A 56,765-nucleotide genomic window follows, 5' to 3' on the forward strand; every position below is an offset into this window, starting at 1 on the left:
ACCGAGGGGCGCGGGGAACTGCGCGAGAAACCACCCTGTGCGGATGGCCCTGCTCGCTGAGCGACCCACCACCTGGGGTGGCTTGTCGCGCAGTTCCCCGCGCCCCTGGAGAGTGCAACTTCCCCTCGCTGAGAGGCTAGCGTGCCTTCCGGCGTGAGCCGGGGCGGCGCTCGCTGGGGCGGTAGACCGGCTCGCCCGCCGCGCAGGCGGCGTCGCGGCGGGCCGCGCCGAAGTCGGCCAGCGCCTCCGCGAGAGCCGAAACGCTCGGCGCCGGGGCCAGGACGTCCACGCGGAGCCCGTGCTCCTCGGCCGTCTTCGCCGTCGCGGGACCGATGCAGGCGATCACGGTCACGTTGTGCGGCTTGCCGGCGATGCCGACCAGGTTCCGCACGGTCGACGACGAAGTGAAGATCACCGCGTCGAAGCCGCCGCCCTTGATCGCCTCGCGGGTCTCCGCCGGCGGCGGCGCCGCGCGGACCGTGCGGTAGGCCGTGACGTCGTCGACCTCCCAGCCCAGCTCGACCAGGCCGGCCACCAGCGTCTCCGTCGCGATGTCCGCCCGCGGCAGCAGCACACGGTCAATCGGGTCGAAGACCGGGTCGTACGGCGGCCAGTCCTCCAGGAGGCCCGCCGCGCTCTGCTCGCCGCTCGGGACCAGGTCCGGCTTCACGCCGAAGTCGACCAGCGCCTGGGCCGTCGTCTCGCCGACCGCCGCGACCTTGATGCCCGCGAAGGCGCGGGCGTCCAGCCCGTACTCCTCGAACTTCTCGCGGACCGCCTTCACCGCGTTGACCGAGGTGAACGCGATCCACTCGTAGCGGCCGGTCACCAGACCCTTGATCGCGCGTTCCATCTGCTGCGGCGTGCGCGGCGGCTCGACCGCGATGGTCGGGACCTCGCTCGGCACCGCGCCGTACGAGCGCAGCTGGTCCGTGAGCGCACCGGCCTGGTCCTTGGTGCGCGGGACCAGGACGTTCCAGCCGAACAGCGGCTTGGTCTCGAACCAGGACAGCGACGCCCGGTGCCCGACCTGCTCGCCTATCACGACTATGACGTTGCTCGACGGATCGACCGGCGCCGAGACCGGCGACGGCAGCACCTTCGCGGCCTTCAGCTCCGCCGCGATCGTGCCGAGCGTCGCGCACCAGGTGCGCTGACGCGTCGTGGTGCCCTCCAGGGTGACCGCGACCCGGGTGTCGGGCTTGCGGCCGTGGGAGACCAGCGTCGTCGCCGCGCTCGGGACCGAGCCCAGCAGGGTGCGGACGACCAGCGTCGACTCGCACGCGCCGAGGTCCGTCCAGACCGACTCCGGCAGCAGCCCGGAGGCGTCGACGAAGCGGACGTCCGCGCCCTGCGCGCCCGCGCGCAGCGGGACGCCGGCGTAGGCGGGGACGCCGACCGACTGCGCGACACCGGGGACGACCTGGAACGGCACCCGCGCCTGGGCGCAGGCCAGCATCTCCTCGGCCGCGCGGCCGTCGAGGCCGGGGTCGCCGTCAACGGTGCGGACCACGTGCTTGCCGTTGCGGACCGCACCGAAGAAGCGCGAGACGGTCTCGCCGCCGTCGCTGCCCAGCACCCCACCCTCGTCGAGCACGAAGGCGTCCGAGGGGTCGGCGGCGTGGTGCAGCTCGACCCGGTCGGGACAGTACGCGCGCACCGCGCTCACCGTCAGCGGGTCGGCCACCAGCACGTCGGCCGAGGCCAGCACCTCCACCGCACGCAGCGTCAGCAGACCCGGGTCGCCGGGACCGGCGCCCAGGAAGGTGACCTGCCCGACGGGACGGCGCGGGGTGTCGGGACTCGTGGGGCTCACTTGCTTCGCTCCCCCATCAGACCGGCCGCGCCCGCGGCGAGCAGCTGCGCGGCGAGGCCGCGTCCCAGCTCGTCGGGGGCACCGTGGCCGGTGGCGGACATCTGCACGACGGTGGCACCGTCGACGGTGCCGACGAGTGCACGCAGCTCCATCTCGTCGGCCTCTCCTGTAGCGGTGGGGCCGGTGGTGGGGACGGCCAGCGCGCCGACCGGCGCGGAGCAGCCCGCCTCCAGGGCGGCGAGCAGCGTGCGCTCCGCCGTGATCGCGGCCCGGGTGGGCGCGTCGTCGAGACCGGCGAGAGCGGCGGCCAGCTCGGTGCTGGTCGCGGCGCACTCGACGGCGAGCGCGCCCTGCCCGGGGGCCGGGAGCATCACGTCGGCGCCGAGGATCTCGGTGGCCTCGGCCAGTCGGCCGAGGCGGCTCAGGCCGGCGGCGGCCAGGATCACGGCGTCGAGCTCGCCGGAGCGGACGTAGCCGATCCGGGTGTCGACGTTGCCGCGGATCGCGACCGTCTCGATGGCCAGGCCCTGGGCGGCGGCCCAGGCGTTGAGCTGGGCCATGCGACGCGGGGAGCCGGTGCCTATGCGGGCCGGGCGGTGCTCGTCGCCCTTCTCCAGCAGCTCGGCGAGGGTCAGCCCGTCCCTGGCGACCAGCGCGTCGCGCGGGTCCTCGCGCGGCGGGACGGCCGCCAGGACCAGGCCCTCCGGTGCGGCCGTGGGGAGGTCCTTGAGGGAGTGGACGGCGAAGTCGATCGTCCCGGCGAGCAGCGCGTCGCGCAGCGCGGAGACGAAGACGCCGGTGCCGCCGATCTGAGCGAGCGCCTCGCGGGAGGTGTCGCCGTAGGTGGTGATCTCGACCAACTCGACCTGACGCCCGGTCAGTTCAGTGACGGCGTCGGCGATCATGCCGGACTGGGCCATCGCCAGCGCGCTGCGCCGGGTGCCCAGACGCAGCGGCGGGCGGTCGCCGGGTGTGGGGTGGTCGCTGGGGAGCGGGGGTACTTGCATGCTCGTCTGACCCGTCATGAGATCATCCTGGTAGTACTGACCGCCTCAACGGCCATGGGATCAAGGTCGAACAGTTCGCGCAGCGCCTCCGCGTAGGAGGCGCCTCCGGGTTCTCCGGCCAGCTGCTTGACGCGAACGGTCGGCTGGTGCAGCAGCTTCTCCACCACGCGGCGGACGGTCTGCTGGAGCTCCGACCTGGTGCGGTCCTCCAGCTCGGGGAGGCGTGCGTCCAGGCGCTCGAGCTCGGCGTTGACCAGCTCGGTGGCCATCGCTCTGAGGGCGACGACCGTGGGGGTGATCGCCGCCGCACGCTGGGCCGCGCCGAAGGCGTCGACCTCCTCGGCGACGATGCGGCGGACCGCGTCGATGTCGAGGGCGCCGGAGTCTGTGTGCTCGGCCGCGGCGGCCAGCGTCTCGAGGTCGACCAGATGGACGCCGGGGAGGGCGTGCACGGCGGTGTCGACATCGCGGGGCATGGCCAGGTCGAGCAGGGCGAGCGGGGCCTCGAAGGCGCTGCGCTTCTCGGCGGCCGCGGCGATGTCGTCCGCGCCGAGCACGATCCCGGCCGCCCCGGTGCAGGAGATGACCAGGTCGGCCTCGGCCAGCGCGGCGCCGACCTCGGCGAAGGGGACGGTCCGGCCGCCCAGCTGCTCGGCGAGGCGCTCGGCCTTCTTCTGGGTGCGGTTCGCGATGACCAGCTCGGCGACGCCCTCGCGGGAGAGCGTGGCGGCGGCCAGCGAGCTCATCGAGCCGGCGCCGACGACCAGCGCGCGCTTGCCCTCGATGGGACCGGCGACGGCGGCGATCTGCTCCAGGCCGAAGGTGACCAGGGTCTGGCCGGCCTTGTCGATCGCGGTCTCGCTGTGGGCGCGCTTGCCGACCCGCAGCGCCTGCTGGAACAGCTCGTTCAGGCCTCGACCGGCCGTGTGCTGGTCCTGTGCCAGATTGAGCGCGTCACGCAGCTGGCCCAGGATCTGACCCTCGCCGACGACCATCGAGTCCAGACCGCAGGCCACCGAGAAGAGGTGGTGCACGGCGCGGTCCTCGTAGTGCACGTAGAGGTGCGAGGTCAGCTCCTCCAGACCGACGCCGGAGTGCTCCGCGAGCAGCGTGGAGAGATCGGCGACACCGGCGTGGAACTTGTCCACGTCGGCGTAGAGCTCGATCCGGTTGCAGGTGTTCAGCAGCGCGGCCTCGGCGACCGGCGCGGAGGCGGCAGCGGCGTGCACCAGCCGGGACGGCTGATGTCCCGTCAGTGCGGCGCGCTCCAGCAGGCCGACCGGTGCGCTCCGGTGACTCAGGCCCACGACCAGCAGGCTCATCCCGCTGCCTCCTCGAACTTCTGCCGCGCGACGCCGACACGTCCCGCGCTGCTCGCAGCCGCTTCGACGCCGTCGGCAACGCCTTCCGGCCGCGAGACTACTGCGGCGGGAGGGGCGGCCGGTGCTTCTTCCTCGGCGTCGCGCAGCTCGTCCCCGGCCTTGCGCTGCTCGTGGAAGGCGAGGATCTGCAGCTCGATGGAGAGGTCGACCTTGCGCACGTCGACGCCGTCCGGCACGGAGAGCACCGTCGGCGCGAAGTTGAGGATGCTGGTCACCCCGGCGGCGACCAAGCGGTCGCAGACCTGCTGGGCCGCGCCCGGCGGGGTGGTGATCACGCCGATGGAGACCCGATCGGTGCGGATGATCTCTTCCATCTCGTCGGTGTGGCGCACCGGCAGGCCCGCGACGAGTTGACCAGTGAGCCCCGAGTCGGCGTCGAGCAGCGCCGCGACGCGGAAGCCGCGGGAGGCGAAGCCGCCGTAGTTGGCGAGCGCGTGGCCCAGGTTTCCGATGCCGACGATGACCACGGGCCAGTCCTGGGTCAGGCCCAGCTCGCGGGAGATCTGGTAGACGAGGTACTCGACGTCGTAGCCGACGCCCCGGGTGCCGTAGGAGCCGAGGTAGGAGAAGTCCTTGCGCAGCTTCGCGGAGTTGACCCCGGCGGCGGCGGCGAGCTCCTCGGAGGAGACGGTCGGCACCGAGCGCTCGGACAGCGCGGTGAGCGCACGGAGGTACAGCGGCAGCCGGGCGACCGTCGCATCGGGAATACCCCGGCCCCGGCTGCGGCGTGCGCCGGCAGCGGGGTTCGGGTTGCTCTGAGTGGATCGGCCAGTTGCCACGGTGCTCCTGTGGGTGAAGCTGGGCTGCGAACGCCAGGCTATGCGTTTGTGAACGCGTGCACAAAGATGGTGTCCGTTTTGTCCACCAGGAGTGATGCGCATCACGCCATTTCCTCCACGACCGCCGGACGCAGGGCCGGGACGCCGTACTGTACGGCGCACGGTACGGCGTACGCGGAGGAGAGAGAAGAGAGAGGGGAGAGCGGGTGCGCAGCGGTGGCCGCTGCGACGGAACGATTCTTCGTGTGCACGGCGCCCGCCCGCTGCCGCAGCTTGGGCCAGGGGGTGCACTGCGCGTGGTCCACCAGCTCCCGCAACGGCTCGACGCCACCGGCCGGCGTCGCGAGCGCGCTGCGCAGCAGCCGCGCGGCGGCGTGGGCGTCGCCGAGGGCGGTGTGGGCGTCGAACTCCGGCAGCCCGAACGCCTCCACGCAGGCGGCGAGCCCGCGCCCGGTCAGCCGCCCCCCGAGGACGCGTTCGGCGAGCGCCATCGTGCAGAGCGTGGGCATGGCCGGCAGCTCGACGCCGAAGCGCGCGAACTCGCGGGCGAGGAAGCCCTCGTCACAGCGGACGTGGTGCCCGACCAGGACGCGGCCCCGGAGCAGGTCCGCGAGATGTGGGGCGATCTCACGGAAGGAGGGAGCGCCGACGACCTGCTCCTGCGCGATCCGGTGCACGTCCGTCGGGCCGACGGGACCGCCGGGGTCGATCAGGGTGCTGAACTCCGCTTCGACCCGCAGCAGCGGGTAGTCGAGCAGGACGACGCCGATCTCCACGACCCGGTGCCGCCAGGGGCTCCGCCCACTCGCCTCGACATCCACGACGGCCAGCCCACGGGCCAACGGCGACGGCGCGAACGGCGGCGGCTGCACGGTGGGGCTCCTTCTCGGTCGTACCCCCCGCGGCACAAAGCCTCTCGATGGTAAGCGCACTAACGGCTGACGCCTAAGCCTTACAACCGGACATAAGGGGCAAACCTTCCCACCGCTATCAACTTGCAATCACCTCAGGGGCGCGAGGAACTGCGCGACAAGCCACCCACGCAGGTAGAGCACCGAACGCGCAGGGCCGTCCGCACAGGGTGGTTTCTCGCGCAGTTCCTCGCGCCCCTTCAGGCCCCCAGGGCCTTGCGGAGGCGGGTGGGGTCGACCTTCCAGAAGTCGTGTTGGGCGCCGTCGATCAGGGTCACCGGAATCTGCTCCCAGTACTGACGGAACAGCTCCTTGTCCTCGTTGATGTTCAGCTCCTCCAGCTCGAAGCCCAGCTCCTCCTGCAACTGCCCGAGCACCGCCCTCGCGTCCTCGCAGAGATGGCAGTCGGGCTTGCCGATGAGGGTGACCACGTGGTCGGACGGGCGCTTCGCGCTGCGGCGCGGAAGGAGAGGTGCCATACCGACATTCTGGACCACTCAGAGTTAACGGCGGCTCCACGCAGCGGATACGAGGTTCGAGCCCTCGGCTGGCTATGCTCGCCGCATGGCCAGGCAGCGGAACATCCAGGAGCGGCGCCGCTCCACGCAGCTCGCGGGCGAAGCCTCCGCAGACGCCGCCGCGGACGCCCGGGACGCCGAGGAACCCCCGGTCGACCCGTACTCCGGCGCCTTCTTCGACTGCGACAACACGATCATGCAGGGCGCGGCCATCTTCTATCTGGGTCGCGGCCTCTACAAGCGCAAGTTCTTCAGCTCCCGCGAGCTGCTCCGGTTCGCCTGGCAGCAGGCCTACTTCCGGCTGCACGGCGCCGAGAACGCCGGGCACATGGCCGAGGCGAAGGAGAGCGCGCTCTCCATCGTGCAGGGCCACCGGGTCGCCGACCTGGAGGCCATCTGCGAGGACGTCTTCGACGAGTTCATGGCCGAGAAGATCTGGCCGGGCACCCGCGCGCTGGTGCAGATGCACCTGGAGGCCGGGCAGCGGGTCTGGCTGGTGACGGCCGCGCCGCAGGAGGCCGCGCGGGTGATCGCGGCCCGGCTCGGCATGACCGGCGCACTGGGGACCGTCGCGGAGGCGCTGGACGGCGTCTACACCGGCCGGCTGGTCGGCGAGCCGCTGCACGGACCGGCCAAGGCGGAGGCCGTCAAGGCGCTGGCCGCGCGCGAGGACCTGGACCTGGCCCGCTGCGCCGCGTACAGCGACTCCTCGAACGACATCCCGATGCTCTCCCTGGTCGGCTACCCCTACGTGATCAACCCGGATGCCGAGCTGCGCCGACACGCCCGCCGCAACGGCTGGCGGGTGCGCGACTTCCGGACCGGCCGCAAAGCGGCCAAGGTCGGCATCCCGGCCGCAGCCGGGCTGGGCGCGGCCGCCGGCGGCACGGCGGCCGCCGTCGCCATCTACCGCAACCGGCACCGCTGAGCCCTGCCACAAGCGGCGGCAGAACTGACCGGTTCTGATCGGTCGGTGCTCACGCAGTTGCGCGGGATTTCCTTGGCGCGCGCCCGGGAACGCGCCCGGATCCGGTCAGCCCCCGGCAGGCGGGGATCAACTCTGCCCAGAACCCTGCCAACTGACCCCGGCATAGTCGGTCACATTCTGCCACCGTCGTGCAACAGATGTGACTGAAGCGGTGAATTTGGCAACTGGGTGTAGCTGTTGTTGCACGAAGCGTTATCCTCGTCCAGCGGTCCCACCCTGCACGTCACACAGTCCTGCCTCTGGGAGTCCCGTGTACCCACACGTCCGGAACGACGGCCTGGCCCTGCTGCGCAGCCTGGTTCGCCAGGAGCAGCTGCTCCCGGCCCCTGCCTTCGCCCTCGCGGGCGGGCCGGTCGTCGCGCCCCTCGCCCCGCTCGCGGCGCCCGTCGTGCTGCGCACCCGGACGACAGCCGCGCGCCCACGCGGCGGCACGGGGGGCACGAGTGGCGCGGGCGGCGCCGGCGGCGCGACGACGGGCTGGGAGAGCCCGGCGGCCAACCCGATCATGGCGCTGGTCGAACGCGCCCAGGACGGCGACGGCGAGGCCTTCGGCCAGCTGTACGACCATTACGCCGACACGGTCTACCGGTACATCTACTACCGCGTCGGCGGCAAGGCCACGGCCGAGGACCTCACCAGCGAGACCTTCCTGCGCGCGCTGCGCCGGATCGGCACCTTCACCTGGCAGGGCAGGGACTTCGGCGCCTGGCTGGTCACCATCGCGCGCAACCTGGTGGCGGACCACTTCAAGTCCAGCCGCTTCCGGCTGGAGGTCACCACCGGCGAGATGCTCGACTCCAACCAGGTCGAGCCCAGCCCGGAGGACTCGGTGCTGGAGTCGCTCTCCAATGCCGCGCTGCTGGAGGCCGTCCGCAGGCTCAACCCGCAGCAGCAGGAGTGCGTCACGCTCCGCTTCCTGCAGGGCCTCTCGGTGGCCGAGACAGCGCGCGTGATGGGCAAGAACGAGGGCGCCATCAAGACCCTCCAGTACCGCGCGGTGCGCACCCTCGCCCGGCTGCTGCCCAGCGATGCGCGGTAGTCGCGTAACCACGTACATCCCCGCTCGTTGCGCAGGATGCAAGGCCCAATTCGGGGTTCTGCTTCACCCTTACGGGTGGATCGTGGCGCGACTGTGCAACCAATCGGTCGGCCGAACAGTCGACAACGTCGAGAGGAGGTGCTGCCCATGACAGCGAATGTGCTGGAACTCCGCCGGGCGAGAGCCTTCGCCGACGCCGTGGATGCCAGGGACGCTCGGTTCGACGACGAGACCGGCGACGGCGATGGTCAGTACGACCATATGCTCGCCACGGTGGCCGCCCTGGCCACCGTCCCCGGGCCCAGCCTTGATCTCCAGGTGCGGCTCACCCAACGCGCCCTGCTGGTAGCCGAGTTCGAGCGTGCCTTCGCGAGCGGCGGCGGCGCGGCGGTGGTCCCCGGCCAGCGCGCGCGGCGCGGCTCGCACCGCGCGGTGCGACCCGCCGTGCTGTGGCCCTCCGGCCGTTGGGGCCGTCGGCTCGCCGTGGGCGGCCTCGCGTCCATGATGGCGCTCGGCACGCTGGGCGGCGTCGCCGTCGCCAGCAGCTCGTCCCTGCCGGGCGACACGCTCTACGGGATGAAGCGCGGCCTGGAGGACTGGCGGCTCAACCTCGCCGGTACGGACTCGGAACGCGGCAAGCTGCTGCTGGACGAGGCCTCCACCCGCATGGCCGAGGCCCGGCAGCTGATGACCCGCGGGGACGGCCCGCACCACGAGCTGAGCCCGCAGACGGTCGCCGACCTGAACCGCGCCTTCACGGACATGAACGCCGAGGGCAAGCGCGGCCGCGACCTGCTCAACGCGATCTACCTGCACAGCCATTCGCTGGCCCCGCTGCGGCAGTTGGCGGGCTTCGCGGCGGTGCAGAGCCGCGAGCTGGACCAGATCGAGCCCCAACTCCCGGACCAGCTCGACCCGGTGGCCAGCCAGGTGCGCGGGCTGCTGAGCGGGATAAGCTCCGAGGTCACCCCGCTGCTTCCGGCGGCGCCGGGCGGTTCGGCGGCGACGACCCCGGGCGACGCCTCGACGAGCCCGTCGTCGTCCACGGGTTCCCCGATGACGACGCCGAGCGGCGCGACGAGCTCCGGCACGGGCACGATGCGCGGCGCCGACGGCGCGACGAGCGCGCCCTCGGGCCAGACGACGGCCGGCACGGGCAACCTCGTCGGCGGCCTCACCGGCGGCCTCCTGGGCGGCGGTTCGCCGTCGGCGACCCCCTCCACGCCTCCCAGCTCGGCCCCGTCCTCGACGGCGACCCCGGCCGGCGGCGGCCTGACGATCCCCCCGCTGATCCCCGGCCTCCTGCCGGGCATCGGCCTGGGCGTTTCAGGCGGCGGGTGATCCCTGCGCAGCGAGAGGTAGTTGCACTATCCAGGGGCGCGGGGAACTGCGCGAGCAACCACCCTGTGCGGATGGCCCTGCGCATTGAGGACCATCCGCATGTGGGTGGCTTGTCGCGCAGTTCCCCGCGCCCCTGATGGTGCAACTGACCCACCGTCGTGACCCCGTCGCGCCCACGCGCCGGAGGCGCAAATCAGCAGGGCCCCGCGCCCCTGATGGTGCAACTGGCCCGTCTGCCTAGAAGAACACCGAGCGGCGCTGCACCAGCATCCGGTAGAGCGTGTGCTGGATCGTTTCGCGGACCTGGTCCGTCAGGTTGAACATCAGCATCGGGTCGTCCGCCGCCTCCGGCGGGTACTCGTCCGTCGGGATGGGCTTGCCGAACTGGATGACCCACTTCGTGGGAAGCGGGATCGCGCCCAACGGGCCCAGCCATGGGAAGGTCGGCGTGATCGGCACGTACGGCAGGCCCAGCAGGCGGGCCAGCGTCTTCGCGTTGCCGATCATCGGGTAAGTCTCCTCCGCGCCCACGATCGAGCAGGGAACGATCGGCACCCCGGCCCGCAGCGCCGAGGAGACGAAGCCGCCCCGCCCGAACCGCTGCAGCTTGTAGCGGTCCGCGAACGGCTTGCCGATGCCCTTGAAGCCCTCCGGCCAGACGCCGACGATCTCGCCGTTCTCCAGCAGCCGTTGCGCGTCCTCGTTGCAGGCCAGCGTGTGCCCGGCCTTGCGGGCCAGCTCGTTGACGCCCGGCAGCACGAAGACCAGGTCCGCCGCCAGCATCCGCAGGTTGCGGCCGGCGTGGTCGTGGATGGCGATCTGCGTCATGATCGCGTCCAGCGGCAGCACGCCCGAGTGGTTGGCGACCACCAGCGCGCCGCCCTTCGCGGGCAGGTTCTCCGCGCCGCGCACCTCCAGGCGGAAGTAGTTGTCCGCCAGCGGCCGCGCCAGCGACAGCAGGACCTGCTCGGTCAGCTCCGCGTCGAAGCCGAACTCGTCGACCTCGTAGTCGCCCGTCAGCCGCCGCCGCAGGAAGCCGAGGCCGTTCGCGGCCCGCTGCTCCCAGCCCTTGCCGAAGAGCTTGCCCGCCACGCCGCCCAGCGGGCCCGCCAGCGCGCCGCCGACGGCCTGCGCGACGGTGTCCGCGAGGCTGCTCCCCGCGGCCTCGGCAGGGCCTGTCACGGCCTCCGGCGGCTGCGCCGCGGGCGCGCCGCGACGCTTGGTGATGGGGATGACCTTGGCCTCGCGCTCGTCACGCCACGCCTGCTCCCGAGCCGAGCTCATCCCTCAGTCCTCCTGATCGTCGCCGCACTGATCGTCGATGCCGCCGGAGCGGCGGCAGTGGGCAGCAGCGCTGCCGCCCGGTCGGCCCAGTCCGCGATGCGCTCCGGTGGGAGCAGCCCCGCGCGCTGGGCCCTGCCGAGGGCCGCCAGTGCCTGCTCGGTGGTGAACGCGGGGGTGTAGCCGAAGGTCTCGCGCAGCAACGTCGTGTCCACGACCCTGCCGTGCGTCAGCAGCCGCAGCTGCTCGGGCGAGAAGTCCAGCAGCCGGGTCTGCCGGGCCAGGCCGGCCATCCAGCTGACCGCCTGCAGCAGCATCGGCACGGTCGGCTTGCCCAGTCGGCGCGCGGCCTGCGAAAGCACCATGACGCCCTCGCCCGCGACGTTGAAGGTGCCGACGTTGGTGGTGCCGCGGCGCGGCTCCATGGCGGCGAGGCGCAGTACCTCGACCGCGTCGTCCTCGTGCACGAACTGAAGTCGTGGGTCGAAGCCGAGGACGGTCGGCAGCACCGGCAGCGCGAAGTACTCGTTCAGCGGCGTGTCCGCGTCCGGGCCGAGGATGTTGGCGAAGCGCAGCACGCTGACCGCGACGTCGGGCCGCCGCCGCGCGAAGCCGCGGACGTAGCCCTCGACCTCGACCGCGTCCTTGGCGAAGCCGCCGGTCGGCAGCACCTTGGGCTGCATCCGCTCCTGGAAGACGGCCGGGTCGCGCGGCGCGGAGCCGTAGACGCTGGTGGTCGACTTCACCACGAGCCGCTTGACGCTCGGCGCCTTCTGCACGGCGGCCAGCAGCTGCATGGTGCCGATGACGTTGGTCTCCTTGACCGCGCCCCGGCTGGTCGAGCCCAGCGTGGTGGTGCTGACGTTCAGGTGCACCACGGTCGTGACGCCGTGTTCGGCTATCACCCGGGCCACCACGGGCCGGCGGATGTCCGCGCCGACGAAGGTGTAGGGCGCGGCGCCCTCGATCTCGTGCGCGCCGGGGTGGACGTCGACGCCGACGACGTGGTCGACGCCGGGCTGGTCTCTGATCACCCGCGCGAAACGGCTTCCCAGGTGCCGGCCCACTCCGGTGACGAGTACGACGTTGCCCACGGCGAACCAGCCCCTCTCCCCAGCTCACGGACAGAAAAAGCCGCCCGCACCAGACAGTAACGTCGGTGCGGACGGCTGGACACCTTCGGCGTGGCCGAGTGGTGTTACTTCTTGTTACGACGCTGGACGCGCGTGCGCTTGAGAAGCTTGCGGTGCTTCTTCTTGGCCATACGCTTGCGACGCTTCTTGATGACAGAACCCATGAAAACCCTCACTCACTGGACGAACCCGCGAGGCGGGCAACCGGGTCCAAACGACTGATGTAGGCCAACAGACTACCCACAGACCGCGCTCGATACGTAATCCGGCCCTGCGTACGGGGTGGAACCCGTACGCAGGGCCGGATCGGTGGATCACTCGCGCTGTCGTCCTGCCTACGCGGTCTCCCGTCCCACGTAGGAGTCGCGGAGGTAGTCGTGCACCGCCTGTTCCGGTACACGGAAGGAGCGCCCGACCCGAATCGCGGGCAACTCGCTGCTGTGCACCAGGCGGTACACGGTCATCTTCGACACTCGCATCACCGAGGCGACTTCCGCCACGGTGAGGAAGTTGACCTCGTTCAGAGGCCGCTCTCCAGACGCCATGACAACACCGAACCTTCTCCGTGTGACGGGCACCGGCTTCCCCTCCGGTGACTTAAGCCAGCACACGCGTATCCCCAGAGTAGTTGCGGGTGGTACGGGTGGGAAGGGGGAGAAGGGGCCTGGGATTACTGAGACAGACCGGCCAGTTGCAGTACGTAGGCAGTCACCAATCTGTAGCAGTCCGGACGCAGCCCGTCGTCGAGAGGGATCGTCACCTCGACGTGGCCCTCCTCCTCGGCGACGAAGACGGCGGGGTCGTTGCTGTCCGCGAAGCCGACGCTGCGGACCCCGAGCCGACCCGCGCCGCAGGCCCAGCCGTGGTCGCCGAGCACCAGGTCAGGGAGGGTTTCGTGCTCCTGCGCGAGGGCGGCGAGAGCGATTCGCACGGGCTGCGGGGAGTGCGTGTGAACCGGCTCACCAAGGGAGCGGGGGGCTCCCTTCTGGTTGCTTGACGCGCTCTCTTCATACACCCTGAGCACGCCGACGCGCTCCCGGTAGTCAAGGGCGCAGGGGCGCGCGCCACCGGCCCCGTGCATGTCGAAGCTCCGTTCGCGCGCCGGAGTGAGCGGGTCGCATCCGGCGGCGCGCAGGGCGCGGCCGTATGCGGCGTACATGGGCTGCAGGCGGGACGGGTGTCCCGTCCCGATCAGGACGCTGCCGCGAGCCTCGGCGGTCTGCTTGAGGACGGCCGCGAGGCGGCCGAGGGCGTCGGCGGTGAGCTCAGGATCGATGGTGTCGAGTCCCTGCCGGTAGGCGGGATCGGGATCCACGCCACAGCGCCGGGCCATGAGCGCGAGGAGTGCGTCCTCCGTCCACTCTCCGTCCGGGTCGAGACCGAAGAGGACATCGGGATCACGGCGGGCGAAGCGGGCGTAGTTGCGGAGATTGTGCTCGCGGGTGGTGGCGACGGTCCCGGCGAGGCGGGTTCCGAGGAGATGGGAGACAAGAGCTTCTCGACTGATGACCATGCCTTTTGCACTCTCCTCAGCGGGCAGCGACCTCAGGGGCGCGAGGAACTGCGCGACAAGCCACCCTAGGAGGTAGAGCACCGAACGCGCAGGGCCATCCGCACGCCGGTGGTTTCTCGCGCAGTTCCTCGCGCCCCTCGGGTCACAGCAGCAATCCGTGGTGCGGAAACACCGCCTTGCGGGTGGCGAGGATCGCCTGGTCCACCCGGTCCGCCGGGTCGTAGCCGGAGTCGAAGTCCTTCCAGGTGGCCGCGAAGCCGTCCGTCATCCGCAGCGGAGCGAACTCGCGCGTCCGGGCCCAGACCTCCTCGCGCCACTCCGCCAGGACCTCCGTCTCCGGGGCGATCGGGGCGCCCGCCGCGATCGCGACCAGGTGGGTCCAGGAGCGCGGGACCACGTCCACCACCGCGTAGCCGCCGCCACCCAGCGCGACCCACCGGTCATCCGCATGTTCCGCAGCCAGCTCGCTCGCGGCCAGCATCAGCGCGCGCTGCGCGTCCACGCTCACCGCCAGGTGGGCGAGGGGGTCCTCGATGTGGGTGTCCGCGCCGTGCTGGGTCACCAGCGCCTGCGGGCGGAAGGCCGCGACCAGCGGGGGGACGATCGCGTGGAACGCGCGCAGCCAGCCGGCGTCTCCCGTGCCCGCGGGCAGCGCCACGTTGACCGCCGAGCCGGGCGCGCCGCCCGTCTCCTCCGGCCAGCCGGTCTGCGGGAAGAGCGTGCGCGGGTGTTCGTGCAGCGAGATCGTCAGCACGCGCGGGTCGTTCCAGAAGGCCTTCTCGACGCCGTCGCCGTGGTGCACGTCGACGTCGACGTAGACGACCCGCTCCGCGCCCAGCTCCAGCAGCCGCGCCACCGCCAGCGCCGCGTCGTTGTAGATGCAGAAGCCCGACGCCTGGCCCGGCATCGCGTGGTGCAGGCCGCCCGCGAAGTTGACCGCATGGCCGCCCTCGCGCCAGACCGCCTCGGCCGCCGCGACCGACTGGCCCGCGATCAGCGCGGAGGCGGCGTGGATCGCGGCGAACGCGGGGTTGTCCTCCGTGCCCAGCCCGCGCGCCGGATTGGGGACGCCGGTGCGGCCGACCGCCTCGACCGCGGTGATGTAGCCGGGCTCGTGGACCAGGCGCAGCGTCGACTCTCCCGCCGCCGGCGCGGCGAGGACCTTCACCTGTGGCAGCCGGTCCAGTCCGAACGCACGGACCAGGTCCATGGTGAGCCGGAGCCGGACCGGGTCCATCGGGTGGCCGGGGCCGAAGTCGTACGAGGTGAGGGCGTCGTCCCAGTACAGCCGCGTGACGGTCATACCGCCACGGTATCGGCCTCGCGCTCGACGACCGCGCTCGGCCCGAACGCCTTGCTGACCGCGAAGACCGCGAGGATCAGCAGCAGCGGCACGACCATCGCGATCCGGTAGCCCATCGCCCCGGCCAGCCCGCCGACCAGCGGTGCGCCGACGAGGAAGCCGACGTAGTTGAAGATGTTGAGCCGGGCCACCGCCGCGTCGGAGTCCTTCGGGAAGAGGCGCCCGCCCGCCGCGAAGACCTGCGGCACGATGACGCTGATGCCGAGACCGACCACCGCGAAGGCCGCGACCGCGATCCAGGAGGTCGGCGAGACAGCGACCAGCAGGAAGCCCAGCGCGCAGACCGCCGCACCGAGGCGCACCGTGCGGACGCTGCCCCAGCTCTGCACCCGCGCGTCGCCGAGCAGGCGGCCGATCAGCATGACGACCATGTACGCGTTGTAGGGCACGGTCGTCATCTGCTCGGAGCTGTGCAGGCCCTCCTGGAGGTACTTGGCGGCCCAGTTGGAGACGGTCGCGTCACCGATGTAGGCGACGCACATGGCCAGGCAGAGCGGCAGCAGGGGCTTCCACGGGATGGACCGGGCGGCAGCGGCAGCGGCCTCCTCGACCGCGTGGCCGAGCTCGGCCGGGCCCGCGTACCAGCGGCCGACGACGAGCACGACGGCCGCGACGACGATGCCGGTGCTGCCGAACATGGTCAGCAGGCTGAGCTTGAAGTGCACCTGAGTCCAGGCCAGCGAGGCGCCGATGATGCCGCCGAGGCTGAACGCGGCGTAGAAGGTCTGCATGATGCTGCGGCCGTAGCGGTGCTGCAGCGCGACGGCGGACATCGCCTGGCTGGCGTCCAGCCCGCCGACCGCTAGGCCGAAGGCGGCGAGCGCGACCGCCGCCTCCCACATCTGGTTGCCGAGCCCGACGCCGACCAGGGTCAGGCAGACGATCGGCTGAACGATCCGCAGCACGGCGCGCGGCGAGGTCCGCTTGACGACGTACTCCATGGAGATGGAGCCGACACCGGCCAGGATCGGCACGGCCGCGAGGAAGATCGGCAGCAGGCCGTCACTGATCTTGTACTGCGTCTGGATGCCCGGAATGCGGGTGACCAGCAGCGCGAAGACCGCCCCCTGGGCGACATAGCTCAGCAGCAGGGCGCTGCGCGCTTGCCGCAGTCTGGGCGTGATCTCGACGGCTGCTGTGGTCATTGCGGAACCTCTGCTCACTGCGGACTGCTACCGACCGGTATCCGAACAAGTTGGCGCGAGCGTACGGACTCGCAGGCGGCAGCGGAACCCCCGTCCGAATAACGATCGGAAAAGGCACCCCGCGTCGACCCACGTCGTTGCCGGTGTCTGCGGCTCCGGTTCCCTACGGTGGGGCGCATGGGTATGGCTACGCGTCTTCGTCTCCGCACGTCCGGCACCGATCCGGTCGTGCACACGCTGGTCGCCCTCTTCGGGGCGGCCGAGGTCGAACCGATGCTGATCAGCGCTTCGCTGCTGCGGCGGGTGCCGGTGCACCGGCTGCAGGAGTCGGTCGACGCGCTGCGCGAGCGCCACGGCGAGCTGCGGGGCGTGCGACGGCAGCGGGACCTGCACCGGTTGGTCTTCGCGAACGGTTCGGAGCTGGTCTGGGCCCGGCTGGACGAGGAGGGACGCCTGGCGTCCTTCGTCACCGGTCCAGGTGCGCTGACGGCCCGCCTCGCGGCGAGCACGGTCCCCGCGCCGACCCGCTCGACGGAGGACCTGCCCGCGACGGATCTTCCGACTGCGGATCTTTCGACGGCGCAGGCGCCGACGCTGGATCTGAGCCCGGTGCCGGCTGCGGCGCCGAAGCCGGACGCGGTCGTGCATCTGCAGCGCCTCGTGCTGGCCTATGCGGCGGCGACGGCGGCGGAGTTGACGTTCCCTTGGCTGACCGGGTCCGCCACCGGCTGGCTGCTGATCCTGGCGCAGACCCCCGCCTTCGCCTGGTACGCGCTGCGCACCGCGCCGACGCACGCGCTGCCGCCCTGGTTCCGCTCGCTGCCGCTGGTGCCTGCGGTCGTCGCGCTGCTGGCGTTCGGGCGGGTGCTGGGCGCGGGGCTGCCCTGGGGTCTGCCGGGACTGCCGGAGATCGGTCTCTGCGTGGGCGTGGTCGGGCTGGCGGCATGGACGTGGAAGCGCTCGCTGCCCGTCCCCGGCGCGCCGACGGCGCATCCGCTGGTGCTCCGCTCACCGCTGCGCGGGGGGACTTTTGTCTGCACGGAGGCGGGCGGCCCGGCGGTCAACCGCTACGCCGAGGCCTCGCTCGAGCCCGGCGGCGAGCGGGCGCAGCGCTACGCGGTCGACCTGGTCCAGCTCGGCTCCGGCCCGCAGTGGCGCGGCCGCCGCGCACTGGGGCTGGCCCCGGCCACGAACGAGCGCTACGCGATCTTCGGGCACCCGGTGCTGAGCCCGGTGGACGGCGTGGTCCTGGCGGCGGTGGACGGCCTCCCCGACCACGCCCCTCGGGCCACCTCCGCGAACCACCCGGACGGCAACCACGTCCGCATCGGCACCGACCGCGGCGTGGTCGTCCTCAGCGGCCTTCGCGAGGACTCCGTCCTGGCCCGCCGCGGCCAACACGTCGCGGCGGGGACGCCGCTGGGCACTGTCGGAAACAGCGCGGCAGGCGCGGAACCAGCGCTGCGACTCCGCGCGGAGAACAGCGTGGGCCTGGGCCTGCCTTTCCGCTTCGCGGAACTGAAAGGCGACCTCACCCGCAACCGCAGGGTCACCGTGACCGACTAGGGAAGTTGCACTCCCAGGGGCGCGGGGAACTGCGCGACAAGCCACTGATGTGGTGGGCCCCCAAAGGAGCAGGGCCATCCGCGCAGGGTGGTTCTCGCGCAGTTCCCCGCGCCCCTGGGGAAGATGCAACTAAAGCAACGCGGGGAACTGCGCCAAGTCGTCGATGAGCCCGGTCGCAGACGCAAGGCGCTCCCTCGGGGTCAGCGCGGCGTAGCCGTAGACGTCCATGCCCGCTGCCCGCGCCGCGGCCACGCCGAGGGGGCTGTCCTCGAGGACGACACAGCGCTCGGGCGCTACGCCCATCCGCTCCGCGGCATGCAGGAAGAGGTCGGGGGCGGGCTTGCCGCGGCCGACGTCCTGCGCGCTGAACAACTGGTCGTCACTGAAGTACGCGCTGAGCCCGGTGACTTGGTGGGCCGTGCGGATCCACTCGTGGTGCGCCGAGGAGGCCACGCAGTAGCGGACGCCGTTCGCCTGGGCCCACTTGAGCAACTCCGCCGCGCCCGCCACCGGCGTCAGATTCTCCCGGAAGGCTGCGAACACACGCCCGTGAAAGTCCTCGTCGAACGTGGCGGGCAGGCGCGCGCCGGCATAGCGGGCCGCGATGACGTCGTGGACCGTGTGGGCCGCCGCGCCCATGAAGTCGCGGTAAGAGTCCTCGATCGTGGTCGGGAAGCCCAGCTCGGTCAGGTAGTCGGCGAGGAGCCGGTTGGACAGCGGTTCGCTGTCCACCAGGACGCCGTCGTTGTCGAAGATCACCAGGTCGTATCGGAGCACCTGGTCAACCCTACCTACTTGCCGCCGGAGGCCAGCTCCTGCGAGCGGTTGCGCGCTGCCTCCAGCGCGCCCAGCAGCGCCGCGCGGACACCGTGGTTCTCCAGCTCGCGGATCGCCGCGATCGTCGTCCCGGCCGGGGAGGTCACCGCCTCGCGCAGCTTGACCGGGTGCTCGCCGGAGTCGCGCAGCATGACGGACGCGCCGACCGCGGACTGGACGATCAGGTCGTGCGCGACCGCGCGCGGCAGGCCGAGCAGGATGCCCGCGTCGGTCATGGCCTCGACGAGGTAGAAGAAGTACGCCGGGCCCGAGCCGGAGAGCGCGGTGGCCGCGTCCTGCTGGTTCTCCGGCACGCGCAGCGTCTTGCCGACCTGGCTGAAGATCTCCTCGGTCCGCAGCAGGTGCTCCTCGCCGGCGTGCGAGCCCGCGGAGATGACGCTCATGGCCTCGTCGACCAGCACCGGCGTGTTGGTCATGACGCGGACGACCGGTGTGCCCGGTGCGAGGCGCTCCTCGAACCACGTGGTGGGGATGCCGGCCGCGCCGGAGATCACCAGCCGGTCGGCGGGCAGGTTCGGCGCGAGCTCGTCCAGCAGGGCGCCCATGTCCTGCGGCTTGACCGTCAGGATGAGGGTGTCGGCGGCCTTGACGGCCTCCTCGTTGCTGACCGCCTCCACGCCGTAGCGCTCGCGCAGCTCCGCCGCGCGCTCGGGGCGGCGGGCGGTGACGAGGACGTCGGCGGGAGACTTGCCGGCCCGGAGCAGGCCGGAGACCAGGGCCTCACCGATCTTTCCGGTGCCGAGGACGGCGACTCGTTGCGTCATACGGTCAGTGTCGCACCGGGCCCGGTTCCCCCGGCGCGACTGTCCATCCTCTGAGCTCATCCACGCTTTGAGCTCACCCTCCCGCCAGCGCGCGGGCGAAGAAGGCGACGTTCGCGGGCCGCTCCGCGAGGCGGCGCATGAAGTAGGCGTACCAGTCCGCGCCGTAGGGGACGTAGACGCGGACGGTCTCGCCCGCCTCCGCGAGCCGTCGCTGCTCGTCCTCGCGGATGCCGTAGAGCATCTGGAACTCATAGCTGTCCTGCGGGCGGCCCGCGCGGACGGCGAGCACGCCCGCGATCTCGATCAGACGCGGGTCGTGGGTCGCCACCATCGGATAGCCCTGACCCTCCATCAGCAGCCGTAGGCAGCGCACGTACGCGCGGTCGACCTCGTCGCGGCCCCGGAACGCCAGCCACTCCGGCTCCGCATACGCGCCCTTGACCAGCCGGACGCGTGAGCCCGCGCCGAGCAGCTCGCGGCAGTCGGACTCGGTGCGACGCAGGTAGGCCTGGAGTACGACGCCGAGCGTCGGGAACTCGGCGCGCAGCTCCGCCGCGGTGGCGAGGGTGGCCTCGGTCGCGGCGTGGTCCTCCATGTCGACGGTGACGCTCGTGCCCGCCGCGTCCGCGGCCTCGCAGATCGCGCGGGCGTGGTCCCGCGCCAACGCGGGGCCGTCTGCACCGAGGCGGGCTCCGAGCGCGGAGAGCTTGACCGAGACCTCCGCGCGCCCGGCCAGCCCGGCCTCGTCCAGCGCGCCGAGCAGGCCGACGTACTCGGCGGCGATGGCCGCCGCGTGCGCGTCGTCGACGGGGTCCTCGCCCAGGTGGTCGAGCGAGACGTGCAGCCCGTGGGCGATCAGCCGGTCCGCCGCGGCGACGGCGTCCGCGCGGGTCTCCCCCGCGACGAAACGCGCCACCACCGCCCGGCCTCCTGGCGCGGCCAGCACCGCCCGCCGGACCTGGGAACTCCTGGAGGCGGCGAGGAGAAGTCGACGGGAGAGCATGTCGCCAGCCTAGGGCCGGCTCCGGGCAAACTCAGGGAAGTCCCCTATGGCTTCTGGAGCGTCGGGGGCGCACCGTTGAACCATGAGTAGTAGTGAGGTCAGCCCGCGCGAATCCGGCACTCTGGCCGCCGCCGCGGCCTCGCGGGGGCCCTGGAAGACGGCGGGCGCCGTCGGTCTGGTGGGTGCCGGCGCGGCGGTCGGCGTCGACCTGGTCACCCTGCACTGGAGCCTGGGCATCCTGGCGGGCCCGGCCAGCATCGGTCTGTTCCTGTTCTTCCTGGTCGGCGGCGCGGGCGCGGCGCTCACCAAGAAGGGTGGGGACCATCGCCTGCGGCGCTGGTCCGCGGAACACCCCTGGCAGGCTGCGGGCGCGCCCGCAGCGGCGCTGGCGGTGACGAACGCGGTGACGCAGTACGTCTTCAGCTCCGACGGCATCTTCGCCAGCATCTTCACCGGCCTCTGGCACGCGGCGATCCTCTACGCGATCGTCGGCGTGGTCAGCAGCGTCGTCGGTGCGAGGAAGCGCTCGGGCGGGTGATCGCTCCACAGCCGGAGCTCTTGCCGAATCCTTAACCGATCATTGCGGCGTGGCGGTTTGACGCTGGCCATACTGGCGCGATGGCCAAGATCGACGACCAGCCCGAGGACCCATTCGAGAAGCTCGTTCTCGACGAGGACTTCGTCCGGGCTGCCGAGCACAAGGAGCAGTCGGCCCGCGCCCGCATGCTCAGCGCGCGCTGGAAGCGCACGCCCCCGAAGGACACGGGCTGGCGCCCGCCGGTCACCCCGCCCAAGCGACGCCGCCTGCGCGGCCGCTGGCAGGCGCCGGTCTTCGTCGTGCTCGCGGTCGGGCTCGTCCTGGCCAGCCTCAACGCCAAGGCACTCCACGACGTGGCCTTCGGCAAGGCGCCGGGCGCCGGCTCGGCCACGGAGGGGGCACCGGTCGGCCAGGCGGTTGCTCCCGCGCTGACGGCCAGCCCTACCGCCGCCCCGCCTACGTCGATCGCGGACACCACCCCCACGATGCAGAACCCGTTCGCCGGCTCCCCGGCGGACAAGTGGCCCTCCGGCGCTGCCGGGATCGCCCTGCCTGCGGCGCAGCCGGTCGGCGCCTTCTCGGCGGGCACGGTCGCCAAGGATGAGCAACGCGTCAAGACCTTCCTGATGGCCGCGTACCTGGACCCGAAGACGCTGCACGGCGGCTACCCCCAGGCTGTGCTGGACATGCTCGACCCCTTCCAGCGGAACTGGATGACGACTGGTCTGGCTCACCCCACTGCCGCCCAGAACGCCTCGATGTGGGTCAGCCGCTTCAACCCGGCCGTGGCGATCCTGGTCAGTGACGACGTGCGGGTCCAGGGAGTGACCACCCTGGCCTCGGACGGCGACCACGGGCTGCTGGTCAGGACGGACTACGTGTTCGTCTACGCTGCGCACCCGGCCGGCTCGACCGACGAGGTCGAGCGCACTATCGCGCGCCGCACGCTGACTTTCCGGTTCTTCGACCCGGCCCGCTACCAGGTCACGGCCGGGACGGTGAGTATCGAGGACTCGAAGGGCAACACCGCTGACGACCGCTGCGACCTGCACGACGGCTACCTGACGCCCTACTTCCAGATCAGCCAGGCGACCGGCACCGCATCCGCCCCGGCCCCCAGCGGCTCCCCGATCGACCCTTACGACCTGAGCAAGCCGGTTCCGGCCAAGCAGTCGGACTGCGCGCTGGATTCGCGCAACTGACTCTCCCCTGCGCGTGCTCCCTCAGCGACGACGCTTGCCCGCGCGGGCCTTGGCCTGCTTCGGCGCGGCCTTGCGGCGGGCGTGCGCGGCCGCGGCCAGTTCGTACTGCGCGCGCTGGACGCCCTCGCCGGGGGCCTCGATCAGGCTGCGGACGAAGTAGGCGACCAGGGAGCCGACGAACCCGACGATCAGCATGACGCCGATCGACTTCTCGTCCTTCATCCAGCCGCTCAGGGCCTCCTTGCCCTGCCCGAGCACGGTCCAGGTCCGGATCGCGGCCACGCAGCTGCAGACCGCGATCGCCACGATCAGCAGCAGCTCGACGAAGCCCCCGGTCTTGGCCAGGATGACGCCCTGCACGGCGAGGCGCATGAGAAACGCCCCCGCCACGGCCGCGACCAGCGCGCCGACGCTCACGGCGAGGCGGCGCAGCCAGTAGTCGCTGCCCCGGTCCACCCAGGTGGTACCGAACCAGCGGATGGACTCAGGGGCGGGGGCGATGCTTGTCGACACTCTTCGATTATGCGGGCTCGATGAGGTGAACCCGTTCAGGCCGTCCCGTTCAAGCCGTCCCGCTCAGCCGAGCTTGGAGACGTCGCGGACCGCGCCGCGGTCGGCGCTGGTGGCCATCGCCGCGTAGGCGCGCAGCGCCGCCGAGACCTTGCGCTCGCGGGCCTTCGGCGCGTAGACGCCGCCCAGCTCCGCGCGGCGCGCGGCCAGCTCCTCCTCGGGGACCAGCAGCTCGATGCCCCGGTTCGGGATGTCGATCCGGATCCGGTCGCCGTCGCGCACCAGCGCGATGACCCCGCCGGAGGCCGCCTCGGGTGAGACGTGGCCGATGGAGAGGCCGCTGGTGCCGCCGGAGAAGCGTCCGTCGGTGATCAGCGCGCAGGACTTGCCCAGGCCCCGGCCCTTGAGGAACGAGGTCGGGTAGAGCATCTCCTGCATGCCGGGACCGCCCTTGGGGCCCTCGTAGCGGATGACGACGACGTCGCCCTCCTTGACCTGCTTGCGCAGGATCTTGTCGACGGCCTCGTCCTGCGACTCGCAGACCACCGCCGGGCCCTCGAAGGTCCAGATCGACTCGTCCACGCCGGCCGTCTTCACGACCGAGCCGTCCACGGCCAGGTTGCCGTGCAGCACGGCCAGGCCGCCGTCCTTGGAGTAGGCGTGCTCGACGGAGCGGATGCAGCCGCCCGACTGGTCGGTGTCCAGCGTGTCCCAGCGCTCGGACTGGGAGAAGGCCTCGGCGGAGCGGACGCAGCCGGGCGCCGCGTGCCAGAGCTCGACGGCCGCGTCGGAGGGCGAGCCCCCGCGGATGTCCCAGGTCTTCAGCCACTCGTCCAGAGAGTCGGAGTGCACGGTGTGCACGTCCTCGCGGAGCAGCCCGCCGCGGTGCAGCTCGCCCAGGATGGCGGGGATGCCGCCGGCGCGGTGCACGTCCTCCATGTAGTACGTGGTGGTCGGCGCGACGTTCGGGGCGACCTTGGCCAGGCAGGGCACCTTGCGGGAGAGCCGGTCGATGTCGGCCAGACCGAAGTCCAGCTCGGCCTCCTGCGCGGCGGCCAGCAGGTGGAGGATCGTGTTGGTCGAGCCGCCCATCGCGATGTCCAGCGACATCGCGTTCTCGAACGCGGCCTTGGAGCCGACGGCGCGCGGCAGCACGGACTCGTCGCCCTGCTCGTAGTAGCGCTTGGTGATCTCGACGACGGTCTGCCCGGCGCGCTCGTACAGCCCGCGGCGGGCGGTGTGGGTGGCCAGCACCGAGCCGTTGCCGGGGAGCGAGAGGCCGATGGCCTCGGTCAGGCAGTTCATCGAGTTGGCGGTGAACATGCCGGAACAGGAGCCGCAGGTCGGGCAGGCGTTCTCCTCGATCCGGCGGATGTCCTCGTCGGAGACGTTCTCGTTGACCGCGTCCGCGATGGCGTTGATCAGGTCCAGCTTGCGGACGGTGCCGTCCACGAGGGTGGCCTGACCGGCCTCCATCGGGCCGCCGGAGACGAAGACGGTCGGGATGTTGAGGCGCAGCGCGGCCATCAGCATGCCCGGCGTGATCTTGTCGCAGTTGGAGATGCAGATCAGCGCGTCGGCGCAGTGCGCCTCGACCATGTACTCGACGCTGTCGGCGATCAGGTCGCGGGAGGGCAGCGAGTAGAGCATGCCGCCGTGGCCCATGGCGATGCCGTCGTCGACAGCGATGGTGTTGAACTCACGCGGCACCGCGCCCGCGGCCTTGATCGCCTCGGAGACGATCCGGCCGACCGGCGACAGGTGCGTGTGGCCGGGCACGAACTCGGTGAAGGAGTTGGCCACCGCGATGATCGGCTTGCCGATGTCCTCGCTGGCTACACCGGAGGCGCGCATGAGAGCGCGCGCGCCCGCCATGTTGCGACCGTGGGTGACCGTACGAGACCTCAGCTGCGGCATTGCGCTCAACTCCTTGACTGGTGCCGTCGAGGGTACGCCCTATGCCCGCCCCTCGGACATCTTGTCCGGCATGCGGGCGGGCTTGGCGTGCGCCGTGCGAGCGGTGGACGCGGGCGCCGGTGCGGGCGCGGCGGCGAGATTGAGTCGGGTGAAGGCCAGCGCCTCGGCGAGGTCGGCCTCCCGTTCGACGGGCCCCGGCGCACGCCGGGTGTTGACCTCCAGCACGACGTGGCCGTCGAAGCGGTTCCTCGCCAGCCGCTCCAGCAGCTCCGCGCAGGGCTGGGTGCCGCGTCCGGGGATCAGGTGCTCGTCCTTGGCGGAGCCTGACCCGTCCGCGAGGTGGACGTGGCCGAGCCGGTCCCCCATCCGGTCCAGCATGGCGAGCGCGTCGGTGCGGGAGGTCGCTACGTGGGACAGGTCGATGGTGAAGTGCCGGTAGTCCTCGGTCGTGGGATCCCAGTCCGGCGAGTAGGCGGCGACCTCACGGTCGCGGTAGCGCCAGGGGTACATGTTCTCGACGGCGAAGCGGACGTCGGTCTCGTCCGCCATCCGCCAGATGCCCTGGACGAAGTCGCGGGCGTACTGGCGCTGCCAACGGAACGGCGGGTGCACGACGACGGCGGAGGCGCCGAGTTTCTCCGCCGCGCTGCGGGCCTTCTCCAGCTTCTGCCACGGGTCCGTGCCCCATACGCGCTGCGTGATCAGCAGGCAGGGCGCGTGCACGGCGAGGATGGGGACCTGGTGGTAGTCGGAGAGGCGACGCAGAGCCTCTATGTCCTGGCTGATCGGATCGGTCCAGACCATGACCTCGACACCGTCGTAACCGAGCCGCCCCGCGATCTCGAACGCGGCGGCGGTGTTCTCGGGATAGACCGAGGCGGTCGACAGCGCGATCTTCGCCTTCGGCACGACGATGCACTCTTCGTCTCGCTTCACGCCCCTACCGCCCACTTTCGCCACGCCTAACAGCTTAGAGAACCCCGTCAGGGGCGCGAGGCTCTGCTCGATGAACTGCGTGCGCGACGCGCCACCGAGGTGGTGAGTCCCCGAACGAGCAGGGCCATCCGCACAGGGTGGTTGCTCGCGCACGCAGTTCATCGAGCAGAGCCTCGCGCCCCTGACGGTTCTACTGTCCTGAGGAAAGCCGATCCAGGCGACGCAGGATCACACCCTCCCGCAGCGCCCATGGGCAGATGTCCATCTCGTCGATGCGGAAGAGGTCCATCGCGCCCTCGGCCACCAGCGCGCCAGCGAGCAGCTGGCGGGCGCGGCCTTCCGAGACTCCGGGGAGGAGCACCCGCTGGGACTCGGACATCGCCGCCAGCCGGGGGACCCAGTCCTCCAGCGCGCCGCGAGTCAACCTGCGGGTCACCAGCGGGCCCTCCGCCTCCCGCGCCGCGCCGGTGATGCGGGCCAGTTGCTTGAAGGTCTTCGAGGAGCCCACCACATGGTCCGGAGGACCCAGCCGGGAGACCTCCGCCACAGTCCGGGCGATCTCCGCCCGTACGTGGCGGCGCAGCTCGCGGACGGATTCCGGCGTCGGGGGGTCCCCCGGCAGCCAGCCGGCGGTGAGGCGGCCGGCGCCCAGGGGGAGGGAGATCGCCGTGTCCGGCTCCTCGTCCAGGCCGCAGGCGATCTCCAGCGAGCCGCCGCCGATGTCCAGCAGCAACAGTCGGCCGCTGGACCAGCCGTACCAGCGGCGCGCCGCCAGGAAGGTCAGCCGGGCCTCGTCGCCGCCGGAGAGGACCTTGAGCTCGATGCCGGTCTCGTCCTGGACCCGCTTGAGCACGTCCTCGCCGTTGGCCGCCTCGCGGATCGCGCTGGTGGCGAAGGGCAGGACCTCCTCCACGCCCTTGTCCTCGGCGACCCGCATCGAGGACTCGACCATGTCGACCAGCCGCTCCACGCCGTCCTCGCGGATCGCGCCGTCCGCGTCCAGCAGCTCGGCCAGGCGCAGCTCTATCTTGTGGGAGTAGGCCGGCAGCGGCGCCGCGCCGGGGTGCGCGTCCACCACCAGGAAGTGGACGGTGTTGGATCCCACGTCGAGCACGCCGAGTCGCATAGCTGTCCACGCTACGCGATGCGGAGCGGCACGGTCAGCCGCTCAGCGCGTCGGCGGTGCCGGCGATGGTGGCGCGGGGAGCGCCTGGGCAGCGTGCCAGTCGGGTGCTACGCCGTTCGTGTCGCCGGGCTGGTCGCCGGTGAAGGTGTAGAGCGGGGCGCCGTTCAGGGTGACCTGGTCGCCGACGCCGTCGGGGCGGAGCGTCGCCGAGAGCGTGCCCGCGACGCCGGGCGGCATCCGCAGTGGCGTGCCCGGTGTGGTCAGCAGCGGCGGGTGGGTCTTCAGGCACGCCGCGACGCAGCCGAAGGTGCCGACGGCGACGTTGTCGCCCGCGTAGCGGTAGAGCACCTGGCCGTTCGGGTCGGTGAAGACCCGGCCCTGGGTGTCGGTGTCCGTCACGAGCACGGTGAACGGCACGGGCGAGGGCGTGGTCGTTGGCGGGGGTGGCGTCGTGTCCGCGCAGGCCACGCCCACCAGGACGGGGGCGAACGCCGCGACGACGAGCGGTGCGATGACGAGTCTGCGCATGACTGCCTCCTCGGCCCCTCAGTACTTGATCGTAACGCCGCTGACGGCGTGGACGTCGGTCAGTCCGCCCGTGGCGCCGGTGAAGCCGACCCTGACGTTGGGCGGCAGTGTGACCGCCACGTTGATGACCTGGTGCCCCTGGACCACGACCAGCAGTCGGCCGCCGGAGACGGTCACCGAGACCGTGACCGGGCCGCTCCGCAGGTGGGTGATCGCCGTGGAGGTCGCCGCGTAGACGAGGTGGCCGTTGATCGAGCCCACCGCGACCCCGACGAAGTTGTTCGACGGGTTGCCGGGGGCCTTGTAGGTGTCGAGGACGACCGCGACGCCCGGCAGCCCGAGCCAGCCGAGTCCCTGACCGCCGGCGCCGAGCGAGTTCGCGCCGCGCTTGCTCGCGTCCAGCATCGCGAAGGTCAGCCCGTCCGCGCCGGTGCCGCCGCCGAGGGTGGCGGTGAAGTTCGCGGCGAGGTGGGCCGAGGGAACCGCGGTGGACTGGAAGTCCGAGCCCCTCTGGTTGGTCTTGGCCTGGGTCAGCACCAGCGTGGTGCCGTTCATGACCGCCGTGCCGTTGCGGACCCAGCCGTTCGGGCCGGGCGGTGGCACCGCGTAGGAGGCGGCGGTGATCGCCGCGTCGCGGACGGTGTGGATGTCGTTGAGGGTGCCGGTACCGCCGGTGAAGGCCAGGTACGCGGCGGGCGGAAGCGAGGCGACGGCGGTCGCGAACAGTTTCACGCCGTCGACCAGGACGGTCACCGTCTTGCCCGCGACCGAGACGTTGACCACGTGCGGCCCGCTGCGCAGGTTCGGCACCTGGGTGCTGGTCGCCGCGTAGACGAAGCCGTTGGCGGTGGCGCCGGTGGCCAGCCCGACGAAGTTGTTTGACGGGTCGAGCGGGTTCTTGAAGGTGTCCAGGGTGACCGCCACCCCCGGCATCGGCGCCCAGCCGAGCGCGCCGCCCGCGAGGCCGACGGAGGTCGGGGTGACCTTGGCCGGGTCGAGGAGCGCGAAGCTCATCCCGTCCGCGCCGCTGCCGCCGCCGATGACGGCGGTGAACGTGGCGTTCAGACCGTTGGTCAGCACCGGGACCGGGAAGACCGCGGAGCCCGCCTGCCAGTTCAGCGCCTGGGTGAGGTCGAGGTCGCCGCCGGAGAGCTGGGTGGAGCCGTTGAGCTGCCAGCCGCCCGCGCCCGGGTTGGGTACGACGATCCGGCCGGATGGGAGCGACGCGGTGCCGGTCAGCGACTCCGGCTGCGGGCCGCTGCCGTCGTCGGAGGTGATCTGGTAGACGCCGTTGAAGACGCCCGTCGAGGTAGGCGAGAAGGTGACGGCCTGGTGCACCACGTCACCGGGCTGGAGCTGCTGGCCCTCGCTGATCGGGTTGCCGGCCAGGAAGGGCGCGGCGGGCGCGGCCGCCTTCGTGATGGTCAGCGGGATGTTGCCGGTGTTGCTGATGTCGAAGGTCAGCGTCTTGGAGGTGCCGACCGGGACGGTGCCGTAGTCCGTACCGGTCGGAGTGATCGTCAGATGCGAGGCGCCCTGCACCGCGCTGCCGCTCAGGGAGACCGTCGCCGACCCGTCCGGGCCGACCACCGAGAGCGAGCCCGTGTCGCCGTTCGACGCGGCGGTCGGGGCGTAGCTCACCTGGATGTTGACCGACTGCTTCGACGGGACCACCTGCCCGGCGGCCGGGAGGCCGGAGGCGGAGAAGGGGGCGTTCGGAGCGGTGGTCGAGGAGACCGTCTCGTCGCTGGTCCCGGTGTTGGTGATGGTGACGCCGAGAGTACGGACGCTGCCGGTGGCGATCTGGCCGAAGTCGAGCAGGTCGGGGAAGGCGGTGAATCCTGGCGCGGTGCCGTAGCCGGTGACGCCGAAGCCGATCGTGGCGAGGTTGGTGCCGAAGCTCACCACGGCGCTCGCGGGTCCGGCCTTCTTCGGCGAGAAGGTGAGCGGCACGGCGTAGGACTGACCGGCTGTCAGCGTCACGGGCAGTCCGGCCGGAGCGGCGGCGAAGGGGCTTCCCGCAGGCGTGGTCACCGTGTTGATCGTGACCGTGCGGGTCGCCTTGACGGTCAGCGTGGCACTGCCGCTCGCGTTGACGGCGACGTCCCCGACGTTCGTCGAGGGCCCGATCAGCGCGGAGCCGGACGGCAGGCCGAAGGCCAGCACATGGCCGTCGCGGGTGCCGACGTAGACGCGGCCGCCGCTGGTCGCGGGCACCGCGAACTTGGCGGCGGTGCCGATCGGCGCGGAGAAGAGCAGCCGCAACTGGTTGCCGCTGGGGAGCGCGTCGTAGGCGCGGAGCTGGCCGTTGGCGCCGTTGGTGCCGTCCGCGTACTCGGACCAGACGGTGGCCGATCCGGCCGTGGTGCCGTCGGAGGTGATCACCGGCGAGCCCGAGGTGTAACCGAAGGTCTCCAGACTGGTCGCCACCGGAGTGAGCCGCGGGTTGCCACTGCCGTCCAGGCCGAAGGAGAGGGCGCGCAGCGGGCCGCGCGAGCCGACGACGTAGACGAAGCCGCCTTGTCCTCCGTAGGCGCCCGAGTGTCCCCAGACGCCTTGGAACGGTCCCGAGATGCCGAGCACCGCGTCCCCGCCACCGGGCCCCTGGGAGCGGCCGCCGAGGTGGTCGCGGTCCAGCAGGAAGATCCGCCCGTCCTTGCCGACCTGGACCAGCAGGTGCGGATGCGCGCTGCTCGCCCCGAACGGCAGGCCGGTCCCGGTGGGCAGGCCGAGCGGTCCGCCGGAGCCGAGATCGGTGTCGTTCTGGTCCAGGGTGGCCGCGTTGGCGGGGCTGAAGAAGTCCTGGGTGTGCAGCGAACCGTCGCTGTTGACGCCGAGCCGGACGACGGACTCGGAGAGCTGGCCGGGCGGACGGCTGCCCGGGCCGGGGGCGGGGGTGAGACCGTTGCCGGTCGCGAAGAGGATCCGGCCGGGGCCGTCCGAGAGCAGCCCGCCGCCGCCCTGCCAGACCCCGGCCATGCCGTTGGTGGATCCGTTCTCGGTCGCCCAGAGCGTGAGCGCGCGGGTGCTGGTGTTCACGCCCGCGATGTAGCCGACGTAGGAAGGGAAGTCGCAGTGGGAGCCGAAGCCGGCGTAGACGTGGCCGTCGAGCAGCAGCAGGCCGGGCCGCTGGTTGACGGTGGCGGGGTTGAACGCCCGGCTGAGGTCGTTGGTCGGCGCGCCGTGGATCTTCACAGGCCAGCCGCTGCGCTCCAGGCCGGAGGCCGGGTCGATGGCGTGCAGGTACCAGCCGGGGTGGGCGCCGTCGGGGTCGTTGACCTTGGAGGTCACGTAGACCGTGCCGCTCGACGGGTCGTAGACGGGCGCGCTGGTGACGCCCAGGTTCGGGGCGAGGTCGCCGCAGCCGATGTTCGCCGCGGCCCAGGGGGTGCCGAGCGTGCGGGTCCAGCGGATGGCGCCGGTGGCGGCGTCGATCCCGTAGACCTTGTCGTTCTCGGTGGCGGCGATCAACGTGGAGCCGATGACGAGCGGCTGGGCGTAGACCTGTCCGTCCACAGCTGTGGAGAACTGCTGGCCGAAGCTGGAGCTGGACACCTGGGCGGGGGTGAGACCGGGCTCGTGCGGGTCCCAGCCGGTGCGCAGCGTGTCCTGCGACATCGTCTGCTCGTCGGCGCGGGCGTGCCCGGCCGAGAGTCCGGCCCCGATCCCGCCTGCGACGAGCAGACAGATCGTCAGAATTGTTGACGGATAAGCCGATCTCCACCCTTTCACCATATCGAGAGAATGCTCCCGCTTTGTCCCTGCGTCGAGAGGGCACGGCGCACGACGCGCGGGGGTTCATCCGGCCGGGCCAGCACGCCCCCCGGACGGCGGAGACGATCCCGACAGCCTGTCGGAAAGATTCGCCCGGCCTCGCCCGCAGGCCGTCCGAGCCGACCGCCCGGGGCGACATAGGCTGAGTGGGTGGCAGCAGTAGACGTAACCATCAGCAGCACCGCCGACCTCAAGGCGGCGAAGAAGGCGGCCAAGGCCGCACGCAAGCGCGAGGTGAGCCTGGACTTCCCCCGCGCCTGGGTCGACTTCGCCGATCCGGCCGACGCCGAACAGGTCTTCCGGTGCGACCTCACCTGGCTCACCTCCCGGTGGACCTGCGTCTTCGGACGCGGCTGCCACGGCATCCGGCCGGGCCGCGCCAGCGACGGCTGCTGCACCCTGGGCGCGCACTGGTCCGACGAGGACGACCAGCAGCGTGTCCTCGGTCACGCCGCCCGGCTGACGTCCGAGACCTGGCAGTTCCACCGCCAGGGCACCGGCCCGAAGGGCATCAGCGAGCCGGACGACGACGGCGAGCTGCGCACCCGCAGGATCGACGGCGCCTGCATCTTCCTCAACCGTCCGGGCTTCTCCGGCGGCGAGGGCTGCGCGCTGCACACGCTGGCGCTGACCGAGGGCCTGGAGCCCCTGGAAACCAAGCCGGACGTCTGCTGGCAGCTGCCGATCCGCCGCGCCTACGACTGGATCGACCGCCCCGACGACACCCGCTTCCTCCAGGTCACCATCGGCGAGTACGACCGCCGCGGCTGGGGCCCCGGCGGCCACGACCTGCAGTGGTGGTGCACCGGCAGCCCCGACGCGCACGTCGGCGCGGACCCGGTCTACGTGAGCTACCGCGCGGAGCTGACCGAACTGATGGGCCCGGCCGGCTACGCCGAGCTGGTCCAGCACTGCCTCCGCCACCTCGACAACCCGGCCGGCCCCGTCGCCCCGCACCCGGCGGACCAGGCTTGAGCCGTCGCCCGCTCTCGTCAATGAGTGGCAACCGTAGGGGCGGCGGAAGTTGACGTCGTGTCGGACGGCAGCGGTGTCGGCGTCGGAGTGGAAGTCGGGGTCGGAGTAGGTGTCGGCGTCGGCGTCGGGGAGGAGCTCGGGGTCTGGGTCGGTGATGCGGTCGGGGTGGGGATGCCGCGGCGGGAGCCGCTGCCCGAGAGGGTGAGGACGCTGCCGGAGGGCTGGAACAGGATCTGCGCCGTCCAGGCGTTCGTCGGGGCCGTCGACTCGTTGACCGTGACCAGCACGGTGAGCTGGGCGCCAGGGGCGAGCGTGCCGCCGTCGCGACTGAGCCGGAGCCAGGGGGCGTTCGATGTCGCCGTCCAGAGCAGCGGGCTGCCGCCGGTGTTGGTGAGGGTGACCACCGTGCGCGCGCCCGACTGGGTGGCGGCGACGGTGAGCTGACCCGGCGTGGTGGACGGGACGCCGATCGGGACCTGAGGCGCGCCGCCCGTCGCCGTAGGCATCGGCGCGGAGGACGGCGAGCCGGTGAAGGAGATGTTCTCGCCCAGGTGACCGCTGCCGAGGGCCGCCGACAGGCCGGTCCTCGTCGCGACCCCGGTGGAGACCGTCGTTCCGCCGCCGGGAGTGGGCGACGCCGGCTGCGGATTGGCCACCCGGACAGAGGTCACCTGCGCCGCGGGGACGCTCGGGCCCTCCCCCGCGTGCACCGCCCAGATCGCGGCGGCGGGCACCGCGACGACCGCCGCGGCGACCGAGCCGATGACGGCACGGTGCCGGACCACGGCCGCGTGCTCCTCCTGCGGTGCGAGGTGCTGCGGGAAGCCGCGCCGGTCGAAGCGCGGGTCAGGCAGCGGCGGCTCAGCGCGTCCGGCGGCGGCGCGGAGGGCCACGCGGGGGAGGTGGACCAACGGCAGCGAACCGGGCGTGCGGAAGGTGCCGGGCCACGGGCCCTCCGCCGCGCCGCGCTCGGCGGTGCCGCGGCAGGTGGGGCAGTCGTCCAGATGACGCACCAGCTCGCCACGGAGCGCGCGGCCGAGCACCGGACCGCGCCCCCGGCCGAGCCGCCGCAGCTCGGGGCAGGCGTCGGCGGCCAGCACGGCGAGGGCGGCGGCGGTGCGCTCGACCTCGCAGACGGCCTGCGAGAGGAGCACGGCGGCGGCGTCGACCCGCAGGCCCAGCACGGCGGCGATCTCGACCGGCTCCAGCCCGTGGCGACCGGCCAGCTCCAACGCTTCGCGCTGCGCGGGCGTCGTCCCCGCCGCCTCCGGCCACGCCAGCCGCGCGAGCCGGGAGCGCGCCGCGCCGGACTCTTGGGCAGCCACCTTCGGGCTGTCGCCCTGGGTACGGGCCTCGAGCCGGACCAGGCAGACGTAACGCGCGAGCGCGTAGAGCCACGCCCGCTGCTGCTCGGGGCGCCGGAGGCGCCGCCGGTGCCGTGCGGCGAGCCGCCGTGTCTGCCGCACGGCGGCGACGGCTGCGTCCTGGTCGCACAGCACGGAAAGGCTGTAGCTGAACAGGGCGTCGGCTAACTGGTCCAGCACAGTGTCCACGCCCCCGACGGTAGGCGCGCCGCGCCACCCCCCTCCGGGGAAGCGCTGCGCATCCACACTTTCGGGTGACGGCTGGGCAGGTGGGCACCATCAGGGCCGCGCGGCTCTGCCGCTCCGCGGCGTGGGCGCGACAGGTCACGACGGAGGGCCAGTTGCACCATCAGGGGCGCGAGGAACTGCGCGACAAGCCACCGTCATGCGGATGGTCCTCAACGTGCAGGGCCATCCGCTCAGGGTGGTTTCTCGCGCAGTTCCTCGCGCCCCTGACGTTGTCAGTGGTGTCCGTTAGCGTGTCCCGCATGGCCGCGCGAAGCAACAGCTCCAAGACACGCAGTACCTATCGGTGCACGAACTGCGGCTTCACGCCGCCCAAGTGGACCGGCCGCTGCAGCGAATGCAACGCCTGGGGCACGGTGGAGGAGGCCGGGGGGCCGACCGTGCGGACGACGGCCGCGGGGCCCGTCTCCGCTCCCGCGCGGCCCATCGGGCAGGTGGACGCCACCACCGCGGCGTCGCGGCCGACCAACATCGACGAGCTGGACCGCGTCCTCGGCGGCGGGCTGGTGCCCGGCGCCGTCGTGCTGCTCGCCGGGGAGCCCGGCGTCGGCAAGTCGACGCTGCTGCTCGACGTCGCGGCGAAGGCCGCAGGCCCCGAGCAGCGCACGCTCTACATCACCGGCGAGGAGTCGGCCAGCCAGGTCCGCCTCCGCGCCGACCGGATCAACGCGCTCTCGCCGCACCTCTTCCTCGCCGCCGAGACGGATCTGGCCGCCGTCCTCGGGCACATCGAGCAGGTCCGGCCGACCCTGCTCGTGCTCGACTCCGTGCAGACCATCGCCTCCGCCGAGCTCGACGGCGCGCCCGGCGGTCCCGCCCAGATCAGGGAGGTCGCGGCCGCGCTGATCAGGGAGTCCAAGACCAGGGCGATGTCCACCCTGCTCGTCGGTCACGTCACCAAGGAGGGCGCGATCGCCGGTCCGCGCCTGCTCGAACACCTCGTCGACGTCGTGCTGCACTTCGAGGGCGACCGGCACGCCCGGCTGCGGCTGATCCGCGGGGTCAAGAACCGCTACGGCGCGACCGACGAGGTCGGCTGCTTCGAATTGCACGACTCCGGCATCATCGGCCTGCCCGATCCCTCCGGTCTCTTCCTGACGAAGCGTTCGGTGCCCGTCCCCGGCACCTGTCTGACGGTCACGCTGGAGGGGCGGCGTCCGCTCGTCGCGGAGGTGCAGGCGTTGCTCGTGGATTCGGTGATTCCCTCCCCGCGCCGGGCCACCTCCGGGCTGGAGTCCCCCCGTATCGCGATGATCCTGGCCATGCTGGAGCGCCACGGCGGCGTCCGGATGGGAAAGATGGACATCTACGCCGCCACCGTCGGCGGGGTCAAGCTGTCCGAGCCGGCCGCCGATCTGGCGATCGCGCTCGCGCTGGCCTCCTCCGCCGCCGACACGCCGCTGCCCCAGGAGCTGGTCGCCATCGGTGAGGTGGGTCTCGCGGGTGAGGTGCGCCGGGTCACCGGCGTCGAGCGGCGGCTGGCCGAGGCCGCGCGGCTGGGCTTCACACACGCGCTGGTCCCGCCGGAGCCCGGCAAGGTCCCCAAGGGCATGCGCGTGATAGAGGTCACCACGATCGGCGACGCGATGGCCGCGATCCCCGGCCGGCCTGGCCGGCTGGGGCGCGATCCGGACCGCAAGGGAGCCACCGGCCGCCGCACGCCACGCCAGGTCCGCGACGCCGACAGCGAGGAGAACCGGCGTGGGCGCGTCGATTTGACGGACGAGGCACAGCGCGCGGTGCCGAACTATCTCGACATCCCGGACAGCGCCGACGAGCTGATGCGCGGCTGGGAGGAGATCGAGCCGGATTAGTGGCATGCCCTCAGCCAGGCATGATCCGGCCCAGCACGGCACGATTCGGCCCACCCATGGAATATCCGGACACACGCACAGGCGGTCATCGGTAAACTCGTACGCGCACACCGCACCCCACCGGAGGAGTCGCCCCCGTGGCAGCCAACGACCGGGCGGATCGCTCCTCCCGCGAGGAGGCCCTTCTCCGGGCCTCCCTCAGTGCCGTCGCCCCTGGTACCGCGCTGCGTGACGGCCTCGAACGCGTGCTCCGCGGCCGCACCGGCGGTCTGATCGTCGTGGGCTTCGACAAGCAGGTCGAGTCGCTCTGCACCGGCGGCTTCGTGCTCGACGTCGAGTTCAGCGCGACACGCCTGCGCGAGCTCTGCAAGCTCGACGGCGCGGTGGTGATCGACAAGGACATCACGAAGATCGTGCGCGCCGGCGTCCAGCTCGTCCCCGACGCCGACATCCCGACCGAGGAGACAGGCACCCGGCACCGCACCGCCGAGCGCGTCAACAAGCAGACCGGCTACCCGGTCGTCTCGGTCAGCCAGTCGATGCGGCTGATCGCCCTCTACGTGAACGGCGCGCGCCGCGTCATCGAGGACTCCGCCGCCATCCTCTCCCGCGCCAACCAGGCGCTGGCCACGCTGGAGCGGTACAAGCTCCGACTGGACGAGGTCTCCGGCACGCTCTCCGCCCTCGAGATCGAGGACTTGGTGACGGTCCGTGATGTCGCCGCGGTGGCACAGCGGCAGGAGATGGTCCGCCTGATCGCGAGTGAGATCGCGGGCTACGTCGTCGAGCTGGGCACCGACGGCCGGCTGCTCTCGCTCCAGCTGGACGAACTGATCGCCGGCGTCGAGCCGGACCGCGAGCTGGTCGCCCGTGACTACTTCCCCGAGCGCGCGGCCAAGCGCGGCCGCTCGGTCCAGGACGTGCTGACGGACCTCGAGGCGCTGACCCACTCCGAGCTGCTGGAGATCCAGACGGTCGCCAAGGCCCTCGGCTACCCCGGCACGCCGGAGGCGCTGGACTCGGCGGTCAGCCCACGCGGGTACCGCCTGCTGGCGAAGGTGCCGCGGCTGCCCAACACGGTCATCGAGCGGCTGGTCGAGCACTTCGGCGGCCTGCAGAAGCTGCTCGCCGCGAGCATCGACGACCTGCAGACGGTCGAGGGCGTCGGCGAGTCCCGTGCGCGCTCGGTCCGCGAGGGCCTGTCCCGGCTGGCGGAGTCCTCGATCCTCGAGCGCTACGTCTGACCAGGCTGAGCAGCACCGCCTTGAGCTGGGCGGCGCCGGGCGTCTCAGGTGTCTCCGGTAGCGCGGGCGTCTCGGGCGATTCGGCAGGTTCGGTGGGGTGCGCGGGTACTGCCTGGTTCGACCCCATGCGTTCCAGCTTCGATGCTGGGCGCGATCATCGCCGTCCGGACATACCTGACAATCTGACGAGTCACCCGTTCGGTCGACCACCGAGCGGTCATCAGCTCCCGAAGGGGGCCAGCTTGAACCAGTGCTGAGGCTGCGCCGAGACGCCGCCGATGGCGATGTGGGCGACGTACGTCCCGGCCGCCGCCGCGCTGCCGCCGCTGCCGGGCGTGCAACCGGGCTTGGAGGTCGTCCGGCCCCAGCCGAAGAGGGCGTTGAGCCCGCCCCCGCCGGCCGCCGGGACGGCGTACCACTGGGCGGACGCGTCCTTCGGGCAGTCGCCGGAGGACCACACCTGCGCGCCGGTGTCCGAGGTCACCTTCAGCACCGCGGACTTCGCGCCGAGGTCGACCCGGCAGGCGCCGCCGCCGGTGTTGGTGATCCCCAGGTGGAAGGCGGGGAACTGGGAGGCCGCATAGGTCTGCGCCGTGCTGGTGAGCGAGAGGTCGAGGTCGGCCGAGTTGCAGACGGGGAGGTTCATCGTGCCCGCCTGGTTCGCGGTCAGCGTCCCGCCTGAGCCGTTGCCGGAACCGCCGCTGCCGGAACCGCCGCTGCTCGAGCCGGTCGATCCCGTCGAGTTCGTCGAGCCCGTGGAACCCGCCGAGCCGTTGGAGCCGCCCGAGCCGCCCGGGCCGGTCACCACCGGCGCGCCGCTCGGTGAGCCCGTCGGCGCGCTGGACGCGCTCGACCCGGTGCCCGGCGTCGAACCCGAGCCGCCCGCCGTCCCGTCGTTGGAACCCGTCGCGCCGTGCCCGCCCGTCGGCCCAGGGGTGATCGAGCCGACCGGTGTGTTCACGCCGCCCGCCACCGGTTGCTTGCCCCCGCCGCCCCCGAACGTCAGCACGGAGACCAGCGTGGCCGCGCTCGCGAGGGCCGCCAGCACGACGAGGCGCCGCCGCCAGTAGATTGACGCGGGCAGCGGTCCGACGGGATTGCGCAGAGAGGGCACGAGCAAACCTTACGAGAGTTCCACCCCTGCTCTGTGCAACACCGCCGTACCTGCCGCTTCTTCTTTCACATCATCGTCCTGTTGAGCCGACTGACGGTCAGTACTACGCCACTCGGCTGGCATTCGGGCTGGAGGCGTTATGGCCGGACGCGTGCTGGTCGTCGACGACGACGCGGCGATCCGCCGCTCCCTGGAGCGCGGGCTGCGACTCAGCGGCTTCACCGTGCTGCTCGCCGCGGACGGCGCCGCCGCGCTGGATCTGGTCGCGACGGCCGCTCCCGACGTACTGGTGCTCGACGTCTCCATGCCGGGCCTGTCCGGCACCGAGGTCTGCCGCCGGATCCGGGCCGACGGCGACGAGACGCCGGTGCTGATGCTCTCCGCGCTCGACGAACTGGCCGACCGCGTCGCCGGCCTCCAGGCCGGGGCTGACGACTACCTGATCAAGCCCTTCGCGCTGGAGGAGCTGGTCCTGCGGCTGCACGCGCTGCTGCGGCGGCGGACCGCTCCCCCGCCGACGGAGGTGCTGCAGGCGGGCCCGCTGGTGGTGAACCCGAGCACCCGACAGGCGTTCCGCGACAGCACGGAGCTGCGCCTCACCCGCCGCGAGTTCGCACTGCTGGAGCAGTTCGTCCGCAACCCGGGTCTGGTGTTGACCCGGGACCAGCTGCTGGACCGTGTCTGGGGCTACGACTTCGACGTGCGGACGGACGCCGTGGACACTTTCGTCAGCTACCTGCGGCGCAAGCTGGAGGAGGGCGGCCGACCACGGCTGCTGCACACCGTGCGCGGCGTCGGCTTCGTGCTGCGCCTGCCGAAGGAGCCGACGGAGGAGACAGGGAGATGAAGCTCTCCACCAGACTGGCGCTCACGGTCTCGCTCGCCGTCCCGCTGCTGGTCCTGGCGATCGGGGCGCTGCTGCTCGGCCTGGTCGGTCACGACATCCGGCAGCAGCAGGACTCCCGGCTGCGCTCGCTCTCGGCGGCGCTCACCCCGGAGGTGCAGCGGGTGCTCCAGGCCGACAAGAACGGGCGGCCGAGGGCCGTCCAGAACCAGAACCGACAGGTCCTCGCGGCCGCCCTGAACTCCGGCGTCCGCATCACGAACGCGCAGGGCGAGCAGGTGCTCAGCGACGGCCCGCAGCCCGGCCCCACCGTCGCGCTGCCGACGCCGACCGGCTCGCCGGTCACGATCGCGGGCTTTCACTCCGTCGGCAAGGAGATCCCCGGCGGCGCAGGGACCCTGTGGGTCTTCTCGCCCGTCAGTCAGGACCGTGCGCAGCTGGCGGCGGTGCAGGGCCGGGTGCTGCTGGTCGCCCTGCTGGCGGCCCCGCTGGCCGGCCTGCTGACCCTGGCGCTGGCGCGCCGGGCGACGCGCTCGCTGCGCGCGCTCAGCGCCCGCGCGGCGGAGCTCGACCCGGGCGAGGGCGCGGAGACCTTCCGGCACCGCCGCTCGGGCGTCTCGGAGGTCGACGAACTCGCGACGGCGCTCAGCACGGTCCTCTCCCGCTACGACCAGCAGGCGGCGCGGACGGGCGAGGCACTGGAGACCGCCCGCGCGTTCGCCTCGGCAGCCTCGCACGAGCTGCGCACGCCGCTGATGTCGATGCAGACCAATCTCGACATCCTCGCCGCGCACCCCGGCCTGGCGGCCGAGGAACGCGCGGAGGTCGTCTCCGATCTGCGCGGCGAGCACGCCCGCCTGCTGGAACTGCTGACCGCGCTGCGGACGCTGGCGCGCGGCGACCTGGTGGAGGCGGAGGCTTTCACGGAACTGGACCTGGGCGAGCTGGTGGACGCGTGCGTCCAGTCCGTCGGCCGCGCGTGGCCGGAGGCGTCGCTGCTGCTGAGCGGCGGCTACGGCGTACGGGTGCGGGGCTGGGAGCCGGGGCTGAAGATCCTGGTGACGAACCTGCTGACCAACGCGGTCGTCCACGGCCACGCGCCGGGCGAGCCGGCGCGGGTGGCGGTCTCGCTCACGACGGCGGGCTCTTCCGCGCTGCTGACCGTGGACGACTGGGGCCCCGGGATTCCACCCGCGCTCCGCGCGTCGGTCTTCGACCGCTTCACCCGAGGCCAGGACAGCCCTGGCTCGGGCCTCGGCCTCACGCTGGTCGCCCAACAGGCAGCGCTGCACGGCGGAGCCGTGGACCTCTCGGACACCCTCGGCGGCACCGGCACCCGCGTCACCTTGCGCCTTCCCCTCAGCGGGACGCCGTTCCCGGAACCGACGGAACGCAACTGGCTCACGCAGACGCTGAACCTTCGCCTTTGAGCAGAGGGCCAGTTGCGATCACCTGAGGGCACGAGGAACTGCGCGACAAGCCACCCGCCCACGTGGCGCGCCGAACGTGCAGGGCCATCCGCACAGGGTGGTTCCTCGCGCAGTTCCCCGCGCCCCTGGAGGGTGCCTGGTTCCACGCCTGCAGAGTCCTCGCGCCCCTGAGGAGGGTGCAACCGCACCGCTTGCACGGGACTAGGATCGAGCGCGCCATGGATACCGCATATGCCCTGCATCGCCCGATACTCGCCTGGTACGCCGCCGCCGCGCGGGACCTGCCGTGGCGGGGCGAGGGCACCACGCCGTGGGCCGTCATGGTCAGCGAGTTCATGCTGCAGCAGACCCCCGTCAAGCGCGTCCTCCCCGTCTACGACGAGTGGATCCGCCGCTGGCCCACCCCCCGCGCGCTCGCCGACGCGCCCGCCGGCGAGGCCGTGCGGGCGTGGGGGCGGCTCGGCTACCCGCGACGGGCCCTGCGGCTGCACGCCGCCGCCACCGCGATCACCGCGCGGCACGGCGGGGAGGTGCCCGAGGACCACGCCGCGTTGCTCGCACTGCCCGGAGTCGGCGAGTACACCGCCGCCGCCGTCGCGTCCTTCGCGTTCCGTCAGCGTCACGCCGTGCTCGACACGAACGTGCGCCGCGTCTTCGCCCGCGCCGTCGGCGGGCAGGAGTACCCGGCCAACGCCACCACCGCCGCCGAACGCCGCACCGCCGCCGCGCTGCTGCCGGACGCACCCGAGACCGCCGCCACCTGGGCCGTCGCCGTGATGGAGCTCGGCGCGCTGGTCTGCACGGCGCGCAGCCCCGACTGCGGGGCCTGCCCCGTCCAGCGGGCCTGCGCCTGGCGCCAGGCGGGGAGCCCGCCGTACGAGGGGCCGGCCCGGCGCGGACAGAGCTATGAGGGCACCGATCGCCAGGTGCGGGGCAAGCTGCTGGCCGTGCTGCGCGAGGCGCCGGGCAGCGTCGCGCAGGCGACGCTCGACGCGGTGTGGCCGGATGGCGTCCAACGGGCGCGAGCGCTGGACGGACTGGTCGCGGACGGGCTGGTCGAGCCGGTCGCCCCGGGCGTCTACCGGCTCCCTCAGTGACCCCACCCTCGCTTACTTGCCGACCGACAAGTAAGCTGATCGGAGCACGCTAAGCTCGTCCCGATACGGGGCAGTGCGGACGCACGAGACCACAGGCGGAGCGAGAAGAAGCGATGACCACCCAGACCCCCCGCGGCGACACCAGGGCCCGCATTCTCGACGTGGCCCTGGAACTCTTCGTGGAGCACGGCTACGAGAAGACCTCGCTGCGCGAGATCGCCGACCGGCTGGGTGTCACCAAGGCCGCGCTGTACTACCACTTCCGCACCAAGGAAGACATCCTCGCGGGGATCGTGGCCACCATGTCCGTCCCGATCGAGGAAGCCATCGCCTGGGGCGAGCAGCAGGAGTACAGCCCCGCCGTACGGGACGAGATCGTGCGCCGCTTCGCCGAGGGGATGGCGGACCGGCAGCCGGTGCTGCGGTTCTTCCACGAGAACCAGCCCACCATCCGCGAGTTGGACGCCGGCAACGCGTTCAAGGAGCGGATGATCGTGCTCACCCGCCTGATGCAGGGGCCCGACCCGACCTTCGAGGACCGGGTCCGCGCCACCGTCTCACTGATGACGATCAACGTCGCGGCCTTTGTCGCCGACGCGCACGAGCGCGAGGAGTGCCTGCGCGACCTGCCTGCGCTCCCCGACGAGGCGGCCCGCCGCGACGTCGCCCTGCGCATCGCCCTCGACGTCGCCGACCGCATCGGCAAGACCTCCGCCGACGCCTGACGCAGCGCGCATTCGACTGACTGTCAATACGCAGGGGGCACAAGGATCCGTCCGATCAGGGTGGTCCCGCCCTGTCTCCTGTCGTGGTTGACCGGTTGCAAAGCGCATGTGACGCTCCTGCTGGGCCCCCCTTTTGTGCCTGTTCTCGGCGTCAAAGGAGCCCGCCATGTCGACGCACGACCTCTACACCACCCCGCCGGCCGACGGCCTGTGGACCGTCCCCGCCTCCGGCGCGGCCCGCTTCAACTGGGAGTACGACGAGGGCCGCGAGCGGCTGCTCAACCTCTACCAGAAGGGCAAGGACAAGCAGTGGGACCAGGTCAAGCGCATCGACTGGTCGCTGGAGGTCGACCCCTACGACCCGCTGGGCGTCCCTGACGAGGCGATGACCCTCTACGGCTCGCCCTACTGGGACAAGATGAGCGAGGCCAACCGCGCCGACCTGCGCCGGCACTACGCCTCCTGGCAGTTCAGCCAGTTCCTCCACGGCGAGCAGGGCGCGATGATATGCGCGGCGCGCATCGTCGAGTCGGTCCCGGACATGGACGCGAAGTTCTACTCGGCGACGCAGACCATGGACGAGGCCCGCCACGTCGAGCTCTACTCGCGCTTCCTGCACGAGAAGATCGGGATGCTCTACCCGATCAACGACAACCTCCAGTCGCTGCTGGGCGACACGCTGCGCGACTCCCGCTGGGACATGCCGTACCTGGGCATGCAGGTACTGATCGAGGGCCTCGCGCTGGCGGCCTTCGGCATGCTCAGGGACACCACCAACAAGCCACTGCCGAAGCAGCTGCTCGCCTACGTCATGCAGGACGAGGCCCGCCATGTGGCCTTCGGCCGGATGGCGTTGAAGGACTACTACGCCCAACTCTCCTCGGCGGAGCGCGCGGAGCGGGAGGAGTTCGTCATCGAGGGCTGCTACCTGATGCGCGACCGGATCAGGGGCATCGAGGTGCTGGAGAACTTCGGCATCCCGCTGAAGGACGCGGAGGAGCTCAGCGAGCACAGCGAGTACCTCCAGTTCTTCCGCAAGCTGCTGTTCTCCCGGATCGTGCCGTGCGTGAAGGACATCGGCCTCTGGGGTCCAAAGCTCCAGCAGGCCTACCTCGACATGGGCGTCTTCGAGATGGGCGACTCGAACCTGGACGCGCTGATGCAGCAGGACGAGGAGATCGCCGAGGCCCTGGACGCGGAACGCTTCGCGGCCGAGGAGGCCGCGCGCGTCGAGGAGGTCGCCGAGGCGATCGCGCAGGGCGCCGCAGCGGACTGAGCGTCGCAGCCGCCATCATGGGGCCATGACGACCAACGATCACCTGGGCATCGACCTCGCCGATGCCATCGAGGCCATCCGCGACCAGCTCGTCGACGCCGCCTCGCGCGGCGCGGACTCCGCGATCGCCTTCGAAGTCGGGCCCATAGAACTCGAGTTCACCGTGGAACTGCGCACGGACGCCCGCGCCAAGGGTGGGGTGCGTGCCTGGGTCGTCTCGGCCGACGCCGAGGCGGGGGTCAGCCGCGGCCGTGTGCAGCGGGTCGCGGTGACCCTCTCGCCCAAGCAGCGGGCGAGCGGCGAACGGATCGAGGTCGAGAACCCCCGCCCTGCCAATCTCGACGGCTTCTGAGGCCGACAGGGGTCCACCTGCGCCCCCCGAGCCCTGACCGGTCCAGGCCAGGCGCCATCCGTCGAACTCGCATAGACATGCCTGACAGCCATGGCAAACTGACGAACGCTCAAGCAGCCAGCAGCCAAAGTGAGGGAGGATTCCTCACTATGACTCACCCTCAACGCGAGCGTATAGCCGCGGTATTCGGACAGGGCCAGGGCAGCGGCTACCTGCTCAGCCCGTGGATGGTGATCACCGCCGCCCATGTGGTCGGCGAGGCCACGGCGCCCACCGTCGCGGTGCCGGGCTTCGGGGGACCCGTCAGCTGCCGGGTGGCGTGGCAACGGAAGGACGACAGGGTCGATGCCGCGATTCTCGTCGCCGAGACGTGGATCGTGCCGCCGACTGCCTTCCAGGCCTTCGAGCGCCTGCCGTGGGGGTGGTTCAAGGATCTGCGGGCCCGTCCCGGCGTCTGCGCCGTCGGCTTCCCGCAGGTCCAGCGGACGGCGGACCAGCGGCTGGACACCGAGCAGGTCGTCGGAACACTGAAGCCTGCCAGCGGCATGGTCCACGGCAGGCCCGTCCTGGACACCGAACACCAGCCCCCGACCGGCTCGGACGGCATCTCCCCGTGGGCCGGGATGTCCGGCGCACCGGTCTTCCTCGACAACTGTTTGGTCGGGCTGGTCCGTTCCGTTCCGCCGCGCTGGAGCGACGCGCGGCTGGAGCTGACTCTCGGCCAGGAGTTCGTGATGGACGAGGAGGTCTGCGAGGTCTTCGAGCAAGGGAACGTAGGCTTCCTCCGCACGTGGCTCAATCCGCCGGCCGAGTCCTTCGAGCAACGCCTGCGCGAGTACTTGGCCCGCGAGTGGGGCAAGGTCAAGATCTACGGGGTCACCCGCTCCGGCCGCAGCGAGGACTCCTGGCAACTGGACGTCGCGTATCTCAGCCTGGAACTGAGCGGCGGTCGACTTCAGCTCGACGACGAGTCTGCTGCCGTCGCGTCCCGACGGGTCGAGGACGCGCTCGCGCAGCAGCAGCGGATCCTGCTGCGCGGCAATGCCGGTTCGGGCAAGACCACACTGTTGCAGTGGCTGACCACGCTCGCTGCCCGCGACGAACTACCGGATCAGCTCAGCCAGTTCAAGGACTGCGTCCCGGTGTTGCTGCGGCTGCGCACGCTCGCTCGGCCGGGGCAGCAGTTGCCCGGTCCGGAGGAGTTCCTGCGGGCGTCCGGCAACCCGCTGGCCGGGTTTCCCGGCTCGGAGGGGTGGATGAGCAGCCGGATGGCCGAGGGGCGGGTCCTGCTCCTGGTCGACGGGATCGACGAGGCGCCGGAAAGCGAGCGACGACGGGTTCACGGCTGGCTGACCGGGCTGCTCACCGCCTATCCGGAGATCCGCTGTGTGGTCACCACCCGGCCCTCCGCGGTGCGCGAGGGCTGGTTGTCCGGCCTCGGCTTCACCGAACTGGAGCTGCTGCCGATGAGCCGGTCCGACGTGGCCGCGTTCATCGAGCGATGGCACCAAGCGGCCGCGGTCGAGGCGGGCACCGAACGGCAGGCCCGGCTCGCGGAGTGGCGCACGCTGCTGACCGAGGCGGTCGTCCGCAAGCAGGATCTGGGCAGGCTCGCGACCAACCCGCTCATGTGCTCGCTGATCTGCGCCCTCAACTCGGACCGCCAGGGCCACCTCCCCACCGGCCGGATGGCACTCTACGACGCCGCCCTGGAGATGCTGCTGGTCCGTAGGGACGAGGAACGCGGCGTGGACGCGGCCTCCGAGGGGCTGACGATGAGCGAGGCGCAGCAGCAGGTGCTGCTCCAGAAGCTCGCCTACTGGCTGATCCGCAACGGTCAGTCCGAGCTCACGGCCGAGCAGGCCCTCGCCCGGATCGAGCACGCGCTGCCGCAGATGCCGCAGATCCACGCGGACCCGGCGCGCGTACTACAGCACCTGCTGATCCGCAGCGGGCTGCTGCGAGAGCCCGGGCCGGACGCTGTGGACTTCGTCCACCGGACCTTCCAGGACTACCTCGGCGCGCTCGCCGTGATCGAGGAGGGCGACCTGCCCCTCCTGATCGAGCATGCCCACGAGGACCAGTGGGAGGACGTCTTCCGCCTCGCCGTCGGCCACGGCCGCCGCCGCGAACGCACCCAGCTGCTCACCGGCATCCTGCGCCGGGCGGAGGCCGAGCCGCAGCACGCCCACCGCCTGCGGCTGCTGGCGGCCACCTGCCTGGAACTGGCCGTCGAGCTCGACCCAGCCGTCCGCCACGAGGTCACCGGCTCCGCCGAGGCGCTGGTGCCGCCGCGCAGCGTGACGGCAGCGAAGCGCCTCGCGGCGGCCGGCCCGGTCGTCCTGGAGCTGCTCCCCGGTCCGGTCGGCCTGGACGACGAGACGGCACGCGCCGTCGTCGTCTGCGCGACGACCATCGGGACCGACCGCGCCATCCCGCTGCTGGCCTCCTACGCCGCCCACCCCTATCTGGAGGTACGGGCGCAACTGGCGCACGCCTGGCAGTACTTCGACACCGAGCAGTACGGACGCGAGGTCATCGCCCGATTGGACCGCAGCGACGAGCTCCGGCTGAAGGCCACCACCCGCGCTGAGGTCTCGTTCCTGAGCACGAACCTCACCGGCATCGAGCGCATCGAGTTCTCCGGCGACCTCCCTGAGGAGGTGATCCGCCTGCTCCCGCTCGCCCCGCTGCGCGAGCTGCGCCTGCACGAGAACAATCTCGACCTCGACCTGACGCTCGTCCAGGAGACGCCTGAACTGCAGCAGCTGATGCTGATGAACTGCCACGGCCGGATCGACCTCGCCCCACTCGCGGGCCTCCCGGTCGAGCGCGTCATCCTGTTCGGCTGCGCGGACGTGCCCTCGCTCGGCCCGCTCGGCACCATGCCCCGGCTGCAACACCTGAGCTTCGGCCATGGGGTGGGGAACCCGTTCGGCATCGACCTGGAGCTCGCCACCGTGCTCCGCGCCCCGGCACTTCGCTCGATCCGGCTGACCAGCAGCGACCTGAGCCAGGACGACTGGGAGCTGCTGCGCGCCGACGTGCGGATCGTCCAGCTTGACCTGGACGGCCTCACCGCCGCCGAGCTCCGGCGACTCACGCCGCTCGCCCACGTCATCGGCCTCCGACTGCGTTCGCCGAGGCTCGCCGAGGTGCTGGCCGATCTGCCGCGCGTCTTCCCGGGCCTGGAGACCCTGTGGCTCTACGACCTGACCGGCGACGCGGTCCCCCCGGATGTCTTCCCTGCGGGCCTGCTTCTCGGCGTGGACGGCACCGCGTCCCCGCCCGGCACCGTGCCGGCTCCCCGCCCCGACCTGTCCTGGTCAGGGCAGCTCACCTGGCACCGGGTGGTGTGACGCGGGTTTGGACACAGAGCACGAGAGGGCCGCCCCGGTCTCGCGGGACGGCCCTCTCGTCTCCTCATGGCCCAAGCGGCCTCGGTGTCAGCCCTTGGTCAGGTCCGGGCCCGCCGGGACCGGCGGGGCGTCCGCGACCGGGGTCTTGTCCGCGCCGACGAAGGTGAACTTCGCTTCCTTGCCCTCGCCCTCGACGTCCACGACGACGATGTGGCCGGAGCGCAGCTCGCCGAAGAGGATCTTCTCCGAGAGCGTGTCCTCGATCTCGCGCTGGATCGTGCGACGCAGCGGACGCGCGCCCAGCAGCGGGTCGTAACCGCGCTTGGCGAGCAGCTGCTTCGCGGCCGGCGTGAGCTCGAGGCCCATGTCGCGGTCCTTGAGGCGGTCGTCCACCTTCGCGGCCATGAGGTCGACGATCTGGATGATCTCGTCCTCGCCGAGCTGGTGGAAGACCACGATGTCGTCGACACGGTTGAGGAACTCGGGGCGGAAGTGCTGCTTGAGCTCCTCGCCGACCTTGGCCTTCATCCGGTCGTAGCCGGTCTGGATGTCGCCCGTGGCGGCGAAGCCCAGGTTGAAGCCCTTGGAGATGTCCCTGGTGCCGAGGTTGGTGGTCATGATGATGACCGTGTTCTTGAAGTCCACGACCCGGCCCTGGGAGTCGGTCAGGCGACCGTCCTCCAGGATCTGCAGCAGCGAGTTGAAGATGTCCGGGTGGGCCTTCTCGACCTCGTCGAAGAGGACGACCGAGAAGGGCTTGCGGCGCACCTTCTCCGTCAGCTGGCCGCCCTCCTCGTACCCGACGTAGCCGGGCGGGGAGCCGAACAGCCGCGAGACGGTGTGCTTCTCGCTGAACTCGGACATGTCGAGCTGGATCAGCGCGTCCTCGTCGCCGAAGAGGAACTCCGCGAGGGTCTTGCTGAGCTCCGTCTTACCGACGCCGGACGGGCCGGCGAAGATGAAGGAGCCGCCGGGACGCTTCGGGTCCTTGAGGCCCGCACGCGTGCGCCGGATGGCCTGGGAGAGCGCCTTGATGGCGTCCTTCTGGCCGATGACGCGCTTGTGCAGCTCGTCCTCCATGCGCAGCAGACGCGAGGACTCCTCCTCGGTCAGCTTGAAGACCGGGATGCCGGTGGCGGTGGCCAGGACCTCGGCGATGAGCTCCTCATCGACCTCGGCCACGACGTCCATGTCGCCGGCCTTCCACTCCTTCTCACGCTTGGCCTTCGCCGTGAGCAGCTGCTTCTCGTTGTCGCGCAGCGAGGCCGCCTTCTCGAAGTCCTGCGCGTCGATCGCGGACTCCTTCTCGCGCCGCACGTCCGCGATCTTCTCGTCGAACTCGCGGAGGTCCGGCGGAGCCGTCATCCGGCGGATGCGCATCCGGGAACCGGCCTCGTCGATCAGGTCGATCGCCTTGTCCGGCAGGAAGCGGTCCGAGATGTAGCGGTCGGCCAGCGTCGCGGCGGCGACCAGCGCGGCGTCCGTGATGGACACGCGGTGGTGCGCCTCGTAGCGGTCGCGCAGACCCTTGAGGATCTCGATGGTGTGGGCGAGCGACGGCTCGGCGACCTGGATCGGCTGGAAGCGGCGCTCCAGGGCCGCGTCCTTCTCCAGGTGCTTGCGGTACTCGTCCAGCGTGGTGGCGCCGATGGTCTGCAGCTCACCACGGGCCAGCATCGGCTTGAGGATCGAGGCGGCGTCGATCGCGCCCTCGGCGGCGCCCGCACCCACCAGGGTGTGGATCTCGTCGATGAACAGGATGATGTCGCCGCGGGTGCGGATCTCCTTGAGCACCTTCTTCAGGCGCTCCTCGAAGTCACCGCGGTAGCGGGAGCCCGCGACCAGCGCACCGAGGTCGAGGGTGTAGAGCTGCTTGTCCTTGATCGTCTCGGGCACCTCGCCCTTGACGATCGCCTGGGCCAGGCCCTCGACGACGGCGGTCTTGCCGACGCCGGGCTCGCCGATGAGGACCGGGTTGTTCTTGGTGCGGCGGGACAGCACCTGCATGACCCGCTCGATCTCCTTCTCGCGCCCGATGACCGGGTCGAGCTTGGCCTCGCGGGCGGCCTGCGTCAGGTTGCGGCCGAACTGGTCCAGGACCAGGGAGGTCGAAGGAGTGCCCTCGGCGGGGCCACCGGCGGTCGCGGACTCCTTGCCGCCGCCCTGGTAGCCGGAGAGCAGCTGGATGACCTGCTGCCGCACCCGGTTCAGGTCGGCGCCCAGCTTGACCAGGACCTGGGCGGCGACGCCCTCGCCCTCGCGGATCAGGCCGAGCAGGATGTGCTCCGTGCCGATGTAGTTGTGGCCCAGCTGAAGAGCCTCGCGGAGCGACAGCTCCAGGACCTTCTTCGCCCGAGGGGTGAAGGGGATGTGGCCGGACGGGGCCTGCTGCCCCTGACCGATGATCTCCTCAACCTGCTGGCGGACCGCCTCGAGCGAGATCCCGAGGCTCTCCAGGGCCTTAGCGGCGACACCCTCACCCTCGTGGATCAGGCCCAGAAGGATGTGCTCGGTGCCGATGTAGTTGTGGTTGAGCATCCGGGCTTCTTCCTGAGCCAGGACGACAACCCGCCGCGCGCGGTCGGTGAACCTCTCGAACATCGTTAATCGCTCCTCAGAGCGGTCGGGGCAAAGAGGGAATCCCCTCCCTGTCCTACCGCATGCTAGTCCCGGGGGCCGGAACAGCTCCTCACTCCAACCGTCGACACCCGCTGGTGGGGGACCGTGCGACGGCCGACAATGACTCCAACCGAATGCTCCGGGATGGTGTTCCCGCAGGCCAGGCAGATCCACCTGGAATCGCTACGCCGACGGCGAACGCCACCGCCGACACGCCGCAGCGCGCCCGCATCCGGCTTCCCACATGGGCATTCATACCCCGATGGCGGACCCTTCCATACCGGGGTGACTCCGTCTGGTGTTCGCTCACCGAGGAATCTGACGATTCACGGCCGGCAACTCGCGTACATCCGGGGAGATCCGGAGACATCCGTGGAGATCCGCGGACCCCGTAACCGGAAGGGCACTCCACCGGTTGTCCCGATTGTGCCTCAGCTCATCCGCGAACCGCGTATGGCAGAGCAGGCCGCGATCTCCTTGCCGGGAGATTGCGACCTGCTCGACGTACCGCTGAACGCGGGCCTGCTGGCGCTGGCCCGGATGGACCTGCGCGGCCGGGCGACCGGCCCCGCCTGGACGCTGCACGAGGCCACGGACGGGCGGCTGCTGCTCCCGCTGTCGCCAGGGGCGGCCGCGGAACTGCCGGCGCTGTTGTGCTGGCTCGGCTGGGCCCACCTGGACGGCGTCCTGCGCGGCCACGAGGCCGGGCAGCTGCGGACGGCGCGGAGGAAGCTGCGCGAGGGCCGGAGCCCCGCGCCCGAGCCGCTCGCGCGCCTCGTCGACACCTGCGCCGACGCCTGCGCGCGGACCCAGCTCCACCACGCCCGGCTCCACCAGGCCCCGCACGATCAGGCCCTGCCGGTGCGCGTACCGCCGCAACGCACCCCTGCGGCGGATCAGGCGCATCAGCACGCGCATCAGACGGATCAGGCGAATCAGCCGCGACTCAGCTGTGCGCCTTCTCGTACTCCTCGCGGATGTTGCTCGGCACCCGGCCGCGCTCGTTGACCTCGAAGCCCTGCTCCTTGGCCCAGGCGCGCATCTTGGCGGTGTCCGGGTTGCCACCCACCGGCCGCGCGGCGGTGGCGCGGCCACGGCCGCGACCGCCGGCCAGGCGGCCGCTCTGCTTGCGTCCCTTGTCCGTGTACGGGGCGAGCAGCTCGCGCAGCTTGCCCGCATTGTCGTGCGTGAGGTCGATCTCGTAGGCAACCCCGTCGAGAGCGAACGTCACGGTCTCGTCCGCCTCGCCGCCTTCGAGATCGTCGACAAGAAGGACCTGGACCTTCTGCGCCACGGGCGTCCCTTTCCTCAAAAGCCTGGATTACTTGTAGGAAAGCAAACCGTCTTTCCGGGAAAAATTCAACCGGCCCTTGAGAAGTCATCTCTCACAGATGCAGGAGCATCCGGCTGTTGCCGAGGGTGTTCGGCTTGACGCGTTCGAGATCCAGGAACTCCGCGACGCCTTCGTCGTAGCTCCGCAAGAGCTCGTCGTACACGCCCGCGTCGACCGGAGTCGAGGCGATCTCCTGGAAGCCGTGTTTGGTGAAGAACTCCACTTCGAACGTCAGGCAGAAAATACGACGCACACCGATCCAGCGAGCGGTCTCGACCAGCTTCTGCAGCAGCAAGTGCCCGATGCCGGTCCCCCGACAGGAAGGATCCACCGCCAGGGTGCGCACCTCGGCGAGATCCTCCCACATCACGTGCAGTGCCCCGCAGGCGACGACCTCCGCATTGTCGTCCCGCTCGGCGACCCAGAACTCCTGGAGCGACTCGAACAGCGTCACCGTCGGCTTGTTGAGGAGGATCCGTTCGCGGGCATACCCGTCCACAAGTCGCCGGATCGTGGGCACATCGGTGGTCCGCGCACGGCGGATGGTGACCTGCATGGACAGACGCTACCGTGCCTCCTCGCCGTCGTGCACGGTCTCCTCGGGCGCATCGATATCGGGCGGGAAGAGGGACGGCGCGAAGACCCGCAAGGCGTCGCCGAGTGCCTCCTGCTGCTCCGGCGACATCATGCCGAAGAAGTGCACCAGAGCCGCCGCCGGGTTGTCGCTCGTCTCCCACGCGTCGTTCATCAGCGTCGCGGTATACGCCTCGCGCGTAGACACCGGCGCATATCGATAGGCGCGGCCTTCCTGTTCCCGACGCAGCCAGCCCTTCTGGAACAGCTTGTCCATCACGGTCATGACAGTGGTGTATGCGATCTCGCGTTCCTGCTGGAGATCCTCCAGAACCTCGCGAACGGTGACCAGTCGGTTCCACTGCCAGAGCCGGGTCATCACCTCGTTCTCGAGTTCACCGAGTCGGCGCGCCATACAGTGCAAATATCACTTTTGCCCGAATTAATCCACAGGGCATGACAGAGGGGTGCGGGGGTTTCACCCTCGCACCCCTCCGAGTACTGAATACCCTGCTTACTCCTGCGCGGCCGTGATCGCCTCGGCGACCGCGTCCTCCTTGGCGGCGTTCGCGCCGCCCTGGTTACGGAAGATCGCGCGGATCATGAAGCCGAACGCGACGGCCATCACCACGGGCGGAGTCAGTGCCTCGATGTACTGCAGCATGGCGTCGACTCTACTCGGGCTTCACGAGCGGGAAGAGGAGGGTCTCCCTGATCGGCTTGCCGGTCAGCAGCATCACCAGACGGTCGACGCCCATGCCCATGCCGCCGGTGGGCGGCATGCCGTACTCCAGGGCCCGCAGGAAGTCCTCGTCCACCTGCATCGCCTCGTGGTCGCCACCGGCCGCGAGCAGCGACTGGGCGGTGAGGCGGTCGCGCTGGTCGACCGGGTCGATCAGCTCGGAGTAGGCGGTGGCGACCTCCTTGCCGAAGATCACCAGGTCCCACTTCTCCGCGACGCCCGCGATCGAGCGGTGCTTGCGGGTCAGCGGCGAGACCTCGGTCGGGTAGTCCCTGATGAAGGTCGGCCTGATCGCGTTGTGCTCCAGCAGCCGCTCGACGAACTCCAGGATCAGCTGGCCGTGGCCCCACTTGGCCTCGTACGGAACTCCGTGCTCGTCCGCGAGCTTGCGCAGCTCCTCGACCGAGGTCTCCGGGGTGACCTCGACGCCCAGGTGAGCGCTGATGCCGGGGTAGACGCTGACCTGCTCCCACGGCTCGGCCAGGTCGATCTCGACCTCATCGCCGTGTTGGTCCAGGCCGCGGACGACGGTGGTGCCCAGCGCGTCCTTGGCGGCGTTGAGGATCAGCTCGCGGGTCAGTTCGGCCTGGGTGTCATAGTCGCCGTAGGCCTCGTAGGACTCGATCGCGGTGAACTCCGGGTTGTGGGTCGCGTCGGCGCCCTCGTTGCGGAAGTTCCTGTTGATCTCGAACACCTTCTCCACGCCGCCGACCATCAGCCGCTTGAGGTAGAGCTCGGTGGCGATGCGGAGGTAGAGCGTCATGTCGTAGGCGTTGATGTGCGTCGTGAACGGACGCGCGTTGGCCCCGCCGTGGATCGGCTGCAGCATCGGCGTCTCGACCTCGAGGAAGCCGCGGCGCTCGAAGGTGTCGCGCAGCGAGCGCAGCACGCGGACGCGCAGCTGCAGCATCTCGCGGGCCTCGGGGTTCACGATCAGGTCCACGTAGCGCTGGCGGACCCGCGCCTCCGGGTCGGACAGACCCTTGTGCTTGTCCGGCAGCGGGCGCAGGCACTTGGACGTGAGCTCCCAGCGGTCGACCATGATCGACAGCTCGCCGCGCTTGGACGTGATCACCTCGCCCTCGACGCCGACGTGGTCGCCGAGGTCGATGTCGGCCTTCCAGGCGGCCAGCCGCTCCTCGCCGAGCTTGTCGAGCGAGAGCATCACCTGCAGGTCGCCGGTGCCGTCGCGGAGGGTGGCGAAGCAGAGCTTGCCGCCGGTCCGGCTCAGCACGACGCGGCCGGTGACACCGGCGCGCTCGCCGGTGGCGATGTCCGCCTCCAGCCCGGGGTAGGCCGCCCTCAGGTCGGCCAGCGTCGTGGTGCGCGGGAACCCGACCGGGTAGGGGTCGACGCCGGCGGCGCGCAGCCGCTCCAGCTTCTCGCGCCTCACCCGCATCTGCTCGGGAAGGTCGTCCTGGCCTGGTGCGGTGCCGGCTGCGGCTGCGGGGGTCTGCTGATCGCTCACCCCACCAGGGTATCGACCGCACGGCAGTGCCCCGCCACCCGTCTGTCTCGGGGGTGGCGGGGCACGGGGGTCGAGCTCGAGTCCGGCCAGTTCTGGTTCGCTCTAGTTCAGGACGACGGACGCGTGATCGTTGCGCGGGTTCGGGTCGAACGGGTGCCAGCTAAACAGGGAAACCCCGCCCGTGGCATGCCGGATCACCTTGTCGATGCGGAGCCGGAAGGTGTAGCTCTGCTTCGCGCCGTTCATGATCGTCGAACCGGTCGGGTCGGCGGCGTAGTCGGGCGTGAACTGGCAGGCGTAGACGTTCGGCACGGATGTGTCCGCCAGCCCGCACCCCCAGGGGGCCTTCACCACGGTCGTGCCCGGGGGCGCCGCGAAGACCAGACCCAGCGACCCGTCGGAGTAGATGTCCGCCGGACCGTGGTTGTAGATCCCGACCGTCACCGGAACCGTGCTGCCTCGCCCGCCCGAGGCCGTTGCACCCCACACCCCGAGGTCCGCCGTGTTCCGCGCGATCAGCTGGACGTTCTGGGCACCGTTGTCGAAGGTCTGGTAGACCTCGACGCGCCCTGCCGGTGCGGAGGAGGCCCGTCCGGCCTTCAGCACCTTGAGCCCCAGAACTCCGCCCGTCCCCTGGCGCCAACCCCCGGGTCCGTTCCACTCCGGGTCGCCCAAGGGCATGACATACGCCCGCAGACCGCCGTAGAGCGCCTGCGAGCCGACCCGCAGGGTCACCGGCGCGGCGAGTGCCACGCTCTCCCCGAGGCGGATCGTCCCTGGGAACCGGCAGAACGCCCAGGGCACCGCGCCGGTCATCAGGTACGAGCAGTTGCGGTAGTGGGTGTCGAAGGCGAAGCCGGGAGCCGTCGTGAGCAGCACCTGAGCGCCGGCCGAGGGGCGGTTGCCCACGTTGGTGAAGCGCACCTGCTCGGACACGGTCGAGCCGACCCGCAGATTGGTGTAGCGGACGAAGGGCGCGAGCCGCAGTTCGGGTCCGCCGACGGTCACCGAGCCACTGCCGCCGACGATCCTGACGTCGGCCGCGCTCCCGGTGACGGTGTAGCTCCCGGTGGCGCCGAGCTTCGCGCCCTTGGCCGGGCTGAGCGTCATCGAAACCCCGCCGGCCAGGTAGCCGGGCCGACCGGACATCAGGATTTCGGTGCAGGTGGCTATCTGACGGCTCACCGTGCAGCTCGTGGACGTCACCTCCGCGACGCCTGTGAGCCCGCGCAGATCGATCTTGACGGTCGCCGACACGTTCGCCACCGTGCCGGTCGTCACGTGGAACATCAGGAACGTTCGGGCCGGCGTCGCCGGTCCGAGCGCGATCGGACCCACCGGGTCCAGGCTCAGCACCGGCGCCGTCGCTGCGGCTGCGGCGCTCGCTTCCGGCCCGCCGAGGAAACCGACCGCGATGACCGCGGCGGCGGCCGTGAAGGCGGTGGCCGCCCGCTTGACCAATGAGGTTGCCCTCATGAATTCCTGCCTCTGAGTCAGTTGAGGTGGAGCAGTGCGGCGTTGTTCTTGGGGTTCGGGTCAAAAGAGGCGCTGTAGGGGTCCTTCACGTCCATCGGGCTGAAGCGGACCCGGACAGTGCCGGTGGCGCCAGGCACGACCTTGTCCACGCGGAGGGTGAGCTTGAAGCTGTAGGTGGTGCCGCTCCAGATCGCAAAGCTGCCGCCCCAGCAGTAGTAGGGCCCGTGCGCCGTCACCGACGGGTCGGGCGAGCCCCAGGGCCCGCACGACGCGGAGGAGCCGACGACTGTCGTCCCCGGTGGAGGCGTGACCATGAGGCCGGGCGTGCCCTCGCCGCCGCTGCCGTCGTAGAGGTCCGCAGAGCCGTGGTTGGAGAGTGTGAAGGTCATGGTGACCGTCTTGCCCTGGGCCGCCTTCGCCGAGGAACCCGTGGTGCCGAAGTCGGCCGTGTTCTTGGCGCCCAGCATCGCCATGCCGCTGCCCTGGTTCTCAGTCCAGAGCTCCGCGGTGCCGGCGGGCGCCGAACTGGCCCGGCCGGGCCTGAGAACCTTCAAACCGAGCGTGACGCCCTTGCCCTGCTTCCAGCTGTATCCGGGAATCGGCTGGGTCGCCCACCCCCACGCGTAGCTGTCGCCCCACGGCGCGGAATCCGCCTGCAATTCGTCGAAGAGCGCGTGCGAGGTGAACTGCAGGCCCACTGGCTGAGTCAGGGTCACCTGCTCGCCGACCCGCAGCAGACCCGGGAAGCTGCACAGCGCCATGTCCTCAACTACCCGACCGGCGCGGGAATGGGACCGGTAGCCGCAGTTGGCGTAGTGCGTGGTGAAACGCACGCCGGGCGTCGGCATCAGCAGGAGGCGGGAACCGTTGGCCGGTCGCGTCCCCACGTTGCTGAAGGTCAGTGATTCGGAGACGATCGAGCCCACTCGCGCGTTGACGTGATTGGCCAGCGGAGACATCACGTACGACGGGCCACCGACGGTGACCTGGCCGCTACCGCCGACGATGGTGGCGTGGGCGGATCGACCGGTGATCCTGTAGCTGCCGGTGGCACCCTGCTTGGCCCCAGCAAGCGCCGTCAGCGACAGCTGGGTCACGCCGCTGCCGAGGTTCTGCGGCAACTGATTCGAATCGCCCTGGAACATCTCCCAGCAGGTGGCGACCAGGCCCTTGGCCGTGCAGTTGCTGGAGAAGACCACCTTGGCGACCTTCGCGAGGCCGCGAGCGTCGATGGTGAGGACGGTGTCGTACGCCTCGACATGCTTTGCGTTGGCCGACCATGCCCAAGTGGGCACTGCCGTTGCCGGCCCAGCCGGGATCGCGGTCAGCGGCGCGGGCTGGAGTGTGATGACCGGCTTCGGCGTCACCGACGCGTCCGCCGTACCGGCCCCGAGGCCGAAAGTGATCGCCGCGATCGCCGCCCCGAAGGCGACGACGCGGCGGATGGACGAGTAATTCACAAGCCCCCTGGAGTCTTCAGCAAAATCCAGGGGGACTCTAGAGAGTCATGCATCGGCCCTAAACGGGCAGGACGGGACAGTCGGCCGCAAAGAATCAGCCATCTCTTACCGAAGTCATGCCCCGTCCGGCGTCTGACGCTAGTTCATGGTCACCGGCGCTATCCCAAGCGCGCTCAGTTGAGCAGCAGCGCCGCGGTGTTGTTCCTCGGATTGGGGTCGAAACTCAGCGTCGTGCTCGGCACCGGGCCGCCACCGGCGACCAACTGCACGAGTCCGTGCGCATGGGCGACGACCGTGTTCACGTGGAAGGTGATGGTGAAATGGAAGCTGTCACCCG

At 71.2% G+C, this 56,765-nt stretch carries 50 protein-coding genes (1 of these 50 running past the window's edge); 17 read left to right on the plus strand and 33 right to left on the minus strand.

The window, feature by feature from the left end:
• Positions 1 to 136: 136 nt before the first annotated feature.
• From ABIA32_RS24035 to ABIA32_RS24060, 6 genes are all read right to left on the minus strand, one after another.
• Complete coding sequence (locus tag ABIA32_RS24035) at positions 137 to 1,816, minus strand: uroporphyrinogen-III synthase (protein ID WP_370099114.1); 1,680 nt, start codon at positions 1,814 to 1,816, stop codon at positions 137 to 139.
• A complete protein-coding gene (gene hemC, locus ABIA32_RS24040) occupies positions 1,813 to 2,823 on the minus strand; it encodes a hydroxymethylbilane synthase (RefSeq protein WP_370099464.1) in 1,011 nt (336 codons plus the stop codon). Before hemC ends, ABIA32_RS24035 begins: the two co-directional genes overlap by 4 nt.
• 14 nt (positions 2,824 to 2,837) lie before the next feature.
• Positions 2,838 to 4,145, minus strand: coding sequence for a glutamyl-tRNA reductase (locus ABIA32_RS24045; protein ID WP_370099117.1), 1,308 nt, complete (start codon positions 4,143 to 4,145; stop codon positions 2,838 to 2,840).
• Complete coding sequence (locus ABIA32_RS24050; protein ID WP_370099120.1) at positions 4,142 to 4,984, minus strand: redox-sensing transcriptional repressor Rex; 843 nt, start codon at positions 4,982 to 4,984, stop codon at positions 4,142 to 4,144. The genes ABIA32_RS24045 and ABIA32_RS24050 overlap by 4 nt, the downstream gene beginning before the upstream one ends.
• Before the next feature lie 101 nt (positions 4,985 to 5,085).
• Positions 5,086 to 5,856 (minus strand): exonuclease domain-containing protein, encoded by a 771-nt coding sequence (locus tag ABIA32_RS24055; RefSeq protein WP_370099122.1) that lies wholly within the window; start codon positions 5,854 to 5,856, stop codon positions 5,086 to 5,088.
• Between the two features lie 239 nt (positions 5,857 to 6,095).
• Positions 6,096 to 6,374: a glutaredoxin family protein gene (locus ABIA32_RS24060; protein WP_370099125.1), complete on the minus strand. Its 279-nt coding sequence runs from the start codon at positions 6,372 to 6,374 to the stop codon at positions 6,096 to 6,098.
• 85 nt (positions 6,375 to 6,459) lie between these two features.
• On the opposite strand from ABIA32_RS24060, the gene ABIA32_RS24065 reads away from it, so the two are divergent.
• The 3 genes from ABIA32_RS24065 (at position 6,460) to ABIA32_RS24075 (ending at position 9,781) form a co-directional block, all read left to right on the plus strand.
• Positions 6,460 to 7,341, plus strand: coding sequence for an HAD family hydrolase (locus tag ABIA32_RS24065; RefSeq protein WP_370099128.1), 882 nt, complete (start codon positions 6,460 to 6,462; stop codon positions 7,339 to 7,341).
• Positions 7,342 to 7,651: 310 nt separating this feature from the next.
• Entirely contained in the window at positions 7,652 to 8,440 is a 789-nt protein-coding gene (locus ABIA32_RS24070) for an ECF subfamily RNA polymerase sigma factor, BldN family (RefSeq protein ID WP_370099130.1), read from the plus strand.
• A 147-nt stretch (positions 8,441 to 8,587) separates the two neighbouring features.
• Positions 8,588 to 9,781 (plus strand): DUF5667 domain-containing protein, encoded by a 1,194-nt coding sequence (locus ABIA32_RS24075; RefSeq protein WP_370099133.1) that lies wholly within the window; start codon positions 8,588 to 8,590, stop codon positions 9,779 to 9,781.
• Positions 9,782 to 10,018: 237 nt separating this feature from the next.
• Here ABIA32_RS24075 and ABIA32_RS24080 read toward each other — a convergent pair whose 3' ends face one another.
• From ABIA32_RS24080 to ABIA32_RS24110, 7 genes are all read right to left on the minus strand, one after another.
• Positions 10,019 to 11,065 (minus strand): lysophospholipid acyltransferase family protein, encoded by a 1,047-nt coding sequence (locus tag ABIA32_RS24080; protein WP_370099136.1) that lies wholly within the window; start codon positions 11,063 to 11,065, stop codon positions 10,019 to 10,021.
• Positions 11,062 to 12,156, minus strand: a complete 1,095-nt coding sequence (locus ABIA32_RS24085; RefSeq protein WP_370099138.1) for an NAD-dependent epimerase/dehydratase family protein — start codon at positions 12,154 to 12,156, stop codon at positions 11,062 to 11,064. Before ABIA32_RS24085 ends, ABIA32_RS24080 begins: the two co-directional genes overlap by 4 nt.
• A 104-nt stretch (positions 12,157 to 12,260) precedes the next feature.
• The gene (locus tag ABIA32_RS24090; protein WP_003948845.1) at positions 12,261 to 12,359 is read right to left on the minus strand and encodes a 30S ribosomal protein bS22; all 99 of its coding nucleotides are present in this window, start codon (positions 12,357 to 12,359) and stop codon (positions 12,261 to 12,263) included.
• Between the two features lie 171 nt (positions 12,360 to 12,530).
• Positions 12,531 to 12,740 (minus strand): helix-turn-helix domain-containing protein, encoded by a 210-nt coding sequence (locus tag ABIA32_RS24095; RefSeq protein ID WP_037602249.1) that lies wholly within the window; start codon positions 12,738 to 12,740, stop codon positions 12,531 to 12,533.
• A 125-nt stretch (positions 12,741 to 12,865) separates the two neighbouring features.
• Positions 12,866 to 13,708, minus strand: a complete 843-nt coding sequence (locus tag ABIA32_RS24100) for a phosphatase (RefSeq protein ID WP_370099141.1) — start codon at positions 13,706 to 13,708, stop codon at positions 12,866 to 12,868.
• Between the two features lie 142 nt (positions 13,709 to 13,850).
• Entirely contained in the window at positions 13,851 to 15,011 is a 1,161-nt protein-coding gene (locus ABIA32_RS24105; RefSeq protein ID WP_370099144.1) for an acetoin utilization protein AcuC, read from the minus strand.
• Positions 15,008 to 16,216, minus strand: coding sequence for an MFS transporter (locus ABIA32_RS24110; RefSeq protein WP_370099147.1), 1,209 nt, complete (start codon positions 16,214 to 16,216; stop codon positions 15,008 to 15,010). The genes ABIA32_RS24105 and ABIA32_RS24110 overlap by 4 nt, the downstream gene beginning before the upstream one ends.
• 183 nt (positions 16,217 to 16,399) lie before the next feature.
• On the opposite strand from ABIA32_RS24110, the gene ABIA32_RS24115 reads away from it, so the two are divergent.
• Positions 16,400 to 17,782: a M23 family metallopeptidase gene (locus ABIA32_RS24115; protein WP_370099150.1), complete on the plus strand. Its 1,383-nt coding sequence runs from the start codon at positions 16,400 to 16,402 to the stop codon at positions 17,780 to 17,782.
• Positions 17,783 to 17,911: 129 nt separating this feature from the next.
• Here the strand turns inward: ABIA32_RS24115 and ABIA32_RS24120 are convergent, their stop codons facing one another.
• The 3 genes from ABIA32_RS24120 to ABIA32_RS24130 form a co-directional block, all read right to left on the minus strand.
• Positions 17,912 to 18,559: an HAD family hydrolase gene (locus tag ABIA32_RS24120; RefSeq protein ID WP_370099153.1), complete on the minus strand. Its 648-nt coding sequence runs from the start codon at positions 18,557 to 18,559 to the stop codon at positions 17,912 to 17,914.
• Between the two features lie 14 nt (positions 18,560 to 18,573).
• Positions 18,574 to 19,383: a pyrroline-5-carboxylate reductase gene (proC, locus tag ABIA32_RS24125; RefSeq protein ID WP_370099156.1), complete on the minus strand. Its 810-nt coding sequence runs from the start codon at positions 19,381 to 19,383 to the stop codon at positions 18,574 to 18,576.
• 73 nt (positions 19,384 to 19,456) lie between these two features.
• Entirely contained in the window at positions 19,457 to 20,386 is a 930-nt protein-coding gene (locus tag ABIA32_RS24130; RefSeq protein WP_370099158.1) for a proline dehydrogenase family protein, read from the minus strand.
• 82 nt (positions 20,387 to 20,468) lie between these two features.
• Between ABIA32_RS24130 and ABIA32_RS24135 the strand changes: the two genes are divergently transcribed.
• Together ABIA32_RS24135 and ABIA32_RS24140 are read left to right on the plus strand one after the other, a co-directional pair.
• Positions 20,469 to 20,924: a hypothetical protein gene (locus ABIA32_RS24135; RefSeq protein ID WP_370099161.1), complete on the plus strand. Its 456-nt coding sequence runs from the start codon at positions 20,469 to 20,471 to the stop codon at positions 20,922 to 20,924.
• A gap of 80 nt (positions 20,925 to 21,004) precedes the next feature.
• A complete protein-coding gene (locus tag ABIA32_RS24140) occupies positions 21,005 to 22,126 on the plus strand; it encodes a hypothetical protein (protein WP_370099164.1) in 1,122 nt (373 codons plus the stop codon).
• Between the two features lie 21 nt (positions 22,127 to 22,147).
• Here ABIA32_RS24140 and ABIA32_RS24145 read toward each other — a convergent pair whose 3' ends face one another.
• The 6 genes from ABIA32_RS24145 to ABIA32_RS24170 form a co-directional block, all read right to left on the minus strand.
• On the minus strand, positions 22,148 to 22,639 hold the full coding sequence (locus ABIA32_RS24145) for a hypothetical protein (protein ID WP_370099167.1): 492 nt from the start codon (positions 22,637 to 22,639) through the stop codon (positions 22,148 to 22,150).
• 63 nt (positions 22,640 to 22,702) lie between these two features.
• Positions 22,703 to 24,553 (minus strand): dihydroxy-acid dehydratase, encoded by a 1,851-nt coding sequence (gene ilvD / locus ABIA32_RS24150; RefSeq protein ID WP_370099170.1) that lies wholly within the window; start codon positions 24,551 to 24,553, stop codon positions 22,703 to 22,705.
• A gap of 39 nt (positions 24,554 to 24,592) precedes the next feature.
• A complete protein-coding gene (locus ABIA32_RS24155) occupies positions 24,593 to 25,468 on the minus strand; it encodes a sugar phosphate isomerase/epimerase family protein (RefSeq protein WP_370099467.1) in 876 nt (291 codons plus the stop codon).
• Between the two features lie 211 nt (positions 25,469 to 25,679).
• Positions 25,680 to 26,615 (minus strand): Ppx/GppA family phosphatase, encoded by a 936-nt coding sequence (locus ABIA32_RS24160; RefSeq protein ID WP_370099173.1) that lies wholly within the window; start codon positions 26,613 to 26,615, stop codon positions 25,680 to 25,682.
• A gap of 42 nt (positions 26,616 to 26,657) precedes the next feature.
• A complete protein-coding gene (locus ABIA32_RS24165; protein WP_370099178.1) occupies positions 26,658 to 27,143 on the minus strand; it encodes a hypothetical protein in 486 nt (161 codons plus the stop codon).
• Between the two features lie 18 nt (positions 27,144 to 27,161).
• A complete protein-coding gene (locus tag ABIA32_RS24170) occupies positions 27,162 to 30,761 on the minus strand; it encodes a choice-of-anchor D domain-containing protein (protein ID WP_370099181.1) in 3,600 nt (1,199 codons plus the stop codon).
• Between the two features lie 327 nt (positions 30,762 to 31,088).
• Here ABIA32_RS24170 and ABIA32_RS24175 point away from each other — a divergent pair, with 327 nt between their 5' ends.
• Positions 31,089 to 31,892: a hypothetical protein gene (locus ABIA32_RS24175; RefSeq protein ID WP_370099470.1), complete on the plus strand. Its 804-nt coding sequence runs from the start codon at positions 31,089 to 31,091 to the stop codon at positions 31,890 to 31,892.
• A gap of 17 nt (positions 31,893 to 31,909) precedes the next feature.
• Here the strand turns inward: ABIA32_RS24175 and ABIA32_RS24180 are convergent, their stop codons facing one another.
• Positions 31,910 to 33,445, minus strand: a complete 1,536-nt coding sequence (locus tag ABIA32_RS24180) for a sigma-70 family RNA polymerase sigma factor (protein WP_370099183.1) — start codon at positions 33,443 to 33,445, stop codon at positions 31,910 to 31,912.
• A 299-nt stretch (positions 33,446 to 33,744) separates the two neighbouring features.
• Between ABIA32_RS24180 and radA the strand changes: the two genes are divergently transcribed.
• Both radA and disA read left to right on the plus strand, forming a co-directional pair.
• The gene (radA, locus tag ABIA32_RS24185) at positions 33,745 to 35,316 is read left to right on the plus strand and encodes a DNA repair protein RadA (RefSeq protein ID WP_370099186.1); all 1,572 of its coding nucleotides are present in this window, start codon (positions 33,745 to 33,747) and stop codon (positions 35,314 to 35,316) included.
• A 137-nt stretch (positions 35,317 to 35,453) separates the two neighbouring features.
• Positions 35,454 to 36,560 carry a DNA integrity scanning diadenylate cyclase DisA gene (disA, locus tag ABIA32_RS24190; RefSeq protein ID WP_370099189.1) on the plus strand — a complete coding sequence of 369 codons (1,107 nt, stop codon included), beginning with the start codon at positions 35,454 to 35,456 and terminating at the stop codon, positions 36,558 to 36,560.
• A gap of 220 nt (positions 36,561 to 36,780) precedes the next feature.
• Here disA and ABIA32_RS24195 read toward each other — a convergent pair whose 3' ends face one another.
• Positions 36,781 to 37,674 (minus strand): hypothetical protein, encoded by an 894-nt coding sequence (locus ABIA32_RS24195; RefSeq protein WP_370099192.1) that lies wholly within the window; start codon positions 37,672 to 37,674, stop codon positions 36,781 to 36,783.
• Positions 37,675 to 37,813: 139 nt separating this feature from the next.
• Here ABIA32_RS24195 and ABIA32_RS24200 point away from each other — a divergent pair, with 139 nt between their 5' ends.
• The 7 genes from ABIA32_RS24200 (at position 37,814) to ABIA32_RS24230 (ending at position 46,757) form a co-directional block, all read left to right on the plus strand.
• Positions 37,814 to 38,521, plus strand: coding sequence for a response regulator transcription factor (locus ABIA32_RS24200; RefSeq protein ID WP_370099195.1), 708 nt, complete (start codon positions 37,814 to 37,816; stop codon positions 38,519 to 38,521).
• Entirely contained in the window at positions 38,518 to 39,948 is a 1,431-nt protein-coding gene (locus ABIA32_RS24205; protein ID WP_370099197.1) for a sensor histidine kinase, read from the plus strand. The genes ABIA32_RS24200 and ABIA32_RS24205 overlap by 4 nt, the downstream gene beginning before the upstream one ends.
• Before the next feature lie 218 nt (positions 39,949 to 40,166).
• On the plus strand, positions 40,167 to 41,045 hold the full coding sequence (locus ABIA32_RS24210) for an A/G-specific adenine glycosylase (protein ID WP_370099200.1): 879 nt from the start codon (positions 40,167 to 40,169) through the stop codon (positions 41,043 to 41,045).
• Positions 41,046 to 41,158: 113 nt separating this feature from the next.
• Positions 41,159 to 41,770: a TetR/AcrR family transcriptional regulator gene (locus ABIA32_RS24215; protein WP_370099202.1), complete on the plus strand. Its 612-nt coding sequence runs from the start codon at positions 41,159 to 41,161 to the stop codon at positions 41,768 to 41,770.
• Between the two features lie 166 nt (positions 41,771 to 41,936).
• Entirely contained in the window at positions 41,937 to 43,046 is a 1,110-nt protein-coding gene (locus tag ABIA32_RS24220) for a ferritin-like domain-containing protein (RefSeq protein ID WP_370099205.1), read from the plus strand.
• Between the two features lie 25 nt (positions 43,047 to 43,071).
• Complete coding sequence (locus ABIA32_RS24225; protein ID WP_370099208.1) at positions 43,072 to 43,398, plus strand: trypco2 family protein; 327 nt, start codon at positions 43,072 to 43,074, stop codon at positions 43,396 to 43,398.
• A 149-nt stretch (positions 43,399 to 43,547) separates the two neighbouring features.
• Complete coding sequence (locus ABIA32_RS24230) at positions 43,548 to 46,757, plus strand: NACHT domain-containing protein (RefSeq protein ID WP_370099211.1); 3,210 nt, start codon at positions 43,548 to 43,550, stop codon at positions 46,755 to 46,757.
• 87 nt (positions 46,758 to 46,844) lie between these two features.
• Here the strand turns inward: ABIA32_RS24230 and ABIA32_RS24235 are convergent, their stop codons facing one another.
• Complete coding sequence (locus tag ABIA32_RS24235) at positions 46,845 to 49,358, minus strand: ATP-dependent Clp protease ATP-binding subunit (RefSeq protein ID WP_370099213.1); 2,514 nt, start codon at positions 49,356 to 49,358, stop codon at positions 46,845 to 46,847.
• 471 nt (positions 49,359 to 49,829) lie between these two features.
• On the opposite strand from ABIA32_RS24235, the gene ABIA32_RS24240 reads away from it, so the two are divergent.
• Positions 49,830 to 50,384 carry a hypothetical protein gene (locus ABIA32_RS24240; RefSeq protein ID WP_370099216.1) on the plus strand — a complete coding sequence of 185 codons (555 nt, stop codon included), beginning with the start codon at positions 49,830 to 49,832 and terminating at the stop codon, positions 50,382 to 50,384.
• Here the strand turns inward: ABIA32_RS24240 and ABIA32_RS24245 are convergent.
• From ABIA32_RS24245 to ABIA32_RS24280, 8 genes are all read right to left on the minus strand, one after another.
• Positions 50,323 to 50,670, minus strand: a complete 348-nt coding sequence (locus ABIA32_RS24245; protein WP_370099218.1) for an Lsr2 family protein — start codon at positions 50,668 to 50,670, stop codon at positions 50,323 to 50,325. The genes ABIA32_RS24240 and ABIA32_RS24245 overlap by 62 nt on opposite strands.
• A 91-nt stretch (positions 50,671 to 50,761) precedes the next feature.
• Positions 50,762 to 51,265 (minus strand): amino-acid N-acetyltransferase, encoded by a 504-nt coding sequence (locus ABIA32_RS24250; RefSeq protein WP_370099221.1) that lies wholly within the window; start codon positions 51,263 to 51,265, stop codon positions 50,762 to 50,764.
• 9 nt (positions 51,266 to 51,274) lie between these two features.
• Positions 51,275 to 51,697, minus strand: a complete 423-nt coding sequence (locus ABIA32_RS24255; RefSeq protein WP_370099224.1) for a BlaI/MecI/CopY family transcriptional regulator — start codon at positions 51,695 to 51,697, stop codon at positions 51,275 to 51,277.
• A 99-nt stretch (positions 51,698 to 51,796) separates the two neighbouring features.
• Entirely contained in the window at positions 51,797 to 51,946 is a 150-nt protein-coding gene (locus ABIA32_RS24260) for a hypothetical protein (RefSeq protein WP_370099227.1), read from the minus strand.
• A gap of 10 nt (positions 51,947 to 51,956) precedes the next feature.
• Complete coding sequence (gene lysX / locus ABIA32_RS24265) at positions 51,957 to 53,492, minus strand: bifunctional lysylphosphatidylglycerol synthetase/lysine--tRNA ligase LysX (protein ID WP_370099229.1); 1,536 nt, start codon at positions 53,490 to 53,492, stop codon at positions 51,957 to 51,959.
• Between the two features lie 102 nt (positions 53,493 to 53,594).
• Positions 53,595 to 54,968 carry a hypothetical protein gene (locus ABIA32_RS24270; RefSeq protein WP_370099232.1) on the minus strand — a complete coding sequence of 458 codons (1,374 nt, stop codon included), beginning with the start codon at positions 54,966 to 54,968 and terminating at the stop codon, positions 53,595 to 53,597.
• Between the two features lie 17 nt (positions 54,969 to 54,985).
• A complete protein-coding gene (locus ABIA32_RS24275) occupies positions 54,986 to 56,428 on the minus strand; it encodes a hypothetical protein (RefSeq protein WP_370099234.1) in 1,443 nt (480 codons plus the stop codon).
• Positions 56,429 to 56,601: 173 nt separating this feature from the next.
• Positions 56,602 to 56,765, minus strand: partial view of a hypothetical protein gene (locus ABIA32_RS24280; protein ID WP_370099235.1) — the final stretch only. It continues 1,240 nt past the right edge of the window; 164 of the gene's 1,404 nt are visible here — the last part of the coding sequence; the start codon falls outside the window, past its right edge — the gene reads right to left on this strand; it ends in the stop codon at positions 56,602 to 56,604.

Source organism: Streptacidiphilus sp. MAP12-20, from assembly GCF_041262525.1.
Lineage (GTDB): Bacteria > Actinomycetota > Actinomycetes > Streptomycetales > Streptomycetaceae > Streptacidiphilus.

Excerpts from the sequence above, each read along its gene's own strand:
- hemC (WP_370099464.1), bottom strand. The coding sequence starts at position 2,823 with ATGCAAGTACCCCCGCTCCCCAGCGACCACCCCACACCCGGCGACCGC.
- ABIA32_RS24045 (WP_370099117.1), bottom strand. The coding sequence starts at position 4,145 with ATGAGCCTGCTGGTCGTGGGCCTGAGTCACCGGAGCGCACCGGTCGGC.
- ABIA32_RS24060 (WP_370099125.1), bottom strand. The coding sequence starts at position 6,374 with ATGGCACCTCTCCTTCCGCGCCGCAGCGCGAAGCGCCCGTCCGACCAC.
- ABIA32_RS24065 (WP_370099128.1), top strand. The coding sequence starts at position 6,460 with ATGGCCAGGCAGCGGAACATCCAGGAGCGGCGCCGCTCCACGCAGCTC.
- ABIA32_RS24075 (WP_370099133.1), top strand. The coding sequence starts at position 8,588 with ATGACAGCGAATGTGCTGGAACTCCGCCGGGCGAGAGCCTTCGCCGAC.
- ABIA32_RS24080 (WP_370099136.1), bottom strand. The coding sequence starts at position 11,065 with ATGAGCTCGGCTCGGGAGCAGGCGTGGCGTGACGAGCGCGAGGCCAAG.
- ABIA32_RS24090 (WP_003948845.1), bottom strand. The coding sequence starts at position 12,359 with ATGGGTTCTGTCATCAAGAAGCGTCGCAAGCGTATGGCCAAGAAGAAG.
- ABIA32_RS24095 (WP_037602249.1), bottom strand. The coding sequence starts at position 12,740 with ATGGCGTCTGGAGAGCGGCCTCTGAACGAGGTCAACTTCCTCACCGTG.
- ABIA32_RS24100 (WP_370099141.1), bottom strand. The coding sequence starts at position 13,708 with ATGGTCATCAGTCGAGAAGCTCTTGTCTCCCATCTCCTCGGAACCCGC.
- ABIA32_RS24105 (WP_370099144.1), bottom strand. The coding sequence starts at position 15,011 with ATGACCGTCACGCGGCTGTACTGGGACGACGCCCTCACCTCGTACGAC.
- ABIA32_RS24110 (WP_370099147.1), bottom strand. The coding sequence starts at position 16,216 with ATGACCACAGCAGCCGTCGAGATCACGCCCAGACTGCGGCAAGCGCGC.
- ABIA32_RS24115 (WP_370099150.1), top strand. The coding sequence starts at position 16,400 with ATGGCTACGCGTCTTCGTCTCCGCACGTCCGGCACCGATCCGGTCGTG.
- proC (WP_370099156.1), bottom strand. The coding sequence starts at position 19,383 with ATGACGCAACGAGTCGCCGTCCTCGGCACCGGAAAGATCGGTGAGGCC.
- ABIA32_RS24130 (WP_370099158.1), bottom strand. The coding sequence starts at position 20,386 with ATGCTCTCCCGTCGACTTCTCCTCGCCGCCTCCAGGAGTTCCCAGGTC.
- ABIA32_RS24135 (WP_370099161.1), top strand. The coding sequence starts at position 20,469 with ATGAGTAGTAGTGAGGTCAGCCCGCGCGAATCCGGCACTCTGGCCGCC.
- ABIA32_RS24140 (WP_370099164.1), top strand. The coding sequence starts at position 21,005 with ATGGCCAAGATCGACGACCAGCCCGAGGACCCATTCGAGAAGCTCGTT.
- ilvD (WP_370099170.1), bottom strand. The coding sequence starts at position 24,553 with ATGCCGCAGCTGAGGTCTCGTACGGTCACCCACGGTCGCAACATGGCG.
- ABIA32_RS24160 (WP_370099173.1), bottom strand. The coding sequence starts at position 26,615 with ATGCGACTCGGCGTGCTCGACGTGGGATCCAACACCGTCCACTTCCTG.
- ABIA32_RS24165 (WP_370099178.1), bottom strand. The coding sequence starts at position 27,143 with ATGCGCAGACTCGTCATCGCACCGCTCGTCGTCGCGGCGTTCGCCCCC.
- ABIA32_RS24170 (WP_370099181.1), bottom strand. The coding sequence starts at position 30,761 with ATGTCGCAGGACACGCTGCGCACCGGCTGGGACCCGCACGAGCCCGGT.
- radA (WP_370099186.1), top strand. The coding sequence starts at position 33,745 with ATGGCCGCGCGAAGCAACAGCTCCAAGACACGCAGTACCTATCGGTGC.
- ABIA32_RS24200 (WP_370099195.1), top strand. The coding sequence starts at position 37,814 with ATGGCCGGACGCGTGCTGGTCGTCGACGACGACGCGGCGATCCGCCGC.
- ABIA32_RS24205 (WP_370099197.1), top strand. The coding sequence starts at position 38,518 with ATGAAGCTCTCCACCAGACTGGCGCTCACGGTCTCGCTCGCCGTCCCG.
- ABIA32_RS24210 (WP_370099200.1), top strand. The coding sequence starts at position 40,167 with ATGGATACCGCATATGCCCTGCATCGCCCGATACTCGCCTGGTACGCC.
- ABIA32_RS24215 (WP_370099202.1), top strand. The coding sequence starts at position 41,159 with ATGACCACCCAGACCCCCCGCGGCGACACCAGGGCCCGCATTCTCGAC.
- ABIA32_RS24220 (WP_370099205.1), top strand. The coding sequence starts at position 41,937 with ATGTCGACGCACGACCTCTACACCACCCCGCCGGCCGACGGCCTGTGG.
- ABIA32_RS24225 (WP_370099208.1), top strand. The coding sequence starts at position 43,072 with ATGACGACCAACGATCACCTGGGCATCGACCTCGCCGATGCCATCGAG.
- ABIA32_RS24230 (WP_370099211.1), top strand. The coding sequence starts at position 43,548 with ATGACTCACCCTCAACGCGAGCGTATAGCCGCGGTATTCGGACAGGGC.
- ABIA32_RS24235 (WP_370099213.1), bottom strand. The coding sequence starts at position 49,358 with ATGTTCGAGAGGTTCACCGACCGCGCGCGGCGGGTTGTCGTCCTGGCT.
- ABIA32_RS24240 (WP_370099216.1), top strand. The coding sequence starts at position 49,830 with ATGGCAGAGCAGGCCGCGATCTCCTTGCCGGGAGATTGCGACCTGCTC.
- ABIA32_RS24250 (WP_370099221.1), bottom strand. The coding sequence starts at position 51,265 with ATGCAGGTCACCATCCGCCGTGCGCGGACCACCGATGTGCCCACGATC.
- ABIA32_RS24255 (WP_370099224.1), bottom strand. The coding sequence starts at position 51,697 with ATGGCGCGCCGACTCGGTGAACTCGAGAACGAGGTGATGACCCGGCTC.
- ABIA32_RS24260 (WP_370099227.1), bottom strand. The coding sequence starts at position 51,946 with ATGCTGCAGTACATCGAGGCACTGACTCCGCCCGTGGTGATGGCCGTC.
- ABIA32_RS24270 (WP_370099232.1), bottom strand. The coding sequence starts at position 54,968 with ATGAGGGCAACCTCATTGGTCAAGCGGGCGGCCACCGCCTTCACGGCC.